The 57671-nt window shown below is 58.7% G+C and carries 48 protein-coding genes and 2 tRNA genes (2 of these 50 cut by a window edge); 38 read left to right on the top strand and 12 right to left on the bottom strand.

Annotated elements, in window-relative coordinates:
• Positions 1 to 1335 carry the 5' portion of a DNA repair protein RecN gene (gene recN, locus ALO80_RS25315; protein WP_055010961.1) on the bottom strand. The gene continues 339 nt to the left of window position 1, outside the view, so 1335 of the gene's 1674 nt are visible here — the first part of the coding sequence; its start codon is at positions 1333 to 1335; the stop codon falls past the left edge of the window.
• 270 nt (positions 1336 to 1605) lie between these two features.
• On the opposite strand from recN, the gene grpE reads away from it, so the two are divergent.
• The 7 genes from grpE to greA all read left to right on the top strand — a co-directional run bounded on the left by grpE (position 1606) and on the right by greA (position 11676).
• On the top strand, positions 1606 to 2169 hold the full coding sequence (gene grpE, locus ALO80_RS25310) for a nucleotide exchange factor GrpE (RefSeq protein WP_054987348.1): 564 nt from the start codon (positions 1606 to 1608) through the stop codon (positions 2167 to 2169).
• 111 nt (positions 2170 to 2280) lie between these two features.
• Entirely contained in the window at positions 2281 to 4197 is a 1917-nt protein-coding gene (gene dnaK, locus ALO80_RS25305) for a molecular chaperone DnaK (protein ID WP_055010960.1), read from the top strand.
• Between the two features lie 326 nt (positions 4198 to 4523).
• Positions 4524 to 5666: a molecular chaperone DnaJ gene (dnaJ, locus tag ALO80_RS25300; protein WP_055006614.1), complete on the top strand. Its 1143-nt coding sequence runs from the start codon at positions 4524 to 4526 to the stop codon at positions 5664 to 5666.
• Positions 5667 to 5688: 22 nt separating this feature from the next.
• Positions 5689 to 6492 (top strand): 4-hydroxy-tetrahydrodipicolinate reductase, encoded by an 804-nt coding sequence (gene dapB / locus ALO80_RS25295; RefSeq protein WP_054987351.1) that lies wholly within the window; start codon positions 5689 to 5691, stop codon positions 6490 to 6492.
• A 216-nt stretch (positions 6493 to 6708) separates the two neighbouring features.
• Positions 6709 to 7845, top strand: a complete 1137-nt coding sequence (gene carA / locus ALO80_RS25290; protein ID WP_003418841.1) for a glutamine-hydrolyzing carbamoyl-phosphate synthase small subunit — start codon at positions 6709 to 6711, stop codon at positions 7843 to 7845.
• Between the two features lie 136 nt (positions 7846 to 7981).
• A complete protein-coding gene (gene carB / locus ALO80_RS25285; protein ID WP_055010959.1) occupies positions 7982 to 11203 on the top strand; it encodes a carbamoyl-phosphate synthase large subunit in 3222 nt (1073 codons plus the stop codon).
• Complete coding sequence (gene greA / locus ALO80_RS25280; protein ID WP_055010958.1) at positions 11200 to 11676, top strand: transcription elongation factor GreA; 477 nt, start codon at positions 11200 to 11202, stop codon at positions 11674 to 11676. The genes carB and greA overlap by 4 nt, the downstream gene beginning before the upstream one ends.
• Positions 11677 to 11756: 80 nt before the next feature.
• On the opposite strand, the gene ALO80_RS25275 is transcribed toward greA, so the two are convergent.
• Complete coding sequence (locus tag ALO80_RS25275; RefSeq protein WP_003340569.1) at positions 11757 to 12068, bottom strand: YhbY family RNA-binding protein; 312 nt, start codon at positions 12066 to 12068, stop codon at positions 11757 to 11759.
• A gap of 103 nt (positions 12069 to 12171) precedes the next feature.
• Here ALO80_RS25275 and rlmE point away from each other — a divergent pair, with 103 nt between their 5' ends.
• The 16 genes from rlmE to ALO80_RS25195 all read left to right on the top strand — a co-directional run bounded on the left by rlmE (position 12172) and on the right by ALO80_RS25195 (position 28184).
• Positions 12172 to 12822: a 23S rRNA (uridine(2552)-2'-O)-methyltransferase RlmE gene (rlmE, locus tag ALO80_RS25270; protein WP_004666214.1), complete on the top strand. Its 651-nt coding sequence runs from the start codon at positions 12172 to 12174 to the stop codon at positions 12820 to 12822.
• A gap of 193 nt (positions 12823 to 13015) precedes the next feature.
• Complete coding sequence (ftsH, locus tag ALO80_RS25265) at positions 13016 to 14920, top strand: ATP-dependent zinc metalloprotease FtsH (RefSeq protein WP_055010957.1); 1905 nt, start codon at positions 13016 to 13018, stop codon at positions 14918 to 14920.
• 8 nt (positions 14921 to 14928) lie between these two features.
• A complete protein-coding gene (folP, locus tag ALO80_RS25260) occupies positions 14929 to 15780 on the top strand; it encodes a dihydropteroate synthase (protein WP_055010956.1) in 852 nt (283 codons plus the stop codon).
• A 16-nt stretch (positions 15781 to 15796) separates the two neighbouring features.
• A complete protein-coding gene (gene glmM, locus ALO80_RS25255; RefSeq protein ID WP_055010955.1) occupies positions 15797 to 17140 on the top strand; it encodes a phosphoglucosamine mutase in 1344 nt (447 codons plus the stop codon).
• 66 nt (positions 17141 to 17206) lie between these two features.
• On the top strand, positions 17207 to 17962 hold the full coding sequence (gene tpiA / locus ALO80_RS25250; protein ID WP_055010954.1) for a triose-phosphate isomerase: 756 nt from the start codon (positions 17207 to 17209) through the stop codon (positions 17960 to 17962).
• A 4-nt stretch (positions 17963 to 17966) separates the two neighbouring features.
• Positions 17967 to 18347: a preprotein translocase subunit SecG gene (gene secG, locus ALO80_RS25245; RefSeq protein ID WP_055010953.1), complete on the top strand. Its 381-nt coding sequence runs from the start codon at positions 17967 to 17969 to the stop codon at positions 18345 to 18347.
• A 44-nt stretch (positions 18348 to 18391) separates the two neighbouring features.
• Positions 18392 to 18477 (top strand) — tRNA-Leu (locus ALO80_RS25240).
• A gap of 95 nt (positions 18478 to 18572) precedes the next feature.
• Positions 18573 to 18649, top strand: a tRNA-Met gene (locus ALO80_RS25235).
• 130 nt (positions 18650 to 18779) lie between these two features.
• On the top strand, positions 18780 to 19238 hold the full coding sequence (gene rimP, locus ALO80_RS25230) for a ribosome maturation factor RimP (RefSeq protein WP_055010967.1): 459 nt from the start codon (positions 18780 to 18782) through the stop codon (positions 19236 to 19238).
• A 59-nt stretch (positions 19239 to 19297) separates the two neighbouring features.
• Positions 19298 to 20779 carry a transcription termination factor NusA gene (gene nusA, locus ALO80_RS25225; RefSeq protein ID WP_054987357.1) on the top strand — a complete coding sequence of 494 codons (1482 nt, stop codon included), beginning with the start codon at positions 19298 to 19300 and terminating at the stop codon, positions 20777 to 20779.
• Between the two features lie 27 nt (positions 20780 to 20806).
• Positions 20807 to 23335: a translation initiation factor IF-2 gene (gene infB / locus ALO80_RS25220; RefSeq protein ID WP_055010952.1), complete on the top strand. Its 2529-nt coding sequence runs from the start codon at positions 20807 to 20809 to the stop codon at positions 23333 to 23335.
• A 159-nt stretch (positions 23336 to 23494) separates the two neighbouring features.
• Complete coding sequence (gene rbfA / locus ALO80_RS25215) at positions 23495 to 23911, top strand: 30S ribosome-binding factor RbfA (protein ID WP_054987359.1); 417 nt, start codon at positions 23495 to 23497, stop codon at positions 23909 to 23911.
• Between the two features lie 3 nt (positions 23912 to 23914).
• Entirely contained in the window at positions 23915 to 24832 is a 918-nt protein-coding gene (gene truB, locus ALO80_RS25210; protein ID WP_004656648.1) for a tRNA pseudouridine(55) synthase TruB, read from the top strand.
• Positions 24833 to 24991: 159 nt separating this feature from the next.
• Positions 24992 to 25261, top strand: coding sequence for a 30S ribosomal protein S15 (rpsO, locus tag ALO80_RS25205; protein WP_055010951.1), 270 nt, complete (start codon positions 24992 to 24994; stop codon positions 25259 to 25261).
• Between the two features lie 175 nt (positions 25262 to 25436).
• Positions 25437 to 27542, top strand: coding sequence for a polyribonucleotide nucleotidyltransferase (gene pnp / locus ALO80_RS25200; RefSeq protein ID WP_055006285.1), 2106 nt, complete (start codon positions 25437 to 25439; stop codon positions 27540 to 27542).
• Positions 27543 to 27830: 288 nt separating this feature from the next.
• Positions 27831 to 28184 (top strand): BON domain-containing protein, encoded by a 354-nt coding sequence (locus ALO80_RS25195; RefSeq protein WP_002555119.1) that lies wholly within the window; start codon positions 27831 to 27833, stop codon positions 28182 to 28184.
• A gap of 140 nt (positions 28185 to 28324) precedes the next feature.
• Here the strand turns inward: ALO80_RS25195 and ALO80_RS25190 are convergent, their stop codons facing one another.
• The 3 genes from ALO80_RS25190 to ALO80_RS25180 all read right to left on the bottom strand — a co-directional run bounded on the left by ALO80_RS25190 (position 28325) and on the right by ALO80_RS25180 (position 32759).
• Positions 28325 to 28663, bottom strand: a complete 339-nt coding sequence (locus ALO80_RS25190) for a DUF2845 domain-containing protein (protein ID WP_055010950.1) — start codon at positions 28661 to 28663, stop codon at positions 28325 to 28327.
• A complete protein-coding gene (locus ALO80_RS25185; protein ID WP_055010949.1) occupies positions 28660 to 31632 on the bottom strand; it encodes a DUF748 domain-containing protein in 2973 nt (990 codons plus the stop codon). The genes ALO80_RS25190 and ALO80_RS25185 overlap by 4 nt, the downstream gene beginning before the upstream one ends.
• Positions 31633 to 31742: 110 nt before the next feature.
• Entirely contained in the window at positions 31743 to 32759 is a 1017-nt protein-coding gene (locus ALO80_RS25180) for a class I SAM-dependent rRNA methyltransferase (protein ID WP_055010948.1), read from the bottom strand.
• A gap of 156 nt (positions 32760 to 32915) precedes the next feature.
• On the opposite strand from ALO80_RS25180, the gene ALO80_RS25175 reads away from it, so the two are divergent.
• Together ALO80_RS25175 and ALO80_RS25170 are read left to right on the top strand one after the other, a co-directional pair.
• A complete protein-coding gene (locus ALO80_RS25175) occupies positions 32916 to 34490 on the top strand; it encodes an alkaline phosphatase D family protein (RefSeq protein ID WP_055010947.1) in 1575 nt (524 codons plus the stop codon).
• Between the two features lie 105 nt (positions 34491 to 34595).
• Positions 34596 to 35537, top strand: coding sequence for an AEC family transporter (locus tag ALO80_RS25170; RefSeq protein WP_055010946.1), 942 nt, complete (start codon positions 34596 to 34598; stop codon positions 35535 to 35537).
• On the opposite strand, the gene ALO80_RS25165 is transcribed toward ALO80_RS25170, so the two are convergent.
• From ALO80_RS25165 to gatC, 6 genes are all read right to left on the bottom strand, one after another.
• Positions 35534 to 35917, bottom strand: a complete 384-nt coding sequence (locus ALO80_RS25165) for a carboxymuconolactone decarboxylase family protein (protein ID WP_054987366.1) — start codon at positions 35915 to 35917, stop codon at positions 35534 to 35536. The genes ALO80_RS25170 and ALO80_RS25165 overlap by 4 nt on opposite strands.
• A 32-nt stretch (positions 35918 to 35949) precedes the next feature.
• Positions 35950 to 36981 (bottom strand): calcium/sodium antiporter, encoded by a 1032-nt coding sequence (locus tag ALO80_RS25160; RefSeq protein ID WP_055010945.1) that lies wholly within the window; start codon positions 36979 to 36981, stop codon positions 35950 to 35952.
• Between the two features lie 76 nt (positions 36982 to 37057).
• Positions 37058 to 37426 carry a septal ring lytic transglycosylase RlpA family protein gene (locus ALO80_RS25155; RefSeq protein ID WP_054987368.1) on the bottom strand — a complete coding sequence of 123 codons (369 nt, stop codon included), beginning with the start codon at positions 37424 to 37426 and terminating at the stop codon, positions 37058 to 37060.
• A 174-nt stretch (positions 37427 to 37600) separates the two neighbouring features.
• Positions 37601 to 39046, bottom strand: coding sequence for an Asp-tRNA(Asn)/Glu-tRNA(Gln) amidotransferase subunit GatB (gene gatB, locus ALO80_RS25150; protein ID WP_055010944.1), 1446 nt, complete (start codon positions 39044 to 39046; stop codon positions 37601 to 37603).
• Positions 39047 to 39056: 10 nt separating this feature from the next.
• Positions 39057 to 40508: an Asp-tRNA(Asn)/Glu-tRNA(Gln) amidotransferase subunit GatA gene (gene gatA, locus ALO80_RS25145; RefSeq protein WP_055010943.1), complete on the bottom strand. Its 1452-nt coding sequence runs from the start codon at positions 40506 to 40508 to the stop codon at positions 39057 to 39059.
• A gap of 14 nt (positions 40509 to 40522) precedes the next feature.
• Positions 40523 to 40810, bottom strand: coding sequence for an Asp-tRNA(Asn)/Glu-tRNA(Gln) amidotransferase subunit GatC (gatC, locus tag ALO80_RS25140; protein WP_002555109.1), 288 nt, complete (start codon positions 40808 to 40810; stop codon positions 40523 to 40525).
• Positions 40811 to 41015: 205 nt separating this feature from the next.
• On the opposite strand from gatC, the gene mreB reads away from it, so the two are divergent.
• The 8 genes from mreB (at position 41016) to tldD (ending at position 52283) form a co-directional block, all read left to right on the top strand.
• The gene (mreB, locus tag ALO80_RS25135; protein ID WP_002555108.1) at positions 41016 to 42053 is read left to right on the top strand and encodes a rod shape-determining protein MreB; all 1038 of its coding nucleotides are present in this window, start codon (positions 41016 to 41018) and stop codon (positions 42051 to 42053) included.
• 183 nt (positions 42054 to 42236) lie between these two features.
• Positions 42237 to 43352, top strand: coding sequence for a rod shape-determining protein MreC (gene mreC / locus ALO80_RS25130; RefSeq protein WP_083493405.1), 1116 nt, complete (start codon positions 42237 to 42239; stop codon positions 43350 to 43352).
• A complete protein-coding gene (gene mreD, locus ALO80_RS25125) occupies positions 43345 to 43836 on the top strand; it encodes a rod shape-determining protein MreD (RefSeq protein WP_003364106.1) in 492 nt (163 codons plus the stop codon). Before mreC ends, mreD begins: the two co-directional genes overlap by 8 nt.
• Positions 43837 to 43893: 57 nt before the next feature.
• Positions 43894 to 44496 carry a Maf family protein gene (locus tag ALO80_RS25120; protein ID WP_055010941.1) on the top strand — a complete coding sequence of 201 codons (603 nt, stop codon included), beginning with the start codon at positions 43894 to 43896 and terminating at the stop codon, positions 44494 to 44496.
• Positions 44493 to 45950, top strand: coding sequence for a ribonuclease G (gene rng / locus ALO80_RS25115; RefSeq protein WP_054987373.1), 1458 nt, complete (start codon positions 44493 to 44495; stop codon positions 45948 to 45950). The genes ALO80_RS25120 and rng overlap by 4 nt, the downstream gene beginning before the upstream one ends.
• A 181-nt stretch (positions 45951 to 46131) precedes the next feature.
• Positions 46132 to 49947, top strand: coding sequence for a YhdP family protein (locus tag ALO80_RS25110; RefSeq protein WP_055010940.1), 3816 nt, complete (start codon positions 46132 to 46134; stop codon positions 49945 to 49947).
• Positions 49948 to 49995: 48 nt separating this feature from the next.
• Positions 49996 to 50841 carry a carbon-nitrogen hydrolase family protein gene (locus ALO80_RS25105; protein ID WP_055010939.1) on the top strand — a complete coding sequence of 282 codons (846 nt, stop codon included), beginning with the start codon at positions 49996 to 49998 and terminating at the stop codon, positions 50839 to 50841.
• A gap of 2 nt (positions 50842 to 50843) precedes the next feature.
• The gene (gene tldD, locus ALO80_RS25100; protein ID WP_055010938.1) at positions 50844 to 52283 is read left to right on the top strand and encodes a metalloprotease TldD; all 1440 of its coding nucleotides are present in this window, start codon (positions 50844 to 50846) and stop codon (positions 52281 to 52283) included.
• A 48-nt stretch (positions 52284 to 52331) separates the two neighbouring features.
• Here tldD and yjgA read toward each other — a convergent pair whose 3' ends face one another.
• The gene (yjgA, locus tag ALO80_RS25095) at positions 52332 to 52853 is read right to left on the bottom strand and encodes a ribosome biogenesis factor YjgA (RefSeq protein WP_055010937.1); all 522 of its coding nucleotides are present in this window, start codon (positions 52851 to 52853) and stop codon (positions 52332 to 52334) included.
• A gap of 107 nt (positions 52854 to 52960) precedes the next feature.
• Here yjgA and pmbA point away from each other — a divergent pair, with 107 nt between their 5' ends.
• From pmbA to ALO80_RS25070, 5 genes are all read left to right on the top strand, one after another.
• Positions 52961 to 54307, top strand: a complete 1347-nt coding sequence (pmbA, locus tag ALO80_RS25090) for a metalloprotease PmbA (protein WP_055010966.1) — start codon at positions 52961 to 52963, stop codon at positions 54305 to 54307.
• A gap of 632 nt (positions 54308 to 54939) precedes the next feature.
• On the top strand, positions 54940 to 55335 hold the full coding sequence (locus ALO80_RS25085) for a hypothetical protein (RefSeq protein WP_055010936.1): 396 nt from the start codon (positions 54940 to 54942) through the stop codon (positions 55333 to 55335).
• Positions 55328 to 56704 carry a class II fumarate hydratase gene (locus ALO80_RS25080; protein WP_055010935.1) on the top strand — a complete coding sequence of 459 codons (1377 nt, stop codon included), beginning with the start codon at positions 55328 to 55330 and terminating at the stop codon, positions 56702 to 56704. Before ALO80_RS25085 ends, ALO80_RS25080 begins: the two co-directional genes overlap by 8 nt.
• Positions 56705 to 56737: 33 nt before the next feature.
• The gene (locus tag ALO80_RS25075) at positions 56738 to 57199 is read left to right on the top strand and encodes a tetratricopeptide repeat protein (RefSeq protein ID WP_055006897.1); all 462 of its coding nucleotides are present in this window, start codon (positions 56738 to 56740) and stop codon (positions 57197 to 57199) included.
• Position 57200: 1 nt separating this feature from the next.
• On the top strand, positions 57201 to 57671 hold the 5' portion of the coding sequence (locus ALO80_RS25070; protein WP_055010934.1) for a superoxide dismutase. Its footprint extends 141 nt past the window's final position; only the first 471 of its 612 coding nucleotides appear in the window; it begins with the start codon at positions 57201 to 57203; its stop codon lies off the right edge, out of view.

Genomic DNA, 57671 nt, shown 5'->3' with positions numbered 1-57671 from the left:
CTGAATCGCAAGGCTGATACGCGACAGTTCGCCACCCGACGCGACTTTCGCCAGCGCCTTGAGGGGTTGGCCGGGGTTGGCACTGACCAGTAGCTCTACCTGCTCCAGGCCATGAGGTGATGGTTCTGCACTGGCGTTGGCTTTGAGGTCGATCTGGAAGCGACCGCCGGGCATGCCCAGTCGATGGATTTCCTGCTCTACAGCGCTGGCCAGTGTCGTTGCCGAATTGCGGCGCAGGTCGCTCAGCTCACGGGCCTTGTCCTGATAATGCCGGGCAAATGCCTGAACTTCGTGTTGCAGGCGCTCGATGGATTCGTCGTTGGCATTCAGGGTTTCTATTTCATCCAGCAGCTTTTGTTGCAGCGTCGCCACTTCGCCTGGCTGGATGCGGTGCTTGCGCGCCAGCGTGTAGATGGCATCAAGGCGCTCTTCGAGTTGTTGCAGCCTGGCCGGGTCGGCATCGAAGTGATCCAGAAAGCGGTTCAGCTCGCCTACGGCTTCTTCTACCTGGATTTGTGCGCTGGACAGCAAGCCGGTGGCCTCGCTCAGGGCGGATGGCGAGTGGTCTACGCTGCCGAGCCGATGCAGGCTGGCGGTCAGGGCATTGAGCACATTGCCGGAATCGCTTTCACTGCACTGCTCGACCACCTGTCGGCAAATGCTCAGGAGGCTTTCGGCGTTGGTCAGGTCCTTGTGTTCCTGTTCCAGCTGTTCAAGCTCGTTTTCGCCCAGGCTGAGGCTTTCAAGCTCTTCGAGCTGATAGCTCAACAGCTGATGACGTGCGCGCTGCTCGTCCCCTGAGTTGGAAAGGCGCTCAAGCTCCTGACGCGTTTGCCGCCAGCGCTGCGCGGCGAGGTGTACCTGTCGGGCCAGATCGGTCGCACCTGCGTATTCGTCCAGCAGGCGCCGGTGAGTATCGGTCTTGAGCAGCGACTGATGCTCATGCTGGCTGTGGATATCGATGAGCAGTTCGCCCAGCGCTTTCAGGTCACCCTGAGGGCAGGGCGAGCCATTGATATAAGAGCGGGAACGACCTTCGGCAGTAATCACCCGGCGCAGGATGCAGGGACCGTCGTTGTCCAGATCGCGCTCTTTCAGCCAGGTCTGAGCCTCGGGAATGTCGCACAGGTCGAAGGTGGCCAGGATGTCGGCCTTGTCGGCACCCGGCCTGACCACGCCGCTGTCGGCACGGTCGCCCAGCGTGAGGCCCAGGGCGTCGAGCATGATCGACTTGCCGGCACCGGTTTCGCCAGTGATGACGCTCATGCCTCGATCCAGTTCAAGGTCAAGGTGTTCGACAATGGCGTAGTTGTGTACGGAAAGGTGCACCAGCATTGAGCGGCTCCCGGGCTGTTTGTCTGGTTATTTATACAGTGTTTTATTTGTCTCTGACAATGCCCTCGCTTAGCTCGATTTGATCGGTTTGCAGTAGTTTTTAGTCGCTCTTGTGTCAGGTCGCAATTTTTCGCTGCCCTGGAATCCGGATTATTTGTCAGGGAATGCGTATCTCGATCGCATGAAACCCTTGAAGCCGGAAATTCCGATCCCATATAGGTGGGCAGAAGCGCGAATCGGGATCGCGGACGTTTTTAGAGGAGAACATGTATGGCTGACGAACAGAATCTGGATGCGCAGGCTCAGGATCAGGCTGCCGAGGCGGGCGTGGGTGAAGATCTGACAACCCGCGTGCAGGTGCTCGAAGAGCAACTGGCTGCTGCGCAGGACCAATCCCTTCGCGTGGCTGCGGATCTGCAGAATGTCCGCCGCCGTGCCGAACAGGATGTTGAAAAAGCGCACAAGTTTGCGCTGGAAAAATTTGCCGGTGATCTGTTGCCGATCATCGACAGCCTGGAGCGAGGCCTTGATCTGTCCAGTCCGGACGATGAAAGCATTCGCCCCATGCGTGAAGGCATCGAGCTGACCTTGAAGATGTTCCAGGACACCCTCAAGCGTTATCAGCTGGAAGCCATCGATCCGCATGGCCAGCCGTTCAGTGCCGATCAGCACCAGGCGATGGCCATGCAGGAAAGTACCGACGTCGAGCCCAATACAGTGCTCAAGGTATTCCAGAAGGGTTATCAGCTTAATGGTCGTCTGCTGCGTCCGGCCATGGTCGTGGTCAGCAAGGCACCATCGCCTGCAACGCCGTCAATCAACGAGCAGGCTTGAAATCAGCTGTAAGGCCCCCATTTAAAGGTCAAGCGTTTAAGAGCTACCGCACGGTGTAAGCGCACCGGCGGCAACCACATCCAAGTTTTGCAAGTTTCGGGAGAGTCAAAGATGGGCAGAATTATCGGTATCGACCTGGGGACTACCAACTCCTGCGTCTCCATTCTGGAAAACGGTAACGTCAAGGTTATCGAGAACGCAGAAGGTACTCGTACCACACCTTCGATCATTGCTTATGCCAACGATGGCGAGATTCTGGTGGGTCAGTCCGCCAAGCGTCAGGCCGTTACCAACCCGCACAACACGCTGTATGCGGTGAAGCGTCTGATCGGTCGCAAGTTTGAAGAAGATGTCGTTCAGAAAGACATCCAGATGGTCCCTTACAAGATCGTCAAGGCTGACAACGGTGACGCCTGGGTTGAAGTGAATGGCCAGAAAATGGCGCCTCCTCAGATTTCCGCCGAAATCCTGAAGAAAATGAAAAAGACCGCCGAAGACTATCTCGGTGAAGCGGTTACCGAAGCGGTCATCACCGTTCCGGCCTACTTCAACGATAGTCAGCGTCAGGCAACCAAGGACGCTGGCCGTATCGCCGGTCTGGACGTCAAGCGCATCATCAACGAGCCTACCGCGGCCGCTCTGGCTTACGGTATGGACAAGGCCAAGGGCGACCACACCGTCATCGTTTATGACCTGGGTGGCGGTACTTTCGACGTGTCGGTCATCGAGATTGCCGAAGTCGATGGTGAGCACCAGTTCGAAGTGTTGGCCACCAACGGCGACACCTTCCTGGGTGGTGAAGACTTTGATATTCGTCTGATCGACTACTTCGTCGACGAATTCAAGAAAGAAAGCGGCATGAACCTCAAGGGCGATCCGTTGGCGATGCAGCGTCTGAAAGAAGCTGCTGAAAAAGCCAAGATCGAGTTGTCTTCCAGCACTCAGACCGAAGTCAACCTGCCGTACATCACTGCAGATGCAACCGGTCCAAAGCATCTGGTCGTGAAAATTTCGCGCTCCAAGCTGGAATCGCTGGTTGAAGACCTGGTTCAGCGCACCATCGCCCCGTGCGAAATGGCGCTTAAAGATGCTGGTATCGACAGAAGTAAGATCAACGACGTGATTCTGGTCGGTGGCCAGACGCGTATGCCGCTGGTTCAGAAGCTGGTTACCGAGTTCTTCGGTAAAGAAGCGCGTAAAGACGTCAACCCCGACGAAGCCGTTGCCATGGGTGCTGCCATCCAGGGCGCCGTGTTGGCTGGTGATGTCAAAGACGTTCTGCTGCTCGACGTCAGCCCGCTGACTCTGGGTATCGAAACCATGGGCGGCGTGATGACTGCGCTGATCGAGAAGAACACCACGATTCCTACCAAGAAATCCCAGGTGTTCTCGACGGCCGATGACAACCAGAACGCGGTAACCATTCACGTACTGCAGGGTGAGCGTAAGCAAGCCGGTCAGAACAAGTCTCTGGGCAAGTTCGACCTGGCCGAGATTCCACCTGCTCCACGTGGTGTGCCACAGATCGAAGTGACCTTCGACATCGACGCAAACGGCATTCTGCACGTTGGCGCGAAAGACAAGGCTACCGGCAAGCAGCAGTCCATCGTGATCAAGGCCAACTCCGGCCTGTCCGAGGACGAGATTCAGCAGATGGTTCGCGATGCTGAAGTCAACTCCGAAGAAGATCGCAAGTTCGAAGAGCTGGCCTCTGCCCGTAACCAGGGTGATGCGCTGGTCCACTCGACTCGCAAGATGATCGCTGATGCGGGCGACAAGGTCACCGCTGAAGAGAAAACCGCAGTAGAGGCCGCACTGGTTGCGCTGGAAGCCGCTATCAAGGGCGACGATAAGGCTGCCATTGAGGCCAAGGTCGAAGAACTGTCGAAGGTTTCCGCGCCAATTGCTCAGAAGATGTACGCCGAGCAGGCTGAAAACCCTGAAGCAGCGGCCAAGCCGGCTGAAGAAAATGCCAAGGCTGACGACGTTGTCGATGCCGAGTTCGAAGAAGTGAAAGACCACAAGTAAGCGCAGGCTCACTTGAACGCCGGTTGACCTCTTTCGAGCGTTGACTGGTAGGATGTCGCCGCGCGGGAGCTTGCTCCCGCGTTGGCGTGTCTGGAACAGGCAAAAATTTCGGCGTGTGGAGTCGCTCCGCATGCCTCGTGGCAAGATCGCGACGCTCCTGCGTGGCGAATCATTCTGCCGCTTTCTCGGCCGATTCATCTGGCCGTTGAACGAAGACCAGGATCGTTGAATCGACGTGAGTTGGGTCCGGGCCTGTATGGGGCTCAACGAGTTTGGCGGGGCTCAGGAGAGCTTTCGCCAAACGTCCTCAAAAGTGCGGAAGAACTATGGCAAAGCGTGATTATTACGAAGTGTTGGGAGTGGAGCGAGGCTCCAGCGAGGCGGACCTGAAGAAGGCTTATCGTCGTCTGGCGATGAAGCATCACCCTGACCGCAACCCTGATGACAAAGCATCGGAAGAGCTGTTCAAAGAGGCCAATGAGGCCTACGAAGTGCTGTCCGACGCCAGCAAGCGCGCTGCCTACGATCAGTATGGTCATGCCGGTGTCGACCCGAGCATGGGTGGCGGCGGTGGTTTTGGTGGTGGTGCCGGTGGTGCCAACTTCTCCGATATCTTCGGCGATGTGTTCAGTGACTTCTTTGGCGGCGGCCGTGCTGGTGGCGGCGGCGGTCGTGGCGGTGCCCAGCGTGGCAGCGATTTGCGTTATACGCTGGAGCTGAATCTGGAAGAGGCGGTTCGCGGTACTAACGTGAATATCCGCGTTCCGACGCTGGTCAACTGCAAGCCATGCGATGGCAGCGGTGCCAAGAAGGGCTCATCGCCTGTTACCTGCCCTACGTGTGGTGGTATTGGTCAGGTCCGCATGCAGCAGGGTTTCTTCTCTGTGCAGCAAACCTGCCCGCGTTGCCACGGTCACGGCAAGATCATTTCCGACCCGTGCGATTCGTGCCACGGCGAAGGTCGTGTCGAAGAGTCCAAGACGCTGTCCGTCAAAGTGCCGCCAGGTGTCGATACCGGTGACCGCATTCGCCTGTCCGGCGAAGGCGAGGCGGGTGCTCAGGGTGGACCGACCGGCGACCTGTATGTTGTGATCAATGTGCGCGAACACGCGATCTTCCAGCGTGACGGCAAGCACCTGTTCTGCGAAGTGCCAATCAGCTTTACCGATGCGGCATTGGGTGGCGAGCTTGAAGTGCCAACGCTCGACGGCCGCGTCAAACTGAAAATCCCCGAAGGTACTCAGACCGGCAAGCAGTTCCGCCTGCGTGGCAAGGGTGTTGCTCCGGTGCGTGGCGGTGGTGCTGGTGACTTGATGTGCCGCGTTGCAGTCGAGACCCCGGTCAACCTGAGCAAGCGTCAGCGTGAATTGCTCGAAGAGTTCCGTACATCGCTTGAAAGCGACGAATCCCACTCTCCCAAGGCCAGTGGCTGGTTCGAGGGTGTGAAGCGTTTCTTCGGCGATCTGTAAGGTTTATCAACGGGAGCAGGGCATGCGACGTATTGCTGTAGTGGGCGCCGCCGGGCGCATGGGCAAGACCTTGATCGAAGCGGTTCAGCAGGCACCTGGTGCCGGCTTGACCGCCGCTGTCGATCGTCCTGACAGCACGCTGGTGGGTGCTGATGCGGGCGAGCTGGCTGCGTTGGGTCGTATCGGTGTGCCATTGTCGGGTGACCTGGCAAAAGTGGCGGACGAGTTCGACGTGTTGATCGATTTCACTCACCCCTCGGTGACACTGAAAAATCTGGCGTTCTGCCGCAAAGCCGGCAAGGCCATGATTATCGGAACGACGGGTTTCAGTGCTGAAGAGAAACAGCGTCTGGTCGAGGCGGGTAAAGACATCCCGATCGTGTTTGCTGCCAATTTCAGCGTCGGTGTAAACCTTTGCCTGAAGTTACTGGACACCGCTGCCCGCGTTCTGGGTGACGAGGTCGATATCGAAATCACCGAGGCGCACCACAGGCACAAGGTCGATGCGCCTTCCGGTACCGCCTTGCGCATGGGTGAAGTGGTTGCCAGTGCGCTGGGGCGCGACCTGGAAAAGGTTGCTGTTTACGGGCGTGAAGGCCAGACCGGCGCGCGTGATCGTCAGACCATCGGTTTCGCGACCATTCGTGCCGGTGATGTGGTCGGTGACCATACCGTGCTGTTTGCAGCGGACGGAGAACGGGTCGAAATCACCCACAAGGCGTCCAGTCGCATGACTTTTGCCAAGGGGGCCGTACGGGCTGCAATGTGGCTCGACGGCAAGGCTCCCGGGCTTTACGACATGCAGGATGTGTTGGGTCTGCATTGATTTCATACAGGGCCATTCGTGGTCCTGTCGCATTTCCCCGCATTTCAGGCTCATTGGTGGTAGACCAAAAAGGGCCTTTTCTGTAAGCTACAGCTTTAGTGTGTCCACTAAAAGCGCGCAGATGATTCCATAAGAAAGCGGGGTGACGTAACTACGTCATTCCGCTTTTTTGCAGCCTGCGATCGCCCTTTCAGGTTTTATTTACGGGAGGTCTTCTTGACTAAGCCAGCCATACTCGCCCTTGCTGATGGCAGCATTTTTCGCGGCGAAGCCATTGGAGCCGACGGTCAGACCGTTGGTGAGGTGGTGTTCAACACCGCAATGACAGGCTATCAGGAAATTCTTACCGATCCTTCCTACGCCCAGCAGATCGTTACCCTGACTTACCCGCATATCGGCAACACCGGCACCACCCCTGAAGACGCAGAGTCTGATCGTGTCTGGTCCGCCGGCCTGGTCATTCGCGACCTGCCTCTGGTAGCCAGCAACTGGCGTAACAAGCTGTCCCTCGGTGATTACCTGAAAGCCAATAACGTTGTTGCCATCGCCGGCATCGACACGCGTCGCCTGACCCGCATTCTGCGTGAGAAAGGCGCCCAGAACGGCTGCATCCTGGCCGGCGATAACATCACCGAAGAGGCAGCCATCGCCGCTGCTCGCAGCTTCCCGGGCCTCAAGGGCATGGACCTGGCCAAGGAAGTCTGCACCAAGGACACCTACGAGTGGCGTTCCAGCGTCTGGGATCTGAAAACCGACAGCCACCCTGAAATCGCCGCGTCCGAGTTGCCTTATCACGTGGTCGCCTACGATTACGGCGTCAAGGTCAATATCCTGCGCATGCTGGTCGAGCGCGGCTGCCGCGTGACCGTGGTGCCTGCACAAATGCCTGCCAGTGAAGTGCTCGCCTACAAGCCGGACGGCGTTTTCCTGTCCAACGGCCCAGGCGATCCGGAGCCGTGCGACTACGCCATCAAGGCGATCAGGGAGGTGCTGGAAACCGACATTCCGGTGTTCGGCATCTGCCTCGGCCACCAGTTGCTGGCGCTGGCCGCGGGTGCCAAGACCGTGAAGATGGGCCACGGCCACCACGGTGCGAACCACCCGGTCCAGGATCTGGACACCGGTGTGGTCATGATCACCAGCCAGAACCACGGTTTTGCGGTGGATGAAGCGACCCTGCCGAGCAACGTTCGCGCCATCCACAAGTCGCTGTTCGACGGCACCCTGCAGGGTATCGAACTGACCGACAAGAGCGCATTCAGCTTCCAGGGTCACCCTGAAGCGAGTCCGGGCCCGAACGACGTCGCGCCTTTGTTCGATCGCTTTATCGAAGCCATGGCCAAGCGCCGCTGACCGGTTGCCTTGAGACTGTAATACGCAGGTGCCCAGGGCGGCCCCGGACTCGGTGTCCGGTCGCTGCCGCCCAGGCCACCTCAGACAAATGTTCAAGACGGCTTGCCGACTGACCTGCGGATTTGAGTGACAACCCATGCCAAAACGTACAGATATTAAAAGCATCCTGATTCTCGGCGCCGGCCCCATCGTGATCGGCCAGGCCTGTGAATTCGACTACTCCGGCGCCCAGGCCTGCAAGGCTCTGCGTGAGGAGGGTTACCGCGTCATCCTGGTGAACTCCAACCCGGCCACCATCATGACCGACCCGGCCATGGCCGACGCCACCTACATCGAGCCTATCAAATGGCAGACCGTTGCCAAGATCATCGAAAAAGAGCGTCCGGACGCACTGCTGCCGACCATGGGCGGCCAGACGGCGCTGAACTGCGCACTGGATCTGGAGCGTGAAGGCGTTCTGGAGAAGTTCGGCGTCGAGATGATCGGTGCCAATGCCGACACCATCGACAAGGCTGAAGACCGTTCGCGTTTCGACAAGGCCATGAAGTCCATCGGCCTGGCCTGCCCGCGCTCCGGCATCGCGCACAGCATGGAAGAGGCCAACGCGGTTCTTGAGAAACTTGGTTTCCCTTGCATCATTCGTCCGTCGTTCACCATGGGTGGTACGGGCGGCGGTATCGCGTACAACCGTGAAGAGTTCGAAGAAATCTGCGCCCGTGGTCTGGACCTGTCGCCGACCAAGGAACTGCTGATCGACGAATCGCTGATCGGCTGGAAAGAGTACGAAATGGAAGTTGTCCGTGACAAAAAGGACAACTGCATCATCGTCTGCTCGATCGAAAACTTCGACCCGATGGGCGTGCACACCGGTGACTCCATCACGGTTGCTCCGGCACAGACCCTGACCGACAAGGAATACCAGATCCTGCGTAATGCCTCGCTGGCAGTGCTGCGCGAGATCGGTGTCGAAACCGGCGGCTCCAACGTTCAGTTCGGCATCTGCCCGGACACCGGCCGCATGGTCGTGATCGAGATGAACCCGCGCGTATCGCGCTCCTCGGCACTGGCTTCCAAGGCGACCGGTTTCCCGATCGCCCGCGTTGCTGCCAAACTGGCAGTGGGTTACACCCTCGACGAGCTGTCGAACGAAATCACTGGCGGCAAGACCCCCGCTTCTTTCGAGCCGTCAATCGACTATGTCGTCACCAAGCTGCCGCGCTTCGCATTCGAGAAGTTCGCCAAGGCCGATGCCCGCCTGACCACGCAGATGAAGTCGGTCGGTGAAGTCATGGCCATCGGCCGTACTTTCCAGGAATCCCTGCAGAAAGCGCTGCGCGGTCTGGAAGTCGGCGTTTGCGGTCTCGATCCGAAGCTGGACCTGAGCCACCCGGAAAGCATGAGTACGCTCAAGCGTGAGCTGACCGTGCCAGGCGCCGAGCGTATCTGGTACGTCGCCGACGCGTTCCGCGCAGGCATGTCGGTTGAAGACATCTTCGCCATGAACATGATCGACCCCTGGTTCCTGGTGCAGATCGAAGATCTCATCAAGGACGAGGAAAAGGTCAAGACACTGAGTCTGTCGGCAATCGATCGCGACCTGATGTTCCGCCTCAAGCGCAAAGGGTTCTCTGACGCGCGCCTGGCCAAGCTGGTCGGCGTTACCGAGAAAAACCTGCGCACTCATCGTCACAAGCTGGATGTCTTCCCGGTCTACAAGCGCGTCGATACCTGCGCCGCCGAGTTTGCAACCGACACCGCGTACCTGTACTCGACGTACGAAGAAGAGTGCGAAGCCAATCCTTCGACGCGCGACAAGATCATGATCCTCGGCGGTGGTCCTAACCGCATCGGTCAGGGTATCGAGTTCGATTACTGCTGTGTACATGCTGCTCTGGCGCTGCGTGAGGACGGGTACGAGGCCATCATGGTCAACTGCAACCCGGAAACCGTCTCTACCGATTACGACACCTCCGATCGCCTGTACTTCGAGCCTGTCACTCTGGAAGACGTGCTGGAAATCGTGCGTGTCGAGAAGCCGAAAGGCGTGATCGTTCAATACGGTGGCCAGACGCCGCTGAAGCTGGCGCGCGCACTGGAAGCCGCCGGTGTGCCGATCATCGGCACCAGCCCTGACGCCATCGACCGTGCCGAAGACCGCGAGCGCTTCCAGCAGATGGTCGAGCGCCTTAATCTGCGTCAGCCGCCAAACGCCACCGTGCGCAGCGAAGACGAAGCCATTCGTGCTGCAGCGAAGATCGGTTATCCGCTGGTGGTGCGTCCGTCCTATGTACTGGGCGGTCGTGCGATGGAAATCGTTTACCAGGAAGACGAACTCAAGCGTTACCTGCGCGAAGCGGTTCAGGTGTCCAACGACAGCCCCGTGCTGCTGGATCACTTCCTGAACTGCGCCATCGAAATGGACGTCGATGCCGTCTGTGACGGTACTGATGTGGTGATCGGCGCGATCATGCAGCACATCGAACAGGCCGGGGTTCACTCTGGTGACTCCGCATGCTCGCTGCCGCCGTACTCGCTGCCTGCCCACATCCAGGACGAGATGCGCGAGCAGGTCAAGAAGATGGCTCTGGAGCTGGGCGTTGTCGGCCTGATGAACGTACAGCTGGCACTTCAGGGCGAAGACATCTATGTCATCGAAGTCAACCCGCGTGCATCGCGCACCGTGCCATTCGTTTCCAAGTGCATCGGCGTTTCCCTGGCGATGGTCGCTGCCCGCGTAATGGCCGGCAAAACCTTGAAAGAGCTGAACTTCACCAAGGAAATCATCCCGAATTTCTACAGCGTGAAAGAGGCGGTGTTCCCGTTCGCCAAATTCCCTGGCGTTGACCCGATCCTTGGCCCGGAAATGAAGTCGACCGGCGAAGTGATGGGCGTGGGCGATACCTTCGGTGAAGCGTTCGCCAAGGCCCAGATGGGTGCCAGCGAAGTGCTGCCAACCGGCGGCACTGCGTTCATCAGCGTGCGTGACGATGACAAGCCACTGGTTGAAGCGGTCGCTCGCGACCTCATCAATCTGGGTTTCGAAATCGTTGCCACCGCAGGCACTGCCAAACTGATAGAAGCGGCAGGTCTGAAAGTACGTCGCGTCAACAAAGTGACCGAAGGCCGTCCGCATGTGGTCGATATGATCAAGAATGACGAAGTCACCCTGATCATCAACACCACCGAAGGTCGCCAGTCGATCGCTGATTCCTACTCCATCCGTCGCAATGCCTTGCAGCACAAGATTTATTGCACCACTACCATTGCAGCAGGCGAAGCGATCTGTGAGGCGCTCAAGTTCGGTCCAGAGAAGACCGTACGTCGCTTGCAGGATCTCCATGCAGGATTGAAGGCATGATCAAATACCCAATGACCGTTCAGGGCGCTCGCGCCCTGGAAGAAGAGCTGACTCACCTGGCGAAGGTGATTCGTCCCAAGTTGAGCCAGGACATCGGTACTGCGCGCGAACTCGGCGACCTGAAGGAAAACGCCGAATACCATGCTGCCCGCGAGCAGCAGGGTATGGTCGAGGCGCGTATTCGTGATATCGAAGGTCGCATGCAGAATGCTGTGGTGATCGACGTCACGACTATTCCGCACACCGGCAAGGTGATTTTTGGCACGACAGTCGAAATTGCCAATGTCGAAACCGACGAAAGCGTTGTCTACCAGATCGTTGGTGAGGACGAAGCGGATATCAAGAAGGGCAAGATTTCAGTGGGCTCGCCCATCGCCCGTGCCCTGATTGCCAAGGAAGAGGGTGATGTCGTTGTCGTGAAAACGCCTAGCGGCATTATCGAGTACGAAATCATCGAAGTGCGTCATATCTGAAACCTGTCGCCCGCTCTGGCGGGCGCAGTCAGTGACAAAAAAGAGTCAGGGCACGCTTTTCGCTGCCCTGACTTCTGTTTTTATCCGTGCGCGCGGTGGACGTTGGACAGTTGCTTGTTTACCTTTGGGTTCTTGCGATAGATCAGCGCCATTTTGCCGATGACCTGTACCAGATCCGCTGAACCGGCCTTGCACAGTTCTGCAATGGCACCCAGGCGGCTTTCGCGGTCGAGGATGTTGAGCTTGATCTTGATCAGCTCATGATCGCTCAGTGCGCGTTCAAGCTCTGCAAGTACACCTTCAGTCAAACCATTGTCAGCCACGATCAATACCGGTTTCAGATGGTGGCCAATGGATTTGTATTGTTTCTTCTGCTCTGGAGTGAGCGGCATAATCTGACCTCTGCGTCTGATCTTTTAAAAGCGGCGGCCAGTTTACCCGAGCGAGTCCGGGACCGCCCAGTTAATCACGACTCGTTTATTTTTGAGGTGCCCCGTGGCCCGTTCCAAGACAAGCCATAACTGGCTCAAAGAACACTTCGACGACAAGTACGTCAAAATGGCGCAGAAGGACGGCTACCGTTCGCGCGCCAGCTACAAGCTGCTCGAGATCCAGGAAAAGGACAAGCTCATCCGTCCGGGCATGACCGTAATCGACCTGGGTGCTGCGCCGGGAGGCTGGTCGCAGGTGACCAGTCGTCTGATCGGAGGTCAAGGTCGACTGATCGCTTCCGACATCCTGGAAATGGACAGCATCCCGGACGTGACCTTCATTCAGGGCGATTTCACCGAGGACAAGATTCTCGAGCAGATCCTGGAAGCGGTCGGTAATACGCAAGTAGACCTTGTGATTTCCGATATGGCCCCCAATATGAGTGGATTGAGCGCTGTAGATATGCCGCGTGCGATGTTTCTCTGCGAATTGGCGCTCGATCTTGCTGGTCGGGTACTGCGTCCCGGTGGCGATTTTCTGATCAAGGTCTTCCAGGGTGAAGGCTTCGATGTCTACCACAAGGATATTCGCAAGCTGTTCGACAAGGTGCAGATGCGCAAGCCTTCGTCGTCCCGCGACAGATCGCGCGAGCAATACCTGCTGGCTCGTGGCTTCCGCGGCATCGACGGTGCAGCCAGCATCGAGCGTTTTTGATGCGGCGCGATAGCTTTTTTCAAATGGCTTTGCTGATGCAGCATGACTGAACATTGCGTTGTCAAAGTTTCACAAAGGGTTACAGACGGTGTCTGCCGTATCTGTAGGTTCTGTAGTAAGTTAGGCCGGTGAATATCATGCGAGGCACGCTTGCTGCGTGGAGCTTGCTTCAGAGGGTAGCTAATTGAACGATATGGCAAAGAATTTGATCCTGTGGTTGATCATCGCGGCTGTCCTCGTGACGGTGATGAACAACTTCTCCAGCCCTAACGAGCCGCAGAACCTCAACTATTCCGAGTTCATCCAGCAGGTCAAGGATGGCAAGGTCGAGAAGGTTTCTGTAGACGGCTACGTCATCACGGGCAAGCGCAGCGATGGCGATACCTTCAAGACCATCCGCCCGAACATCCCGGACAATGGCCTGATCGGCGATCTAGTCAGCAACAACGTCGTGATCGAAGGCAAGCAGCCCGAGCAGCAGAGCATCTGGACCCAATTGCTGGTTGCCAGCTTCCCGATACTGGTGATCATCGCGGTGTTCATGTTCTTCATGCGCCAGATGCAGGGCGGGGCGGGCGGCAAGGGCGGCCCGATGAGCTTCGGCAAGAGCAAGGCGCGTCTGTTATCCGAAGATCAGGTCAAGACGACCCTGGCTGACGTTGCCGGTTGCGACGAAGCGAAGGAAGAAGTTGGCGAGCTGGTCGAGTTCCTTCGCGATCCGGGCAAGTTCCAGCGCCTGGGCGGCAGAATTCCACGCGGTGTGCTGATGGTCGGGCCTCCTGGTACCGGTAAGACGCTGATCGCCAAGGCCATCGCAGGCGAGGCCAAGGTCCCGTTCTTCACCATTTCCGGCTCTGACTTTGTCGAGATGTTCGTAGGTGTCGGCGCAAGCCGCGTCCGCGACATGTTCGAGCAAGCCAAGAAGCACGCTCCCTGCATCATCTTCATCGACGAAATCGATGCGGTCGGTCGTCATCGTGGCGCAGGCATGGGCGGTGGTCACGACGAGCGCGAGCAGACTCTCAACCAGTTGCTGGTCGAGATGGACGGTTTTGAAATGAATGACGGCATTATCGTCATTGCTGCAACCAACCGCCCTGACGTACTTGACCCTGCGCTGCTGCGTCCTGGCCGTTTCGACCGTCAGGTGGTTGTAGGTCTGCCTGACATTCGTGGTCGTGAGCAGATCCTCAAGGTTCACATGCGCAAGGTTCCGATGGGTGAAGACGTGAACGCAGGCGTTATTGCTCGCGGTACTCCGGGCTTCTCCGGTGCGGATCTGGCCAACCTGGTCAACGAAGCGTCCCTTTTCGCTGCGCGCTCCGGCAAGCGCGTTGTAGAAATGAAGGAATTCGAACTGGCCAAGGACAAGATCATGATGGGCGCCGAGCGCAAATCGATGGTCATGTCCGAAAAGGAAAAACGCAACACGGCTTACCACGAAGCGGGTCACGCTATCGTCGGGCGTCTCGTGCCAGAGCATGATCCGGTCTACAAGGTCTCGATCATCCCTCGTGGTCGCGCTTTGGGCGTTACCATGTTCCTGCCTGAAGAAGACCGTTACAGCCTGTCCAAGCGTGCATTGATCAGCCAGATCTGCTCGCTTTACGGTGGCCGTATAGCAGAAGAGATGACTCTGGGCTTCGATGGCGTCACCACCGGTGCCTCCAATGACATCATGCGTGCCAGCCAGATTGCCCGGAACATGGTGACCAAATGGGGACTGTCTGAAAAGCTCGGCCCATTGATGTACTCCGAGGACGAAGATGCGGGTTACCTGGGGCGTGGCAGCAGCCAGAACTCCAGCGTTTCCGGCGACACCGCCAAGTTGATCGACTCGGAAGTGCGCAGCATCATCGATCACTGCTACGGCACCGCCAAGCAGTTGCTGACGGATAATCGCGACAAGCTTGAAGCGATGGCCGATGCGTTGATGAAGTACGAAACCATCGATGCCGACCAGATCGACGACATCATGACAGGTCGTCCTCCGCGTGAGCCGCGTGACTGGGGTGGTGGTTCGGGTACTAACGGTACTCCGATCACGCCCGACCCTCGTCCGGAAACTCCGATTGGCGGCCCTGCTGCCGAGCATTAAGGTCTGACATGACATCTGCGCTGTACCCAACCCGGTTGCCTTGCGGCAACCGGGTTCTTGATTTGGCCCATACGCATGTGATGGGTATCCTCAATGCAACTCCAGACTCCTTTTCGGATGGTGGCCGCTATAGCCAGCTTGATGCAGCATTGCGTCATGCCGAGGCGATGGTACTGGCGGGTGCCACGCTGATTGACGTTGGCGGCGAGTCGACTCGCCCGGGCGCACGTCCGGTTTCCGCTTCGGAAGAAGTCGAGCGTGTCGCTCCGGTGGTCGAGATCATCGCGCGTGAACTGGATGTGATTATCTCTGTGGATACGTCCACCCCTGAGGTCATGCTGGCGACGGCTGGTCTGGGGGCGGGGCTCATCAACGACGTTCGCTCGCTGCAGCGCCCAGGCGCTCTTGAGGCGGCTGCAAGCACCGGTTTGCCTGTCTGTCTCATGCATATGCAGGGTGAGCCGGGAACCATGCAGGATGACCCCCACTACGAAGACCTGGTGGGGGAGGTTGGCGCTTTCCTGCTTGAACGCATGAGTTGCTGCGCTGCTGCGGGGATCGCTCAGCGACAGGTCATTTTTGATCCGGGCTTTGGTTTTGCCAAGACTCTGGAGCACAATCTGAGTTTGTTCAAACACATGGAGGCGCTGCATGCGCTCGGCAGGCCGCTGCTGGTGGGTGTTTCGCGCAAGAGCATGATCGGCGCTGTGCTGGGCCGTCCGGTAGACCAGCGTTTGTCCGGTGGTCTGGCTCTGGCTGCTCTGGCAATAAACAAAGGTGCAAGAATTCTACGTGTGCACGATGTCGCCGAAACGGCTGATGTGGTGCGCATGATCGCAGCTGTCGAAGCAGCTGAATAACAACAGTGGGGCATCCATGACTACCAGAAAATATTTTGGCACCGACGGCATTCGTGGTCGCGTAGGGCAATTTCCGATCACGCCCGAGTTCATGCTTAAACTGGGTTGGTCGGCAGGCATGGCCTTCCGCAAGATGGGCGCCTGCCGGATTCTCGTCGGCAAGGACACGCGTATCTCCGGTTACATGTTCGAATCCGCTCTCGAGGCGGGGCTGTCTGCGGCCGGCGCTGATGTACTCCTGCTGGGGCCGATGCCGACGCCTGCCATCGCCTATCTGACGCGTACCTTCCACGCGGAAGCAGGTATCGTCATCAGTGCCTCGCATAATCCGCACTATGACAACGGCATCAAGTTCTTCTCCGGACAGGGCACCAAGCTGCCTGACGAGATCGAAATGATGATCGAAGAGTTGCTCGATGCGCCCATGACCGTGGCTGAATCGGAAAACCTTGGCAAGGTTTCGCGTATCAACGATGCCGCCGGGCGTTACATCGAGTTCTGCAAAAGCAGTGTGCCGACCAGTACCGATTTTGCCGGCCTCAAGGTCGTGATCGACTGCGCGCACGGTGCGACCTACAAGGTTGCGCCTAACGTTTTTCGCGAGCTTGGCGCGCAGGTTGTGGTGCTGTCTGCACAGCCTGACGGGCTCAATATCAACAAGAACTGCGGTTCCACGCACATGGAAGCCTTGCAGGCGGCAGTGCTCGCAGAGCATGCCGACATGGGCATCGGCTTCGACGGAGACGGTGACCGTGTACTGATGGTCGATCACACCGGGACCATCGTCGATGGCGACGAGCTGCTTTACATCATCGCCCGTGACCTGCACGAGCGTGGTCGCCTGCAGGGCGGCGTTGTCGGCACGCTGATGAGCAATCTGGGACTTGAGCTCGCTCTGGCCGAGCAGAATATCCCGTTCGTTCGCGCCAACGTCGGTGACCGTTATGTGATCGCCGAGCTGCTTGAGCGTAACTGGCAGATCGGTGGAGAGAACTCCGGGCATATCGTATGTTTCCAGCACGCCACTACGGGAGATGCCATCATCGCCTCGTTGCAGGTGATACTGGCCTTGCGTCGCAGTAATGTCAGTCTGGCCGAGGCCCGTCTGAAACTGCGCAAATGCCCGCAAATCCTGATCAATGTGCGCTTCGCAGGGGCGGGTGTCGACCCGGTTTCGCATCCTTCGGTCCAGGAGGCTTGCGCACGTGTTACCGAGCAGATGGCCGGCCGCGGCAGGGTGCTGCTGCGTAAATCGGGCACCGAGCCGCTGGTGCGCGTAATGGTCGAGGGTGAGGATGAAACGCAGGTCAGGGCGTACGCCGAAGAACTCGCAAAACTGGTTGCTGAAGTTTGCGCCTGATTTCGGCTTGCCAGTGTCGGAAGTGTTGGGTAACATCTGCGCCCACTTTGACCCACGAGGTGTAGCATGCGTCGCCCAATGGTAGCTGGTAACTGGAAAATGCACGGTACCCGCGCCAGCGTCGCTGAGCTGATCGAGGGTTTGGGCAGGCAGGTACTGCCAGGCACCGTCGATATAGCCGTCATGCCTTCGAGCCTGTTTGTCAATCAGGTGATCGAGGGGCTTGAGGCAACGTCGATCATCGTCGGCGCACAGGATGCAGCCATTCAGGCTGAGCAGGGTGCGCTGACCGGTGAGGTAGCATCGACTCAACTGGCCGATGCAGGTTGCAGGCTGGTGCTTGTCGGACACTCCGAGCGTCGTCAGTTGATTGGCGAGCAGGACGATGTTCTCAACAAGAAGTTTGCAGCAATCCAGGCGAGCGGCCTGACGCCTGTGCTTTGCGTAGGCGAAACGCTGGAAGAGCGCAAGGCAGGGCAGACGCTTGAAGTTGTAGGGCGTCAGTTGGACAGTGTCATCGCCGAGTTTGGCGTCAGCGCGCTGATCAATGCCGTTATTGCCTACGAGCCGGTCTGGGCCATTGGCACCGGATTGACGGCTTCGCCTCAAGAGGCGCAGGAAGTGCACGCAGCAATTCGTGCGCAGCTTGCAAAAGAGAATGCCGAAGTCGCACAAGGCGTGCGACTTCTCTATGGCGGCAGCGTGAAGGCGGCCAATGCGGTCGAGCTCTTCAGCATGCCGGATATCGATGGGGGGCTCATTGGTGGAGCTTCCCTGAATGCAGATGAGTTCGGTGCGATCTGTCGCGCCGCGGGAAACTGAAAAAATGCTGGAAACAGTCGTAATCGTTTTTCACCTGTTGGGCGCTCTGGGCGTTGTTGCTCTGGTATTGCTGCAGCAGGGTAAAGGTGCGGACGCTGGTGCGTCGTTCGGAGCAGGTGCATCAAATACTGTCTTCGGAGGTCAAGGAACCTCTACCTTTCTCAGTAAGTTTACTGCTATACTCGCCGCATGTTTTTTCATAACCAGCTTGGGGTTAGGTTACTTTGCTAAAGAGAAAGCTCAACAGCTGACTCAGGTAGGTTTGCCAGACCCGGCAATACTGGAAGTGAAGCAAAAGCCGGCAGCAGATGATGTACCGGTTCTCGAAGGGCAAAAGCCAGCAGTTGTTCCTGCTGACGTACCTCAAGCCCCAGAGAAGAAGTAAAAGAATTCGGCGATGTTCGTGAGGTCGCCAAAAAGAGTTGTAATGCCGAGGTGGTGGAATTGGTAGACACGCAACCTTGAGGTGGTTGTGCCCATAGGGTGTAGGGGTTCGAGTCCCCTTCTCGGTACCAATTAACAGGAGAGCCCGCGTTAGCGGGCTTTCTTGTAGGTGGATGTTGGATTGACCCAGCAATGGATCGGTCGTATACTTCCGCCCCAGCTTTGTCGCGGGGTGGAGCAGTTTGGTAGCTCGTCGGGCTCATAACCCGAAGGTCGTTGGTTCAAATCCAGCCCCCGCAACCAGTTTTAGCGGAGCCCCTTTTAAGGGGCTTTTTGTTAGCTGGACAGTACATGACGTCGATGTTCAGCGGCGTTTTCAGGGATGGGCTTTTGCCCATTTTTTTATTTCTAAAGCATGCACGAGGGGGTTCAGGTGTCGAGCAAGCTAGAACAGTTGCAGGACTTGTTGGCCCCGGTGGTCGTGGCCCTTGGCTATCAATGCTGGGGGATCGATTTCAGTTCCCAGGGCAAGCATTCGGTGCTGCGCATTTATATTGACAAGGAAGGTGGTGTTCTGGTCGACGACTGCGCAATCGTCAGTCGTCAGGTCAGCGGTGTACTGGACGTAGAAGATCCAATCAGCACCGAATACACCCTTGAAGTATCTTCTCCTGGCATGGAGCGCCCACTGTTCACTATTGAGCAGTTTGCTTCGTACGCCGGGGAACAAGTGAAAATAAAGCTGCGCTCGCCCTTCGAAGGCCGGCGCAACTTTCAAGGCCTTCTCCGCGGGGTGGAGGAGCAGGATGTCGTGGTGCAGGTTGAAGACCATGAGTTCCTGTTGCCGATCGACATGATCGACAAGGCCAACATTATTCCCACGTTTGACTGAGACGTGCCGGTTACTGCGGATCCCGCGGATCCAATGGCTTGCGAAAGGCGAGGCGTACGATGAGCAAAGAAGTACTGCTGGTTGTTGAGTCGGTGTCCAATGAAAAGGGCGTTCCGGCAAGTGTAATTTTTGAAGCGCTGGAGCTGGCTCTTGCCACCGCTACCAAGAAACGTTTTGAAGATGAAGTAGAACTGCGTGTAGAGATCAATCGCCAGACAGGCAACTACGAGACTTTCCGTCGCTGGACAGTTGTCGAAGATGAAGATCTGGATGATCCTGCATACGAATTGGCGGTGGACCAGGCTCAGGTCAAGAAGCCGGGTGCCGTTGCAGGCGACCTGATCGAAGAGAAAATCGAATCCATCGAATTCGGTCGTATCGCTGCGCAGACCGCCAAGCAAGTCATTGTGCAGAAAGTTCGCGAAGCCGAGCGCGCTCAGGTGGTAGATGCCTACCGCGAGCGTCTGGGTGAAATCATTTCTGGTACTGTTAAAAAGGTTACACGTGACAATGTCATCGTTGACCTGGGTAACAATGCCGAGGCCTTGCTGGCTCGTGAAGACATCATTTCCCGGGAAACCTTCCGGGTTGGTGTCCGCGTCCGTGCTCTGCTGAAGGAAATTCGCACCGAAAACCGTGGCCCTCAGCTGATTCTGTCGCGTACTGCGCCAGAGATGCTGATCGAGCTTTTCCGCATTGAAGTGCCGGAAATTGCCGAAGGTCTGATCGAGGTGATGGCTGCCTCCCGTGACCCGGGTTCTCGTGCGAAAATCGCTGTTCGCTCCAAGGATAAACGAATCGATCCGCAAGGTGCCTGTATCGGCATGCGCGGTTCGCGCGTTCAGGCTGTTTCCGGCGAGCTGGGTGGCGAGCGTGTGGATATCGTTCTTTGGGACGATAATCCGGCGCAGTTCGTGATCAATGCAATGTCTCCTGCAGAAGTAGCGGCAATCATCGTAGATGAAGATGCGCATGCAATGGATATCGCAGTGGGCGCGGACAACCTGGCCCAGGCTATTGGTCGTGGCGGTCAGAACGTGCGTCTGGCCAGTCAGTTGACCGGCTGGACCCTGAACGTAATGACCGAATCGGACATCCAGGCCAAGCAGCAAGCTGAAACCGGTGACATCCTGCGCAATTTCATCGAAGAACTCGAAGTCGATGAAGAGTTGGCACAGGTGCTGGTTGATGAAGGCTTCACCAGCCTGGAAGAGATTGCCTACGTACCGTTGGAAGAAATGCTCAACATCGACGGCTTTGACGAAGACATCGTCAACGAGCTTCGCGCTCGTGCCAAGGATCGTTTGTTGACTAAAGCCATCGCTACAGAGGAAAAGCTGGCAGACGCCCATCCGGCCGAAGACCTGCTCTCACTTGAGGGTATGGACAAGGATTTGGCGATGGAACTGGCGGTGCGCGGCGTAATTACCCGCGAAGACCTGGCCGAGCAGTCTATAGATGACCTGCTCGACATCGACGGCATTGACGATGATCGTGCCGGCAAGTTGATCATGGCCGCCCGAGCCCACTGGTTCGAGTAATTGGGCGCGGCCTGAGGAGAGAAGTGCATGACGCAAGTCACGGTGAAAGAACTGGCCAAAGTGGTCGACACACCGGTAGAGCGCCTGTTACAGCAGATGCGTGAGGCAGGTCTGCCGCACACCGCCGCCGAGCAAGTTGTGACCGATAACGAAAAACAAGCCTTGTTGACGCACCTGAAAAGCGGTCACAAGGCCAAGGTGGAAGAGCCTCGCAAGATTACCTTGCAGCGCAAGACCACCAGCACCCTGCGCGTTGCTGGCAGCAAAAGCATCAGCGTTGAAGTGCGCAAGAAGAAAGTCTTTGTGCAGCGTAGCCCGGAAGAGATCGAAGCCGAGCGCAAGCGCGAGATGGACGAACGCCGTGCGGTAGAAAATGCCGCTCGTCAAAAGGCTGAAGAAGAAGCCAAGCGTCGCGCCGAAGAAGATGCGCGCAACCAGCCTGCTGTCGGCGAGCCAGCTTCTGCACCTGCGCAACCTGTTGCAGCCGCCGAGCCAGTGCGTGAAGCGCCGGCAGCAGCTGCTGCTCCGGCACCTGCCAGCGCTGCGCCGTCTGCAGACGCTCGCAAGCGTGATGAACAGCGTCGTCCAGACAAACCTCGTGCTGACGACCGCAATGCCCGCGGCGGCGACGGAGAGCGTAAAAATGCTCCGCATCGTGCTTCGGTCAAAGAGAAGGCTCCGGCCCCTCGCGTTGCGCCTCGTACTACCGACGAAGAAAGCGACAGCTTCCGTCGCGGTGGCCGCGGCAAGTCCAAGCTGAAGAAGCGCAATGCGCATGGTTTCCAGAGCCCTACCGGTCCTGTGATCCGTGACGTCGCAATCGGCGAGACCATCACTGTCGGCGAGTTGTCGGCACAGATGTCGGTCAAGGCTGCTGAAGTCATCAAGTTCATGTTCAAGATGGGCACTCCGGTGACCATCAACCAGGTACTGGATCAGGAAACTGCCCAGTTGATCGCCGAAGAGCTGGGCCACAAGGTCACGCTGGTCAGCGACAACGCCCTGGAAGATTCCCTGGCTGAATCGCTGAAGTTCGAAGGTGAGTCGTTCTCCCGTGCACCGGTTGTGACCGTAATGGGCCACGTCGACCACGGTAAGACCTCGCTGCTCGACTATATCCGCCGTGCGAAGGTAGCCGCCGGTGAAGCGGGTGGTATCACCCAGCACATCGGTGCCTACCACGTTGAAACCGAACGCGGCATGGTGACGTTCCTCGACACCCCTGGTCACGCTGCGTTTACCGCAATGCGTGCCCGCGGTGCCAAGGCGACCGATATCGTGATTCTGGTTGTCGCTGCCGACGATGGCGTGATGCCGCAAACCATCGAAGCTGTTCAGCATGCTGTGGCTGCTGGCGTTCCGCTGGTTGTTGCGGTGAACAAGATCGACAAGCCTGGTGCCGACCTCGATCGTATTCGCAGCGAACTGTCCGTCCACGGTGTGACGTCCGAAGAGTGGGGCGGTGATACGCCTTTCGTTTCGGTCTCCGCGAAGATGGGTACCGGCGTCGACGAGCTGCTGGAGGCTGTTTTGTTGCAAGCCGAAGTCCTGGAACTCAAGGCAACGCCATCGGCCCCTGGTCGTGGTGTCGTCGTCGAGTCCCGTCTGGACAAGGGCCGTGGTCCGGTAGCTACTGTTCTGGTTCAGGACGGTACATTGCGTCAGGGCGACATGGTTCTGGTCGGTTCGAACTTCGGTCGCATTCGCGCCATGCTCGACGAGAACGGCAAGCCAGTCAAAGAAGCAGGTCCTTCGATCCCGGTCGAAATCCTGGGTCTTGACGGTACTCCGGATGCTGGCGACGAGATGTCGGTACTGGCTGACGAGAAGAAAGCCCGTGAAGTCGCCCTGTTTCGCCAAGGCAAGTTCCGCGAGGTCAAACTGGCTCGCGCTCATGCCGGCAAGCTGGAAAACATCTTCGAGAACATGGGTCAGGAAGAGAAGAAGACGCTCAACATCGTCCTCAAATCCGACGTCCGCGGTTCTCTGGAAGCATTGCAGGGCGCCCTCGGCGGCCTGGGTAACGACGAAGTGCAAGTGCGCGTAGTCGGTGGCGGTGTCGGTGGTATCACCGAGAGCGACGCCAACCTGGCACTGGCCTCCAACGCTGTACTGTTTGGCTTCAACGTGCGTGCCGATGCTGGCGCGCGCAAGATTGTCGAGCAGGAAGGTCTGGACATGCGTTACTACAACGTGATCTACGACATCATCGAAGACGTCAAGAAAGCCCTTACCGGTATGCTTGGCAGCGACGTCCGGGAGAACATCCTGGGTATTGCCGAAGTCCGCGATGTGTTCCGTTCGCCGAAGTTTGGCGCGATCGCAGGGTGTATGGTTCTGGAAGGCACGGTTTACCGTAACCGTCCAATTCGTGTTCTGCGCGAAGACATCGTTATCTTTGAAGGCGAGCTGGAATCCCTGCGCCGCTTCAAGGACGACGCTGCCGAAGTTCGTGCAGGCATGGAATGCGGTATCGGCGTCAAGAGCTACAACGACGTCAAGGTCGGTGACAAGATCGAAGTCTTCGAGAAGGTCCAAGTGGCTCGCAGCCTCTAAATCGCGAGCCTCAGGAGCCATGGTGGGAGCCTTGCATGCAAATGCCCTGCTTCCCCCGAGGCCTCTAAACGCAACGCCCGGTCTGGCAATTGTCAGGCCGGGCGTTTGCCGCTTTCAGACTGTCAGGGTTTGCTCCCGGATCAGTAACAGGTAACAAGCATGGCAAAAGAATACAGCCGTACCCAACGTATCGGCGATCAGATGCAGCGTGAGCTGGCGCAACTGATCCGTCGCGAAATCAAGGACCCACGTGTGGGTCTGGTCACTATCACCGCCGTAGACGTCAGCCGTGACGTGGGTCATGCGAAGATTTTCATGACCGTCATGGGGCAGGACAGCGCGGAAGAGATCGCACAGACCATCAAGGTGCTCAACTCTGCCGCAGGCTTCCTGCGCATGCAGCTGGCACGCGAAATGAAGCTGCGCAGTGTGCCTCAACTGCATTTCCACTACGACGAAAGCGTCGTGCGTGGTGCACATCTCTCGGCACTGATCGAGCGTGCCGTGGCGCAGGACGGCCAGCATCAGGAAGGCTCGGCATCGTCAGATGCAAAGCCTGAAAGCAACGAGGAATAAAGGGTGGCTCAGGTCAAGCGTATACGCCGCAATGTCAGCGGGATCATCCTGCTCGACAAGCCACTGGGCTTCACTTCCAACGCCGCTCTGCAAAAGGTTCGCTGGCTGCTCAACGCCGAGAAGGCCGGGCATACCGGCAGCCTCGATCCCCTGGCAACGGGTGTTTTGCCATTGTGCTTTGGTGAAGCGACCAAGTTCTCTCAATACTTGCTCGATTCGGACAAGTCCTACGAGACTTTGGCACAACTGGGTAAAACCACTACCACCGCCGATTCTGAAGGCGAGGTTTTGCTCACGCGTCCGGTGACCGTTGGTCGCGACGATATCGAAGCGGTTCTGCCGCATTTTCGCGGGCAAATCAGCCAGATACCTCCCATGTACTCAGCCCTCAAGCGTGACGGCCAGCCACTTTACAAGCTGGCACGTGCAGGGGAAGTAGTGGAGCGCGAGCCCCGTTCTGTTACTATTGCGCGCCTGGAATTACTTGCTTGCGAAGGCGACACGGCACGTCTGTCCGTCGATTGCAGCAAAGGCACCTATATCCGTACGCTGGTCGAGGATATTGGTGAAAAGCTCGGTTGTGGTGCTTACGTCGCAGAGCTGCGCCGTACCCAGGCGGGGCCTTTCACGCTGGCTCAGACGGTTACGCTGGAGGAGCTGGAGCAAGTGCACGCCGACGGCGGCAATGAAGCGGTTGACCGCTTCCTGATGCCATCGGACAGCGGTCTGCTGGACTGGCCGCTGCTGAAGTTTTCGGAGCACAGTTCGTTTTACTGGTTGCACGGGCAGCCAGTACGCGCGCCGGACGCACCGAAATTCGGTATGGTTCGCGTGCAGGATCACGAAGGCCGCTTCATCGGTATCGGTGAAGTTGGCGAAGACGGGCGTATTGCGCCGCGTCGATTGATTCGGTCAGAGTGACCGGAACCAGTCCGTCCGCAGGCTAGCCTGCGAGCGGGGTGGAACGAGGATGGCTGTCAACAGGCACGGTCATACCTCCTTTTTTAATACGGGGATCTGTCCTCGGCCTGTTGGAAACGTTTCTCCGGAAGCGCTTCCTTGAACAAAAGGATTGCCCACATGGCACTCAGCGGTGAAGAAAAAGCTCAGATCGTAACCGACTACCAGCAAGCTGTTGGTGATACTGGTTCGCCAGAAGTGCAAGTTGCACTGCTGACCGCCAACATCAACAAACTGCAAGGCCACTTCAAGGCCAACGGTAAGGACCACCACTCGCGTCGTGGTCTGATCCGTATGGTAAACCAGCGCCGCAAGCTGCTGGATTACCTGAAAGGTAAGGACGTTAGCCGTTACAGCGCCCTGATCGGTCGTCTGGGTCTGCGTCGCTAATAACGACGTTGCTAGAGGTTGGTTGTCTGTCACGATCCGTCGGGTTTGCCCGGTGGTTCTGGCAGGCTCCCAGCCTCAAGTTTTATCTGGGCTGTGGAAGGGGCCGATTCCCCACGCTGCCCAAGAATTCGCAAGAAACCAGTTCCCCAAGAGCCACAAAGAAAGGTAGGAAACCGTGAACCCGGTAATCAAAAAGTTTCAGTTCGGTCAATCGACCGTAACCCTCGAGACAGGCCGTATCGCCCGTCAAGCCTCTGGCGCAGTATTGGTCACCGTTGACGACGACGTCAGCGTACTCGTGACTGTGGTCGGCGCCAAACAGGCTGACGCTGGCAAAGGCTTCTTCCCTCTGTCCGTGCACTATCAGGAAAAAACCTACGCTGCCGGCAAGATTCCTGGTGGTTTCTTCAAGCGTGAAGGCCGTCCTTCCGAGAAAGAAACCCTGACCTCGCGCCTGATCGACCGTCCGATCCGCCCGTTGTTTCCAGAAGGCTTCATGAACGAAGTGCAGGTCGTCTGCACCGTCGTCTCCACCAGCAAGAAAATCGATCCGGACATCGCTGCGATGATCGGTACTTCGGCTGCTCTGGCTATCTCCGGTATTCCGTTTGACGGTCCGGTCGGTGCTGCCCGTGTCGCTTTCCACGAAAGCACCGGCTACCTGCTGAACCCGACTTACGAGCAACTGCAGGCGTCGAGCCTGGACATGGTCGTAGCCGGTACTTCCGAAGCTGTTCTGATGGTTGAATCGGAAGCCAAAGAGCTGACCGAAGACCAGATGCTGGGCGCTGTGCTGTTCGCCCATGACGAATTCCAGGTGGTGATCAACGCCATCAAGGAACTCGCCGCCGAGGCTGCCAAGCCTACCTGGGCATGGCAGCCCAAGCCGGAAGCGACCGCGTTGCTGGGCGCTATCCGTGCCGAGTTTGGCGACGCGATCTCCCAGGCTTACACCATCACTGTCAAAGCCGACCGCTACGCGCGTCTGGGCGAACTGAAAGATCAGGTCGTTGCCAAGCTCGCTGTCGAAGAAGGCAGCCCGTCCGCCAGCGAAGTCAAGGCTGCGTTCGGCGAAATCGAATACCGCACCGTTCGCGAAAACATTGTAAACGGCAAGCCGCGTATCGATGGCCGTGACACGCGCACCGTTCGCCCTCTGAACATCGAAGTCGGCGTTCTGCCAAAGACTCACGGTTCGGCACTGTTCACCCGTGGCGAAACTCAGGCGCTGGTTGTTGCCACGCTGGGTACTGCACGTGACGCACAGCTGCTCGACACCCTTGAAGGCGAGAAAAAAGACCCCTTCATGCTGCACTACAACTTCCCTCCGTTCTCGGTGGGCGAGTGTGGTCGCATGGGCGGCGCAGGTCGTCGTGAAATCGGTCACGGTCGTCTGGCCCGTCGCAGTGTCCAGGCCATGCTGCCAGGCGCTGACGTGTTCCCGTACACCATCCGTGTTGTATCGGAAATCACCGAGTCCAACGGCTCCAGCTCCATGGCCTCGGTCTGCGGTGCTTCCCTGGCTCTGATGGACGCCGGTGTGCCGATGAAGGCACCGGTTGCCGGTATCGCCATGGGTCTGGTCAAGGAAGGTGAGAAGTTCGCCATTCTGACCGACATCCTGGGTGACGAAGACCACCTGGGCGACATGGACTTCAAGGTAGCCGGTACCTCCAAAGGTGTTACCGCGCTGCAGATGGACATCAAGATCAAAGGCATCACCGAAGAAATCATGGAGATCGCTCTGGGCCAAGCCCTGGAAGCTCGCCTGAACATCCTCGGTCAGATGAACCAGATCATCGGTCAGTCGCGTAACGAACTGTCGGCCAACGCTCCGACCATGATCGCGATGAAAATCGACACCGACAAGATCCGTGACGTGATCGGCAAGGGTGGCGCGACCATCCGTGCTATCTGCGAAGAGACCAAGGCTTCGATCGACATCGAAGACGACGGCTCGATCAAGATATTCGGCGAATCCAAGGAAGCGGCTGAGGCAGCACGTCAGCGCGTTCTGGGCATTACCGCAGAAGCCGAGATCGGCAAGATCTACGTCGGCAAGGTTGAGCGCATCGTCGATTTCGGCGCATTCGTCAACATCCTGCCGGGCAAGGACGGCCTGGTTCACATCTCGATGCTGAGCGATGCTCGTGTAGAGAAAGTGACCGATATCCTCAAGGAAGGTCAAGAAGTCGAAGTGCTGGTACTGGACGTGGACAACCGCGGCCGTATCAAGCTGTCGATCAAAGACGTAGCGGCAGCGAAAGCGTCGGGTGTCTGATTGACTTGAGCAACACATGAAAAAGGACTCTTCGGAGTCCTTTTTTTATGAGCGCAATTAGAGGGTTACAAATGGGGCATGCAAACTGTTCGGTATAAACATGCATCTTGCAAGCCGTCGTGACGACGAACGGGCAATCTGCACGATTCCGTGCAAATCAATAAAATATAACTAACTGATTTTAAAGGATTTTTATGGATTATCATATTTGGCACACTGCTTGCGATATACCTGTTAACCCTGCCACCACACGCTGGTGCAGATTTTGAGAAAAACAGGAGTTATCGTATGAAGAAGTTCGCTATTGCCGCTGCTACCGCTACTGCCCTGACTCTGACCATGGCCAATGCTGCTTTCGCACAGACCTCGGCCCAGGCGCCAATGGTTCTGGCAGCTAACACCACTACTCAAGAAGTCAAAGAAGATACCTCTGACACCTGGATCACTACCAAAGTCAAAGCTGACCTGCTGACTGAAAAAGGTATTCCTGGTTCGGACATCAAGGTTGAGACCAACAAAGGCGTGGTTTCCCTGTCCTCCATGGTAAAAGTGACTGAAGCTCAGAAAAACACTGCCGTCGCTATCACCAAGAAAATTAAAGGTGTTAAAGACGTATCGGCTGCCGGCCTGAAAGCCGAGTAATCGGATACTGCTCATGAACAGCCGCAGTCATTGATTGATGGAAGGTTCATGCGAGGCTACAAGGATGTAGCCATTAAAGGCCCCGGCTGAAGAGTCGGGGCCTTTTCTATGGCGGGGAATAACAGGTTGGGGCGGAAAGGTCAGTTGCGGCGCTTGCTTTCAATCCTGACCAGACGACCGCCTTCGAAGCGCAAGTACTGATACATGCCGTTATCCGGACCGTATATCCACTCCTCGATCCTGACGGCTTCGGACCTCCGATAATTACTATTGAAGGTTTCCTGAGTGCCGAGCACTTCCTGACTCACCGGCTCTCCGCACTTCTGCTGGACTTCGAACGCGCGGTCGCCGGTGCTTATCAGCTGGTTGCCGCAACGCAGTGTTGATGTGGCATATGCCGAGGCAGCCACTGACCCGGCCACAGCGGCAAGGGTCAGGTTGATCAGCAGTTTGATTCGGTTACGTGCCAAAGGCTTCATTCACTGTCGAGGTGGAGGGGGCTGATGACTTTACCATCCGGTTGTGCCTGACCCAGCCGGGCATCGACGAAGTACACGCGGGCATCTTCGAGCTTGCCCTTGTCTACCAGGTAATCCTTGATGCTGCTCGCTCTGCTCTGGCCGAGCTCACGCAGCAATACTTCATTGCTGCTCCAGAACTTGAGCACGGCGGCACGCATCTGGTTTGCACGTTGTTCCTTGCCCAGGTTTGCCCATTCGGCAGGCGGCTGCTGTTTAAGGCGTGTCCGATAAATACCTTCAAGCATGGGCGCTTTTTCGTCTTCCGGGACCTGGATCATGCCCGCCCTGGCGGGAACCTTGTCACCGCGTCTCTGAAGAATCTTGTAATACGTGTACTGGTATTCCCGCTCCAGCCTCTGCTGTGCGATCAACGGACCATCACTGCTGGCAGCGCTGGTGCCTTCGATCTCAAGCTTCAGGTCCGGGCGCTCCTTGAGTGCGACCGAAAGCTTGTCCAGGGCACTTTGCGCCTCTGCCGACAAATCACTGGAGCCCGGCGCGAAACTCACGCTGCCGAGGTCCTCGGAGCTTCCACCGGCGACCAGCCCGCCGAGCATCTTGAACGGAGCCTGCGCAGCACGCAGCACAAGATTGCGCAGGGTCTGCCAGACAATCGGCATCACGCTGAACTGCGGGTTGTTCAGGTCGCCCTCGATGGGCAGTTCCAGAGAAATTCGTCCCTGCGTATCCTTGAGCAGCGCGACAGCCAGACGAATAGGCAAGTCCAGAGCATCCGGGCTATCGACCCGTTCACCCAGTTGCAGTTGCTCTACCAGCACCTTGTTCTGAGCCTTGAGCTGACCTTTGGTGATCAGGTAGTGCAAATCGAGGTTGAGCCTGCCCTTGCGGATCCTGAAACCGGCGAACTTGCCGGAGTAGGGCGTTAGATTGGTCAGCTCGACGCGTTTGAAGCTGGTGGTGATATCGAGGCTGGCCATCGGGTCGAACGGATTGAGACTGCCTTTGATCGTCACGGGCGCATAGCGATCCACTTTGCCCTCGATGTCCACGGGGGCCGGTGTAGGCTTGCGGTTATCGATAGTGCCGATGCGGCCGTTGAGCTGTTGCACGGCGGTGGCAAAGTTGGGGGTCAGGGTCATGTCGGCAAAGTTTGCCGAACCATCCTTGATATTTACTTCGCCGACGTGGATCGCCAGAGGGTTCTCTGCCTTGGGCTTGGGTTGTGTTCTGGCTGGTTTTGGCTGCGAGGCAGTCTTGTCATCGGCCTGAGGAATCAGCAGGTCATCGACGTTGGTCGTGCGGTCTTCGTTGATCATGAAGCGCGCATAGGGCTGATCCATGTCGACCTTGGCAATCGAAAGACCGGTGCCGTGCTGGTAGTCCAGCCCTTCGAGTTGCAGTTGCTGCCACTTCAGGAAGTCGCGCTGTTTGAGCGTGTCGAGCGTGTGAAGCTGATTGACCTGAGCTTTGCCGGTAACGCTGAACGCCAGTGGTTCAGTGCTTTTCAGGTTGACCGCCAGATCGCTACCGAGCATGCCGCTGCGCAGCTCCAGACGAATGAACGGGCTTATATAAGCCTGGGCGATGCGCAGGTCGATATCGCGCGAGGTTACGTTGAGTTGTGCGCTGACCGGGTTGAGGTTCACATTGCCTGCCGCGGTCAGGTTGCCCTGCTTGCCCAGTCCCGTATCGAGCTTGAGCGTAAAGGGTGCCTTGTTCAGGCTGTCGAAATTCTGGATGTCCAGATTCAACGGGCCAACATCCAGTGCAACGGGCTCTTGAGGTACGCGATCTGCCAGATGGACCATGTAATTGCGCAGTTGCACATCGCGCAGCAACACCTGCCAAGGCTTGTTCTGAGCAACAGGTTGCGCGTTGGCTTTGGCAGCGTTCTCGGTAGCGGCGGGTGCTTCGGCAGCCTTTTCATCCACGGCCGGTGTTTGCGGTGCTGCTGGCCTGGCTGGCTGGCCGGCGAACAGTTTCTGCCAATCCAGTTGCCCGTCGGCTTCGCGCGCTGCCCAGGTTTCCAGCTTCTGGCTGCGGACCTTGCCTACGTTGACCAACTGCTTTGCCAGATCGACTGATGTTTCGCTCACGTCCAGGCGTTGCAGGCGTACCAAAGGCCGACCGTCTGGTGTGTTCAGTGCGAAGGGCGCGACGCTGGCCGAAACGTTGGTCAGCTTGAGCTCGGTTTCCTTGGCCAGATTCAGGGTGTAGGCCGTGCTGAAATTCAGTACGCCGTCTTCAAGTGCCAGCGGCAAGGCATCACGCACGTAAGGCCACCACAGCTTCATCTTGCTGTCGGTAACTTTCAGCGTTCCCTCGGAGGTGATGGGTATCAGACTGATACGGCCGACCCAGTCGATCTGCCCGCCATCCGGACCTGCCGCAACCAGCGTCATGTCGGCATTGTCTTCGGGAAGAGTGCTGAGGTTCTTGAGTTCGAAATTGAGGGTGTCGTAGAGAAACTCGATGGGCTGGCTGGGGCGCAGGTCCTGGAAGTGAACGTAGCCATCTGCCAGTTTGATTTCGTCGATACGCAGTGGGAACGGCTTGCCGGGCGGTTCGTCCTTTGCCGGTTCGCTGGCTGGCAGCTTGAACAGCTGTGCCAGATTGAGTTTGCCCTGTTTGTCGAACAGCAGCTCGGTGCGCGGTTTGATCAGCTCGATGCGTTGCAGATGCAGGGCCCGCGTCCACAGACTGTTGATTTGCAGATTGGCGTAGAGCTTTTCAAACGCGACCTGTTCCTTGCCCGGCGTACCGATGTTCAGGCCCCAGAGGGTCAGTTCCAGCGTGTAGGGGTTGAATTCCAGACGTTCGAGCTTCGCCGGCACCGTGGCGTAGTTGGCCAGTTGCTGATTCGCGATACGCAGAGCGACGCCGGGAAGAATGAAGAACCCCAGCAAGCTGTAGAGCACGATCACAGTCAGCAGGGAGCCAAGTGTGCGTTTCAATCCTCTGGACATGGGCAGCGGCGTCTCTCTCTTTTGGAAGCCCTTGGAGTATGGCATGCCTGTTCGGTTCCCAAGGCACTGCCGTCGCGGCTTGTAGGAACTTTCTGGTATTACGCTCCGCGTCAGAGTTGCAGGATCAACGTTTTCAGGGGCGGCTGATTATCCAGAGAAGGGAAGTCTTCGGCGGGACGCATCTCCTGGCAGTCGCGCACCGGACGTCCTGCCTTGGTGGCGCAGCGCAGTACCTGTTCACGCCAGTCCTGCATACTGACTTTTGCCAGATTGTTGCAGCAGATCAGTACACCGCCTTCTGCCGTAGTCAACAGGGCGGGCTTGAGCAGGCTTTGATAATCGCGCAGCAGGTCAACGGTGCCGAACGCGCTTTTGGCCCAGGCCGGCGGATCGAGCAGGACCAGATCATATTGACGCTGTTGCAGCTTCACGTAACTGGGTAATTGCTGACTGCGTCGCGCCGCAACAGGCAGCCCGGCCAGTTGGCGTATCGCCGGAAAATAATCCGACTGGATGAATTGCATAGGCGGCAGTTGCGGGTTGAGCGCGCCATTTTCCCGACCCACGGCCAGATTGCCCTCGGCGAAATCCAGATTGCACACTTCGCTCGCGCCACCGGCCGCAGCGCTGAGACCGACGCCGCAGGTGTACGCGAACAGGTTCAATACGCTTTTGCCGGCGCTGTGCTGCTTGACCCAGCCACGCGTGTTGCGCAGATCCAGAAACAACAGCGGGTCCTGGCCTGCATGTCGGCCACGGACCCGGTAGTTGAGCCCCCATTCATGCCCGACATGGTCGGCCAGCGCCGCGTCCTCCGCCTTGTAAACGGTGTCCTGGCGGTCCACGCGCGAGTTGCCTTGCGAGCGATCGTTATAGACCAGCAACATGTCCAGGCCCAGTCGCGTTTCGATCTGCTTGTGCAACGCCAGCAATGCGTCGCGATCCAGTCGGGTGTGAAAGCTTTGCACCAGCAATTGCGGGCCGTAGCGGTCGATGGTCAGCCCGCTGGCACCTTCCTGGCTGCCGTGAAACAGTCGATAGCAGTCTGTGCCCTGCCGATGCAGTTCGCCAAGCAGCGATTGGCGGTTATCGAGGGCGACGCTGAGCGCCTGATTCAAGGAAGACATGCTGAGCGCCTCGGGCTGGAATAAGGCGCGGGAGTTTAACAGCTAGCGGGCGCTGAAGGTTTTTAGTGTCAGGCGCGCCATTCTGGCTCGTGTTGTCATACAGCGCCAATAATCCCCTGCTAGGGTGCCTTTTTGCCTGTCAGCGAGGGGATAACCGTGAGCCAGTTCGATCTCAAGCGTCGCCGTGTCATCCAGGCCGTGGGGGCCGGTTTGCTGTTGCCGGGGCTTGCCCCCGCGGTAATTGCTTCGGTGCAGGATCGCCCGAAAATGGTCGATGGTGTGCAGTCCGGGGATCTGCTCGGTGACAAGGCGATGGTCTGGAGTCGCAGCGACCGGCCTTCACGCATGGTGGTCGAATGGGACACACGCAGCATGTTTACCCAGCCGCGGCGCGTGGTGTCGGCGCTTGCCGATCAGCGCACTGACTTCACCGCGCGGGTGGAGTTGAGCGGACTGCCGGTCGATCAGGCGATTTTCTACCGCGTCTCATTCGAGGATGCCCAGACCGGTGTCGCCAGTGAGCCGTGGTTCGGCCATCTGCGCAGCTCACCGCAGCAGCGTCGTGACATCCGCTTCGTCTGGAGCGGCGACACGGTGGGGCAAGGCTTCGGCATCAACCCCGATATCGGTGGCATGCGTATCTATGAGGCGATGCGCTTGCGTTTGCCTGACTTTTTTATCCACAGCGGTGACACCATTTACGCTGACGGTCCGGTGCCTGAGCAGATCACCACGGAAGGTGGGCGGATCTGGCGCAACCTGACGACTGAAGCGAAAAGCAAGGTCGCGGAGACTCTCGACGAGTACCGTGGCAACTACCGCTATAACCTGATGGACGAAAATCTGCGCCGTTTCAATGCCGAGGTGCCGCAGATCTGGCAATGGGATGACCACGAGGTCACCAACAACTGGTCACCCAGCAAGCAGCTTGACGAGCGATACAAGGTCAAGGACATCCAGTTGCTGTCCTCGCGTGCCCGTCAGGCTTATCTGGAATACGCGCCGCTGCGCTTGCAGGAGGCGGACAATGGCGGACGTATTTATCGCAAGGTGCCGTACGGTCCGATGCTCGACGTGTTTGTCCTCGATATGCGCAGTTACCGCGACGGGAATGATGCCAACCTCGCTGACAAGCCCGGCCCGACCACGGCATTTCTGGGCCGCGAGCAACTTGACTGGCTCAAGCGCGAACTCGATGCGTCCCGCGCACAATGGAAAGTCATTGCCGCTGACATGCCCATCGGCCTTGGTGTGCCGGATGGAGAGATAAGCCCCGGTGTGGCGCGCTGGGAAGCCATCGCCAATGGCAGTGACGGCCCGGCGCTCGGGCGGGAGCTGGAGATTGCCGAATTGCTGGCGTACCTGCACGCGCAGAAGATTCGCGACTGCGTCTGGCTGACTGCCGATGTGCACTACTGCGCTGCGCATCATTACCAGCCGGATCGAGCCGTGTTTCAGGACTTCGACCCATTCTGGGAGTTCGTGGCCGGACCCTTGAATGCGGGCAGCTTCGGGCCCAATGTGCTGGACAAGACGTTCGGCCCTGAGCTGGTTTTCCAGAAGGCGCCTCCTGCGCAGAACACGTCGCCTTTTGCGGGTTATCAGTTCTTTGGCGAAGTGAACATTGACGGTCAGACCGGCGAGATGTCCGTCGCCCTGCGCGATCTCGATGGTGTTTCAGTGTTCGAGCGCAAATTGCAGCCGACAGAGGAGGTCAGCCGAATCGTCTGACGGACGATGGGGGCGGGGCAAGTAAGGTTTTCGGAAATTCCTTGCAACATGCTTGTCATGTGTGGCCTATCATGGGCTACCTAACGACGGGACCGGATGCGTGGCATGCTGGCTATCTTTCTCGAAACCCTGAACATCACCGCCCCGGTGTTTGCCATGCTGTTTCTGGGCGTATTGCTCAAGCGGATCGGTGCAATCAACGACGGGTTCATCGTTGCGGCCTCCGGTCTCGTGTTCAACGTCACCATGCCTGCGCTGCTGTTTCTGGGCATCATTCACGCCGATTTGCATGCGGCCCTGCAACCCCGGCTGCTGATCTTCTTCAGTGCCGCGACGCTGCTGAGTTTCGCATTCGCCTGGGGCTGGGCGATCTGGCGTTGCCCGCAGGAAGAGCGCGGCGTCTACGTTCAGGGCGCGTTCCGTGGCAACAACGGGGTAATCGGACTGGCGCTGGCGGCCAGCATGTACGGCCCTTACGGCATTTCGCTGGGTGCGATTCTCGCCGCTCTGGTCATCGTCTTCTACAACACGTTGTCCACGATTGTGCTGGCGGTTTACAGCCCGGTGATCAAGTCCGATCCCTGGAGCGTATTCAAAAGTGTGCTGGCCAACCCGCTGATCATCAGCGTGATCATCGCCTCGCCTTTCGCTTACTTCAGCATAGGCCTGCCCAGGTGGCTGGAGACGTCCGGCAGCTATCTGGCACAAATGACCCTGCCGCTGGCACTGATCTGCATTGGCGGCACGCTGTCGCTGGCTTCGCTGCGCAAAAGCGGCAATCTGGCGATCAGTGCCAGTGCCATGAAGATGATCACACTGCCGTTGCTTTGCACGCTGGCAGCCTGGCTGGTGGGTTTTCGCGGCGCGGAACTGGGGATTCTGTTTCTGTACTTCGCCAGCCCGACGGCCGCTGCCAGCTACATCATGGCGCGTACCGCCAACGGCAACTACGAACTGGCCGCCGCGATCATCGTCATCACCACGCTGGCCGCAGCCGTCACCACCAACGTGGGGATTTTCATTCTGCAATGGGGCGGCTGGATCTAGTCCGCTTTTACGTAGCTGTCGATGACTTCCTGGGCCGCACGAAATGCGTCGATGGCTGCTGGTACACCGGCATAAACCGCGCAATGCAGCAGCGCCTCACGGATTTCTTCAACCGTGCAGCCATTGTTCAGCGCACCACGAACGTGGCCCTTGAGTTCTTGCGGGCATTTGAGTGCGGTGAGCGTGGCCAGGGTGATCAGGCTGCGCGTTTTCAATGGCAGGCCGTCGCGACTCCAGACGCTGCCCCAGGCGTGCTCGTTGACGAAGTCCTGCAGCGGCTGGCTGAACTCGGTGGCGTTACCCAGTGCACGGTCAACGTAGACATCGCCCATCACCTGACGACGGATCTGTTCGCCGTCGCTGATCGTCTTGTCTGTCATGGCATTTCCCCTTGTATCGATGAGGGTTGAGGTCAGTGCTGGCGTCGCCATGCGCGGATCGTGCCCCAGGCCACGACAACGCCCAGCACAGGCAGAACCAGGGTAAGCATTTTTGTTTCAAGCCTCTCGGCCAGTGCCATGCCGGTGCTGATCGACAGAATATGCAACCCGTAAGTCAGGTACAACGACAGCAGAAACAGGCCTTCCATGCGGTCTATCCGGTAACCCGAATAGAACAGCGGCACGCAAAGCAGCGATACACCGAGCATGATCGGCAGATCGAACACCATCGCGTTCGGTGAGATCGTCAGCGGCACCGGAGCGACCAGTGCGGTCACTCCCAATACGCCCAGCAGATTGAAAAGATTGCTGCCGATCACGTTACCCACGGCAATATCGCGTTCACCGCGAAACGCTGCGATCAATGAGGTCATCAGTGCGGGCAGCGAAGTGCCGATGGCGATTATCGTGAGTCCGACGATGCGCTCGGACAGTCCCAGGTGGATGGCAATCACCACCGAGGCATCGACCAGCAAGTGCCCGCCGGCAGTCAACAGCAGCAAGCCTGCGGCCAGCATCAGGACGCGTGTGAACGTACGTGGTTTCTCGGTGGTTTCGGCATAACCATGACGCGGCGTGTGGCCGCCCTGACGGATGATGAAAAACAGGCAGGCCAGCAGTCCTGCGAGCAGCAGTACGCCGTCAAATTTGCTGAATTCTCCATTCCACGACAGGCCGATGGCCAGTAGACAGGCACCGATCATCAGCGGGATATCGACGTGCAACACCTGACGGGCAACGCGCAGCGGAATGATCAGCGCGCACAGACCGAGGATCACCAGCACATTGAAGATATTGCCGCCGATGACACTGCCTACGGCGATGTCGGTGTTATCGGCAAAGGCTGCTTGCAGACTGACCGCCATCTGTGGCGCGCTGGTGCCCATTGCCACGACGGTAAGCCCTATGATCAGTGGCCTGACCTTGAAAATCGCGGCCAGGTGCACAGCTGCGCGAACCGACAGCTCTGCCCCGATCAGCAGCAGTAACAAGCCACTGAGCATTTGAATGAGCGCGGGGGCGGGCAGGGCCGATAGCTGGAGAATATGAGTGTCCTTGGTGGGGTAATCGGGGTTGAGGTCAGTCGAGTGCCTGAACGCGTACTGGCGCGGTGCCGCTGCGTAGCATACCCAGTTGTTCGGCTGCTTCGCGAGAGACGTCGATCAATCGACCGCGCGTGTGTGGGCCGCGATCATTGATGCGTACGACCACTGACCTGTCGTTGTCCAGATTCGTGACTTTGACGCGCGTGCCGAATGGCAACTGCCGATGCGCGGCAGTCAGGGCATTCTGATTGAAAGCTTCGCCGCTGGCAGTGCGGTTGCCGTGATGTTGGGCTCCGTAATAAGCGGCCGTGCCGGTCTCGTCATAACCGTGAGGGTCGATGATGTGATTGGCGCAGCCAGCCAGTAACGTCAGCAGGCTGCAGGCAAAAATAAGGCGGCGCATGGGGGCTGGTTCCTGAATGCCGGGGGAGTGGTAGTCGACTTTTGTGCCAATGCTCACGTTGGCATGCATTTCGTGACGTAACAACCCGGTGTCGCACAGCGTACTCGACACCGGATGCAGAGCGTGCGGAAAGGCATCCCCACGCAGAGCGCGGGGACACAGGCATTTGAGCGATCAGCCCTCCAGCCTGGCCTTCAGCAGTTCGTTGACCTGCTGCGGGTTGGCTTTGCCTTTGGAAGCTTTCATCGCCTGGCCGACGAAGAAGCCGAACATCTTGCCGCGTTTGGCCTCGTCGGCTGCGCGATACTGTTCGACCTGTTCCGCGTTGGCAGCCAGCATCTCGTCGAGCATCGACTCGATGGCACCACTGTCGGTCACCTGCTTCAAGCCGCGCTTTTCGATGACTTCATCGGCACTGCCTTCGCCGTTGGCCATCGCCTCGAAAACCATTTTCGCGATCTTGCCGGAAATGGTGTTGTCGGTGATGCGCTTGAGCATGCCACCCAGCTGCTCGGCACTGACCGGCGACTGTTCGATTTCCAGACCCTGCTTGTTCAGCAGGCTGCCCAGCTCGACCATGACCCAGTTGGCTGCCAGCTTGGCGTCACCACTGATGCTGACCACTTGCTCGAAGTAGTCCGCCTGCTCGCGGCTGGAGGCTAGTACGCTGGCGTCGTAGGTCGACAGGCCGAACTGGCTCTGGAAGCGCTCGCGTTTCTGCGGCGGCAGCTCCGGCAACGTGGCGCGGGTTTCTTCGAGAAACGAATCCTCGATGATGACCGGCAACAGGTCCGGGTCGGGGAAGTAACGGTAGTCGTTGGCTTCCTCCTTGCTGCGCATGGCGCGGGTTTCGTTGGTGTTCGGGTCATACAGACGGGTTTGCTGGATGACTTTGCCGCCGTCTTCGATCAGGTCGATCTGACGCTGGATCTCGCTGTTGATTGCCTTCTCGATGAAGCGGAACGAGTTGACGTTCTTGATCTCGCAACGGGTGCCGAACTCGACCTGACCTTTCGGACGAATCGAGACGTTGCAGTCGCAGCGCAGCGAGCCTTCGGCCATGTTGCCGTCACAGATGCCCAGATAGCGGACGATTGCGTGGATGGCCTTGACGTAGGCCACGGCCTCCTTGGCACTGCGCATGTCCGGTTCGGAAACGATCTCCAGCAGCGGTGTGCCGGCCCGGTTCAGGTCAATGCCGGTCATGCCCTGAAAATCTTCGTGCAGGCTTTTGCCCGCGTCTTCTTCAAGGTGCGCACGTGTGATGCCGATGCGCTTGACCGTGCCGTCGTCCAGCGTGATGTCCAGGTGGCCCTTGCCGACAATCGGCAGCTCCATCTGACTGATCTGATACCCCTTGGGCAAATCAGGGTAGAAGTAATTCTTGCGGGCAAACACGTTGTGCTGGCCGATTTCGGCATCCACTGCCAGGCCGAACTTCACGGCCATGCGTACGGCTTCCTTGTTCAGCACCGGCAATACGCCCGGCATGCCCAGATCGACGAGGCTGGCCTGAGTGTTGGGCTCGGAGCCGAACGTTGTGGCGCTACCGGAAAAAATCTTTGATTGGGTCGAAAGCTGGGTATGAATCTCCAGCCCGATGACGACTTCCCATTGCATGTGTTTCTCCTCAGAAGCCTTCAGGTGCGCGAGTGTGCCAGTCGGTGACTTGCTGATACTGATGCGCCACATTCAAGAGACGGCCTTCCTGGAAATACGGGGCCAGCAACTGCACGCCGACCGGCAGGCCGTCGACAAAGCCCGCAGGCATGGAGAGCCCAGGCAGGCCCGCGAGGTTGGCGGTGATGGTGTAGAAGTCTTCCAGGTATTCGGCAATCGGATCGTTGGTCTTGGCGCCGATTTTCCAGGCCGGGTTAGGCGTGGTCGGGCCGAGAATCACGTCGACATCGGCGAACGCGTTCATGAAGTCGTTCTTGATCAGGCGACGAATTTTCTGTGCCTGCAGGTAATAGGCGTCGTAGTAGCCTGCCGACAGCGCGTAGGCACCTACCATGATGCGTCGCTGGACTTCCGGACCAAAGCCTTCGGCGCGTGAGCGCTTGTACAGATCGGTCAGGTCCTTCGGGTCTTCGCAGCGGTAGCCGAAACGCACGCCGTCGAAGCGCGACAGGTTGGACGAGGCCTCGGCCGGAGCGATGACGTAGTAAGCCGGAATGGCGTGTTGCAGGTTCGGCAAACTGATTTCCTTGACGACTGCGCCGAGCTTTTCCAGCTCCTTGACGCTTTCGTGTACCAGCTGTGCGATACGCGGGTCGAGACCTGCGCTGAAGTATTCTTTCGGCACACCGATACGCAGGCCCTTGAGCGAGGTACTAAGACCAGCGGAGTAGTCTGGAACCGGCTCGTCGATGCTGGTGGAATCCTGCGGGTCGAAACCGGCCATGCCTTGCAGCAGCAGTGCGCAGTCTTCGGCGGTGCGTGCCATCGGCCCCGCCTGATCGAGGCTGGACGCGTAGGCGATCATGCCCCAGCGCGAGACGCGTCCGTAGGTAGGCTTGAGGCCGGTGAGGTTGGTCAGGGCTGCGGGCTGACGAATCGAGCCACCGGTATCGGTACCGGTTGCGGCAGGCAGCAGGCGGGCAGCAACTGCGGCTGCCGAACCACCGGAGGAGCCGCCAGGAACGCATTCCAGGTTCCACGGATTTTTTACCGCACCATAATGGCTGGACTCGTTGGCCGAACCCATGGCGAATTCGTCCATGTTGGTCTTGCCCAGCGTCACAGTGCCTGCGCGGGCCAGACGGGAAACCACAGTGGCGTCGTAGGGAGCCTTGAAATTGTCGAGCATCAGCGAGCCGCAACTGGTGCGGATACCCTGGGTGCAGAACAGGTCTTTATGCGCCAGCGGCGCGCCGAGCAGCGGGCCGTTTTCACCAGCAGCACGGCGAGCATCTGCCGCCTGGGCCTGGGTGATGGCCAGGTCTTCGGTGAGGCTGATGAAGCTGTTGAGCTGTGGGTCGAGCGTCGCGATGCGCGACAGCAGAACGCGGGTCAGCTCTTCAGAAGAAAACTTTTTTTCGGCGAGTCCGCGAGCGATCTCGGCCAGAGTCATTTGATGCATGCAGGCGCTTTCCCTTACTCGATGACTTTCGGAACCAGATAGAGGCCGTCTTGGACCGCTGGTGCGATGGCTTGGTAAGTGTCACGACGATTTCGCTCGGTGACGGCGTCTTCGCGCAGGCGCTGGGTGGCTTCCAGCGGGTGAGCCAGAGGCTCGATGCCAGTGGTGTCGACCGCTTGCATCTGGTCGACCAGTCCGAGAATGCTGTTAAGTGCTTCGGTGGTACGCGGGATATCGGCGTCATTGAGACCCAGTCGGGCCAGATGAGCGATCTTTTCCACGTCGGAGCGTTCAAGCGCCATGGGGTATCTCCAGTGGAATGCTTATGGATTTGCTTTGTGGCCAATTGCGGAACACTATCGCGTTATCACTGTCTCAAGCCGCTAACGTCGAGGGTGGTGTTCGGAAAACCGCCAATTTAGCATATTGGCTCCTTGCCCAAAATCCCTGTCGTTGTTAGAGTTTGCCGCACTTTTTTTACCACGCGTTCCCTAGGGTCCCTTTCCCATGTTCAAGAAACTGCGTGGCATGTTTTCCAGTGATCTATCCATCGACCTGGGCACTGCCAACACCCTTATCTACGTGCGTGAGCGCGGTATCGTTCTGAATGAACCCTCTGTCGTTGCCATTCGTACTCACGGCAACCAGAAGAGTGTCGTGGCCGTCGGTACCGAAGCCAAGCGCATGCTGGGCCGTACTCCAGGCAACATCGCAGCCATTCGTCCAATGAAAGACGGCGTTATCGCCGACTTCAGCGTCTGCGAAAAAATGTTGCAATACTTCATCAACAAGGTCCACGAAAACAGCTTTCTGCAGCCCAGCCCCCGTGTGCTGATCTGCGTTCCGTGCAAATCCACCCAGGTTGAGCGTCGCGCCATTCGCGAATCGGCCCTGGGTGCAGGCGCACGCGAAGTATTCCTGATCGAAGAACCAATGGCCGCTGCAATTGGTGCCGGTCTGCCGGTGGAAGAAGCTCGCGGTTCGATGGTTGTCGACATCGGCGGCGGTACCACCGAAATCGCGCTGATCTCCCTGAACGGTGTGGTGTATGCCGAATCCGTGCGTGTGGGCGGCGACCGTTTCGACGAAGCGATCATCACTTATGTGCGTCGTAATTACGGCAGCCTGATCGGCGAATCCACTGCCGAGCGCATCAAGCAGGAAATCGGTACTGCCTATCCGGGCGGTGAAGTGCGCGAAGTCGACGTCCGTGGCCGTAACCTGGCCGAAGGCGTTCCGCGCGCATTCACCCTGAACTCCAATGAGGTGCTCGAAGCACTTCAGGAGTCGCTGGCAACCATCGTTCAGGCAGTCAAGAGCGCGCTCGAGCAGTCGCCTCCGGAGCTGGCCTCGGATATCGCCGAGCGTGGTCTGGTGCTGACCGGTGGCGGTGCATTGCTGCGCGATCTGGACAAATTGCTGGCTCAGGAAACAGGTCTGCCGGTCATCGTCGCCGAAGACCCGCTGACCTGTGTAGCGCGTGGCGGTGGCCGGGCGCTGGAAATGATGGATAAGCACACCATGGATCTGCTCTCCAGCGAGTAATTCGCCGGGGTGCCTTTCACGGAGCCTTTTGTATGCAGGTGGCGTATGTGCTACCTGTATGCATCAGGCTGACGCCGAAACAGGGTGCCTATCTCTTTCATTTGTCCAGGCCGGTTACATACCGCATGAATAATTGCCAATCGAAGTTCGATCCAACGATCGCATGCCCCGGAGGAGCGGCCTATTAAACCGCTTTTCGCAAAAGGCCCTTCGCTGGGCGTACGTCTGCTGGTGCTGGCCGTGCTGTCGGTTGCGTTGATGGTTGTCGACGCCCGCTTTACGATCCTCAAGCCCGTGCGCAGCCAGATGTCGATGGTGCTCATGCAGTCCTACTGGATCGTTGATCTGCCGCAACGTTTGTATCAAGGCGTTGCCAGTCAGTTCGGCAGCCGTACGGAACTGATCGCCGAAAACGAAAAACTCAAGACCGAAGCGCTGCTCCTGCAGGGCCGCCTGCAAAAGCTGGCGGCACTGACCGAGCAGAATGTTCGTCTGCGTGAGTTGCTCAACTCTTCGGCGCTGGTCAATGAAAAGGTCGAGGTCGCCGAGCTGATCGGCATGGACCCTAACCCCTTCACCCATCGGATCATCATCAACAAGGGCGAGCGCGACGGCGTTGTGCTCGGCCAGCCCGTGCTCGATGCGCGCGGCCTGATGGGCCAGGTTGTCGAGCTGATGCCCTACACCTCGCGGGTGCTGCTGCTGACCGACACGACCCACAGCATTCCGGTTCAGGTGAACCGCAACGGTCTGCGTGCCATCGCCAGCGGCACCGGTAATCCGGAGCGTCTGGAACTGAGGCATGTAGCGGATACCGCCGACATCAAGGAAGGCGATCTGCTGGTCAGTTCCGGCTTGGGTCAGCGCTTTCCCGCCGGTTATCCAGTGGCCACGGTCAAGGAAGTGATTCACGACTCCGGCCAGCCGTTCGCGATCGTTCGTGCCGTACCAACTGCTGCCTTGAATCGCAGTCGCTATCTGTTGCTGGTGTTCTCCGACGGCCGCTCGCCGGAAGAGCGTGCTGCCGACGCGGCGCAAGCGCAGGAATCCATCGACAAGGGCATCGAGCCCTCGGTGATGGCGACTTTGCCGCCGCCCACACCGGCCTTCCCGATGTGGCCGCAAGTGGCTGTTCCGGTATTCCCGGGCAGCACGGCAACGCACAAACCTGCTGCGCAACCGACAACGCCAGCGCCCGCTGCAACGCCTGCGACTCCGGCACGGCCTGCCACCCGGCCTGCTGCGTCGCAGCCGCCTGCTTCAAGACCCTCCACCGCTCGGGAGCCTATCGATGGTTAGTCATGTTTCCGGGCGCAATGGCTGGGTGGTCTGGCTGACGTTTGCGATCGGTCTGTTGCTGAGCGTTTCGCCGCTGCCGCAATTCATGGAGATCTTCCGGCCTCTGTGGCTGGCCCTGCTGCTGACCTTCTGGGTTCTGGCGCTGCCGCACAAGTACGGCATGACCACAGCGTGGATACTGGGGCTGATGGAGGATGTGCTGTATGGCACCTTGCTTGGCCAGAATGCGCTGATCCTCAGTCTGATCACATTTCTGGTGATGTCCCTGCAGCAGCGTCTGCGCATGTTCCCCATGTGGCAACAGTGCCTGGTGCTGCTGGTCGTATTTGGTCTTGCGCAGCTCGCACAGCTCTGGCTGAGTGCATTGACCGGCAACCGTCAGCCCACGCTGGCGCTGGTTCTACCCGCACTGGTCAGTGCCCTGTTGTGGCCCTGGATCAGTTATGGCCTGCGTGGATTGCGCAAACGTTTGAAAATCAATTAAGCGCAAGGTGAGCGCGACGCCCGCCGCGCTCATCCGCACAGACACGGAGATGTCCTTATGCCCTTGCTTTATCTGGCTTCTGGCTCGCCGCGCCGCCGCGAACTTCTGATTCAGATCGGTGTGCCCTTTACCGTACTGAGCGCTCAGATCGACGAAACTCCCTTCGACCATGAAACCCCGACTGCCTATGTCGAGCGTCTTGCGCTGGGCAAGGCTCAGGCCGGGTTGTCTGTGCTGCCCGCTGAACAACAGGCCTGCGTAATGGGAGCTGACACTGCCGTGGTCCTTGACGGGCGCATTCTTGGCAAGCCGGCAGATGAAGCGGACGCCCTGGCCATGCTGACGGCCCTGTCGGGTCGCGAGCATGAGGTGATAACGGCCGTTGCGCTGAGTGATCGGCAACGCAGCGAAATCCGTACTGTGACCAGTCGCGTGCGATTTCGCCCGATTCAGGACCATGAGGCTCAGACCTATTGGGCCAGTGGCGAGCCTGTCGACAAGGCCGGGGGCTATGCCATTCAGGGGCTGGCGGCGATTTTCGTCGAAGGCCTGCAAGGCAGCTATTCTGGGGTGGTTGGTCTGCCTCTGTGTGAAACCGCAGAACTGCTTGGCCATTTCGGCATACCCTGCTGGCAATGCCTGGAAGGTGACAAGTCATGAGTGAAGAGATACTGATCAACATTACCCCGATGGAATCGCGGGTGGCGGTGGTAGAAAACGGTGTTCTGCAAGAGGTGCATGTCGAGCGTACCCAGCGTCGCGGGATCGTTGGCAATATCTACAAAGGCAAGGTAGTGCGGGTGCTGCCCGGCATGCAGGCGGCGTTCATCGACATCGGTCTGGATCGTGCGGCATTTATTCATGCATCGGAAATTTCCATGCGTGAAGGGCCAGCGGTCGAGAGCATTGCGTCGTTGGTGCATGACGGCCAGAGCCTGGTGGTGCAAGTCACCAAAGACCCGATCGGCAGCAAAGGCGCGCGGCTGACTACCCAGCTCTCCATTCCGTCACGGTATCTGGTGTACATGCCGCGCACTGCGCATGTGGGCATTTCCCTGAAAATCGAGGACGAGGCCGAGCGTGAACGACTGAAAAAAGTGGTCAGCGATTGTGTCGCCCTGGAGGGTATCAAAGAGGCCGGAGGCTTCATTCTGCGCACCGCAGCCGAAGGTGCCGGTGCCGATGAAATCCTCATGGACATCCGCTATCTGCGCAGGCTCTGGGATCAGATCGGCGAGCAGATCAAGACCGTCAGCCCGCCCACCGTGATTTACGAAGACCTGGGGCTGGCCCTGCGTACCCTGCGCGATCTGGTCAGCCCGCGCATCGAAAAAATCCGCATCGACTCGCGGGAAACGTTCCAGAAGACCACCCAGTTTGTGGCTGAACTGATGCCTGAAATAGCGGACAGGCTCGAGCATTATCCAGGCGAGCGGCCTATTTTCGACCTCTACGGGGTCGAGGATGAAATCCAGAAGGCCCTCGAGCGCAAGGTGCCGCTCAAGTCCGGTGGTTATCTGGTGGTCGATCCGGCCGAGGCGATGAGCACCATCGACGTCAATACCGGCGCGTTTGTCGGGCATCGCAACCTTGAAGAAACCATCTTCAAGACCAACCTGGAAGCGGCGACAGCCATTGCCCGGCAACTGCGTCTGCGCAATCTGGGTGGCATCATCATCATCGATTTCATCGATATGGAAGACGGTGAACACCAGCGTCAGGTGCTGCGCACGCTGGAGAAACAGCTTGAGCGCGATCACGCCAAGACCAACATCATCGGCATCACCGAGCTGGGTCTGGTGCAGATGACCCGCAAGCGTACCCGCGAAAGCCTCGAACAGGTGCTGTGCGAGCCTTGTCACTGCTGCGCAGGGCGGGGCAAGCTGAAGACCCCCGAGACCATCTGCTACGAAATCTTCCGGGAAATTTTGCGTGAGGCCAGGGCCTATCAGGCGGTGGGCTATCGTGTTCTGGCCAATCAGCGCGTGGTGGATCGTCTGCTCGACGAGGAGTCGGGCAATGTGGCCGAGCTGGAGGCCTTCATTGGCCGGACCATCCGTTTTCAGGTAGAAACCATGTACTCGCAGGAACAATACGACGTGGTGCTGCTCTGAGGGTGCTGATTGTTTGAAATATGATGACAAGTGCCCTTCGGGTTTCTGGCAGGTATGCCGTTTTATCGAGAATGATGCGTGGGAAACGAGCAAAACCTGGACCTGAACGCACCTGCACACCTGAACCGGAACCGCTTTGTCGACTCCGGTCCTTGCATCCCGCAGTGGAGGGCATCCTGAGATGGGACGCTTTCCTCGCTTCGTCGCAACCCTCACTCGCTGGGGCCTGAGCCTTTGCGCACTGATTCTGGTGCTGGCGGCACTGTACGTCAGCCTCGGGCGTCAGCTCGCGCCCTTGGTTGCAGAATACCGTGTCGACGTGGAAAGCCGGGCCAGCAGCGCGTTGGGCCTGCCGTTGAGCATTGGCAGCCTGGAAGGTAGCTGGAGCCGGTTTGCCCCGGTTTTGCTGGCCCACGACGTCATGGTCGGGGAGGGTGCCGCTGCCTTGCGCCTGGATCGCGTGAGGGTCGTTCCCGACCTCTGGGAAAGTCTTCTGGCGCGTGAAGTGCGTATCGCCCATCTTGAAGTGGACGGTCTGCAGTTCATTCTCAAGCAGGACAAGGAAGGCAGTTGGTCCGTCGAGGGCTTGCCGATGCGCAACGACAGCCCGTTCGACCCCGAGCAAGTGCTCAACCAGATGCAAATGGTCTCGCATTTGTCGCTGCTCGACAGCCAGGTCACTGTGCAGCCGTTTGACGCCTCGCCACTGACCCTGACCTATGTAAACCTCAGCCTGACCACTGGCAGTTACCATCAGCGCCTCGATGCACGCCTGACGTTGCCGGATGGCCAGCCATTTGCGCTGAATGTGCGCTCGCGCATTCAGGCCAGTGAGTGGAAAAACGCCGAGGCAGATGTCTACGCCAGTCTGCCGCAAAGCGACTGGGCGAAGTGGCTGCCGAAAAGCCTCACGCGGGAATGGACACTGTCAACGCTGCAGGCCGGTGGCGAGCTGTGGATGAACTGGGGCAAGGGCACCGTGCAACGCGCGACTGCACGGCTTAATGCGCCGCATATCAAAGGCGTTTATGCCGGTCGCAAGCCTTCAGCTGTCGACAACCTCGCGCTCAACGCCTGGTTTGCTCGCACCGACACAGGTTTTGACCTGAACCTCGATTCGCTGGCGATGAGCCTGGGCGACAAGCGCTGGGAAAGCCGCCTGCAACTCACGCAAACCGCCGCGACGCCTGACAGCGAAGAACTCTGGCATGTGCAGGCCGATCGCCTGGACCTTACACCTCTCACGCCGCTGATCGACTCCTTCGCGCCCCTGCCGGAGAAAGCCATGGCAGTGGTCGACGGCCTCAAGGTGACGGGCGGGCTGCGTAACGTCCTGCTGGATTACCGGCCACAGGCCACCGGCGACAAGCGCCTGAGCTTTGCCGCCAATCTCGACAAGGTGGGTTTCAATGCGTATCGCGGGGCGCCGGCGGCCGGAAACGTATCGGGTGCCATCAGCGGCGATCTGGGGCAAGGCGAGCTGCGACTCGACACCGACGACTTCATGCTGCATCTGGACCCTATCTTTGCCAAACCCTGGCACTACCGGAAGGCCAATGCCCGCCTGACCTGGAAACTCGATGATCAGGCGTTCACCCTCATCGCGCCGTATATCAAGGTGCTCGGCGACGAAGGCAAGATCGCGGCGGACTTTCTGATCAGGATTCACCTCGGTCACGACCAGGAAGACTACATGGACTTGCGCGTCGGCATGGTCGACGGCGATGGCCGTTACACCAGCAAGTACCTGCCTGCAGCCCTCAGTCCTGAGCTTGATCGCTGGTTGCGAACGGCCGTGGTGAGTGGGGCGGTGAAGCAGGGTTTCTTCCAGTATCAAGGCTCGCTGAACAAGAGTTCGCCCGACACCGCGCATGTCCTCAGCCTGTTTTTCGATGTCAGCAACGCAACCCTGGCATTCCAGCCGGGCTGGCCTTCGCTGACCGGCGTCGACGGCAAGGTGTACGTCGAAAACAGCGGCGTGCGAGTCAAGGCAAGTAAAGGGCAGCTGCTTGATACCAAAATCAGCAACGTACTGGTCAACATTCCCCACGTCCCGGCAGGTCAGGACAGCCACCTGCTGGTGGATGGCAGCTTCTCCGGCAATCTGGTCGATGGCCTGAAGATCCTCCAGCAGGCACCCATTGGCACGGCCAGCACCTTTGCCGGCTGGCAGGGCGAAGGTCCGCTGGACGGCAAGCTGAAGCTGGATATCCCGCTGGCCAAGGGCGTCGAGCCAAAGGTCGTGGTGGACTTCAGCACTGAAAATGCGCGTCTGAAACTGGTCGATCCGGTGCTGGAGTTGACTCGTCTCAAAGGTGATTTCCGTTTTGACAGCTCCAGTGGACTGAGCGGCAAGGGCATCAAGGCACAGGCATTCGATCGTCCTGTGACCGCGGAAATCGCCGCCGAGGGCAGGCCGGGCGATAACGTGACGCGCATTGTGGCAAACGGGCAGATAACCGTGAAAAGACTGACTGACTGGCTGAGTGTCACCCAGCCCCTGCCGGTCTCGGGTGACTTGCCGTATCAGCTGCAATTGACTCTGGATAGCAAAGACAGCCCGTTGGTGATCAATTCCACGCTCAAGGGCGTGGCGATCGACCTGCCCGCACCGTTCGGCAAGACCGCCGAGCAGGAGCGTCCCAGCGAATTTCGCATGACCCTGCAAGGTTCAGAGCGCAGGCTCGGCGCGGCCTATAACGATCAGGCCAACTTTGCTTTTGCTGCACCGAATGGCAAGTTTGCCGAGGGTCGCGGCGAGCTTTATCTGGGGCGCGGCGGAGCGATAGTGCCCGATGCCAAGGGGCTGCGGATTCGCGGCGAGTTGTCCGAACTGGACGTGGCACCCTGGCAGGAGCTGGCTGGGCGATATGCCGGCAATGATCCGGGCGGCAATGCAAAACAACTGCTTAACAGTGTTGATCTGCAGATCGGCAAGCTGACGGCGATGGGCACCACGCTGGACAACGTGCGTGTTCAATTGCAACGCAATGCTGCAGCCTGGGCGTTGTCACTGGACAGTGCGCTGGCCAAGGGGACTGCCGTGTTGCCCGACGCGAAGTCTGCGCCAATCGGCATCGACATGCTGTACGTGCGGCTGCCTGCCTCTGATCCGAATGCGGCAGTGGTCGAAAACGCGCCTGATCCTCTGGCCGATATCGACCCGCGTAATATCCCCGCACTGGATGTGAAGATCGCTCAGCTGTTTCAGGGCGACCAGTTGCTGGGCGCCTGGGCGCTGAAAACCCGACCTACGGCTACCGGTATGCGAATGTCTGACCTGAGCCTGGGGCTCAAAGGCATTCTGCTTGAGGGCAACGGTACCTGGGAGGGTACGCCCGGCGCCAGTAACAGTTCGTTCAAAGGCCGTCTGGCGGGCAAGAACCTTGCGGATGTGCTCAAAGCCTGGAGTTTCGCGCCGACGGTCACCAGTGAAAGTTTCGAAATGAATGTCGATGGACGCTGGCCAGGGTCGCCTGCCTGGGTCGGCCTCAAGCGCTACTCCGGCAGCCTGGATGCGACGTTGAACAGAGGCCAGTTTGTCGAGGTGGAAGGCGGTGCCCAGGCGCTGCGCGTGTTCGGACTGCTGAATTTCAACTCCATCGGTCGTCGTCTGCGCCTGGACTTTTCCGACCTGCTGGGCAAAGGGCTCAGCTACGACCGGGTCAAGGGGCTGCTGGTGGCCAGTAGCGGGGTTTATGTGACCCGCAACCCGATCACGCTGACCGGGCCGTCCAGCAACCTTGAGCTTAACGGCACGCTGGATATGGTTCGTGATCGTGTCGATGCGAAGCTGCTGGTGACCCTGCCGGTGACCAATAACCTGCCGATCGCTGCGCTGATTGTCGGCGCGCCGGCCATCGGCGGCGCGCTGTTCCTGGTCGACAAGCTGCTGGGCGACCGTGTCGCCCGCTTCGCCAGCGTGCAATACAAGGTCGAAGGCCCCTGGAAAGAGCCGAAGATCACGTTCGACAAGCCATTTGAAAAACCCCAGTAGCGCCTCATGGAGTACAGTGGTGGCCAGGTCATTGAGGAGCGGGTTGCCATGTCCTTTGCTGTGATTCAGATGGTCAGCCAGAGCGATGTCCAGGTCAATCTGGCCAGCGCTCGCCGGCTGCTCGAGCAGGCAGCCGACAGTGGTGCGCGGCTGGCGGTGTTGCCTGAAAACTTTGTCGCGATGGGGCGGCGTGACGTTGCCGATATCGGCCGTGCCGAAGCTTATGGGCAAGGACCTATCCTGCCGTGGTTGAAACTGGCGGCTCGCGACCTCAAGTTATGGATTGTCGCCGGAACTTTGCCGCTGCCGCCAGACGAGCGACCCGATGGCAAGGTGACGGCGTGTTCGCTGCTGATCGATGAGCACGGCGAGCAGGTGGCCCGGTATGACAAACTGCACCTGTTTGATGTCGATGTTGCTGACAATCGAGGCCGCTACCGCGAATCGGATGACTATGCTCGTGGAAGCAGGGTGGTGGTAGCCGACACCCCCGTCGGTCGTTTGGGGCTGACCGTCTGTTATGACCTGCGCTTCCCTGAGCTGTACACCGCGCTGCGTGAAGCGGGGGCTGAATTGATCACTGCGCCGTCAGCGTTCACGGCGGTAACGGGTGCGGCGCATTGGGACATCCTGATCCGGGCGCGCGCCATCGAAACCCAGTGTTACGTGCTGGCGGCAGCGCAGGGCGGGGTCCATCCGGGGCCTCGCGAGACTTACGGGCACGCGGCCATCGTTGATCCATGGGGCCGCGTACTGGCCGAGCAGGCACAGGGTGAAGCCGTGCTGCTGGCTACACGCGACAGTGAAGAACAGGCGTCCATACGGGCGCGGATGCCGGTGTCCAGTCACCGGCGCTTTTTTTCGCAGGACGCCATGCGGCCTGCTTCGGAGTGAATATGAGTGATCTGTCCTCAGTCAGCGAACACCTTCTGGCACCCGGCGGCCTGAACCTCGACAGCCTGCAATCGGTGCTGGGCGAACTCGCCGGGCCTGGGATCGACGCGGCTGATCTGTATTTTCAGGGCATGATCTCCGAGTCCTGGTCGCTCGAAGACGGCATCGTCAAGGAAGGCAGTTTCAATCTCGATCAAGGTGTCGGCGTGCGTGCCCAGTCGGGCGAGAAAACCGGTTTTGCCTACAGCAACGCGATCACCGCTGATGCATTGCGCACCGCCGCACGCGCTGCACGCTCTATTTCCCGCGCTGGCCAGAATGGCCGCGTGCAGGCATTCACGTCGCAGGACGTGGCCCAGCTGTATGCCCCGGATAATCCGCTGGAAGTGCTGAGCCGGGCTGAGAAAGTCGCGTTGCTCAAACGCATCGACGTTGCAACGCGGGCGCTGGACTCGCGTATCCAGCAGGTGTCGGTAAGCATGGCCGGTGTCTGGGAGCGCATTCTGGTGGCTGCTGCCGATGGCAGCCTGGCCGCCGATGTGCGCCCGCTGGTGCGCTTCAACGTGAGCGTTATCGTCGAGCAGAACGGCCGCCGCGAGCGCGGCGGGCATGGCGGTGGCGGGCGTACCGATTACCGTTATTTCCTGACCGACGATCGCGCCATGGGCTACGCCCGTGAGGCGCTGCGTCAGGCGCTGGTCAACCTGGAAGCGATTCCCGCACCGGCAGGCACCTTGCCGGTGGTGCTCGGTTCGGGCTGGTCCGGCGTGCTGTTGCACGAAGCGGTCGGTCACGGCCTTGAGGGTGACTTCAATCGCAAGGGCAGCTCGGCCTATAGCGGACGCATGGGCGAAATGGTTGCGTCGAAACTCTGCACCATCGTCGATGACGGCACCCTGGCGGGGCGTCGTGGCTCGCTGAGCGTCGATGACGAAGGCACACCTACCGAATGCACTACGCTGATCGAGAATGGCGTGCTCAAGGGCTACATGCAGGACAAGCTCAATGCCCGGTTGATGGGTGTCGCCCCGACCGGCAACGGCCGTCGAGAGTCCTACGCCCACCTGCCGATGCCACGCATGACCAACACCTACATGCTGGGCGGCCAGAGCGATCCACAGGAAATCATCGCCTCAGTGAAGCGCGGCATCTACTGCGCCAACCTGGGTGGCGGTCAGGTGGATATCACCAGCGGCAAGTTCGTGTTTTCGACCAGTGAGGCCTATTTGATCGAAGACGGCAAGATTACTGCGCCGGTCAAAGGGGCGACCTTGATCGGTAACGGGCCGGAAGCCATGAGCAGGGTGTCGATGGTGGGTAACGATCTGTCGCTGGACAGTGGCGTCGGCACATGCGGGAAAGATGGCCAGTCGCTGCCGGTCGGTGTGGGTCAGCCTACGCTGAAAATCGACGCGATTACCGTGGGTGGCACCGGTAGCTGAACGTGAGTCGGGGCCGGTTGCTTGCTGCTGCCGGCCCCGAGGGCGAAATCAACGCAGGCCGCGTTGAAGTTCGTCCAGCTCACGGATGTATTTGAAGATTTTGCGGCTGGTGGCCGGCGGTTTGTTGCGTGCAACTTCGTGCTGCGCCTGACGGATCAGCGAACGCAGCTGCTGACGGTCGGCATTGGGGTATTCGACAACGAATTTCTCGAGGTCGGCGTCATCGCCCGCAATCAGGCGATCGCGCCAGCGCTCCAGATTGTGGAAACGTTCATTGTATTGGCGAGTGGAGGCATCGAGTTGGTCCAGCAACACCAGAATGGCTTCCTGGTCCTGATCGCGCATCAGCTTGCCGATGAACAGAATATGCCGCTTTCGCGCGATGTTCGCCGTGTGCTTGGGCGCTTCGGCCAGCGCCTTGCGCAAAGCGTCGGTCAGCGGCAGCTTGGCCAGCACATCGGCTTTGAGTGTTGTCAGTCGCTCGCCGAGGTCGACCAGAGCATGCAGCTCTCGTTTGACCTGGGTTTTGCTTTTCTCCCCGTCGAGGGAGTCGTCGTAAGAATCAACCATGGGGGCAGTCCGCAAAGAAACGCCGCCATGATAACCAGTCGTGGGCCGCTTGTCCGGCCCGGTCGGTATTCGGCCTGTGCTGAAAGAAGAATTTGATGGAGAAAGTCATGAGTGCAACCCAAAGCGTCGGCCCACAAGCCTTGCCCGAGCTGCAGGAACAGGTCGAGCAGATCATCGCCGAAGCCCGGCGTCAGGGCGCCAGCGCCTGCGAAGTCGCAGTCTCGGTGGATCAGGGGCTGTCGACATCGGTCCGTCAGCGTGAAGTCGAAACCGTCGAGTTCAACCGCGATCAGGGCTTTGGTATCACCCTGTATGTCGGACAGCGCAAGGGCTCGGCCAGCACCTCGGCGACCGGTGCCGATGCCATTCGTGAAACCGTCGCCGCCGCACTGGCGATTGCCGAACACACCTCCGAAGATGAAAGCTCCGGGTTGGCCGATGCTGCGTTGATGGCCAAAGAGGTCATGGATTTCGACCTGTATCACACCTGGGACATAACCCCTGAACAAGCCATCGAGAAAGCGCTGATTTGCGAAGCGGCGGCCTTCGATGCCGACAGCCGCATCAAGAACGCCGACGGCACCACGCTCAACACCCATCAGGGCTGCCGCGTGTATGGCAACAGCAATGGCTTCATCGGTGGTTATGCGTCAACGCGGCACAGCCTGAGTTGCGTGATGATCGCCGAAGGCGAAGGCCAGATGCAGCGCGATTACTGGTACGACGTCAATCGCCTGGGCGAGTTGCTGGCTGACGCACAGAGTATTGGTCGCAAGGCTGCTTTACGTGCGGCGAGCCGCCTCGGTGCGCGCCCTGTGCCAACCTGTGAGGTGCCGGTGCTGTTTGCCGCAGAGCTGGCGGGTGGTTTGTTCGGCAGTTTTCTCGGTGCTATTTCCGGGGGCAACCTGTATCGCAAGTCATCGTTTCTTGAGGGGGCGCTTGGTCAGCAACTGTTCCCTGAGTGGATGACCATCGATGAGCGTCCGCACTTGAAGCATGCGATGGGCAGTTCTGCGTTCGACAGCGACGGTCTGGCAACATTTGCCAAGCCGTTCGTGGAAGGCGGTGATCTGGTTTCCTACGTATTGAGCACTTATTCCGGTCGCAAGCTGGGTATGCCGAGCACTGCCAACTCAGGTGGGGTCCACAATCTTTTCGTCACCCATGGCTCGGAAGATCAGGCCGCGCTGATTCGGCGCATGGGCCGTGGCCTGCTGGTGACCGAGCTGATGGGTAGCGGCCTGAACATGGTCACCGGTGACTATTCGCGGGGCGCAGCAGGTTTCTGGGTCGAAAACGGCGAAATTCAATTTCCGGTTCAGGAAGTGACCATTGCCGGCAACATGCGTGACATGTTCAAGCAGATCGTCGCCGTTGGCAGCGATCTTGAACTGCGCAGTAACATCCGTACTGGCTCGGTGCTGATCGAGCGTATGACCGTCGCGGGCAGCTGAGCCTGACGACGCTTCGCTTGTCCGCGATATGCAGGTTTTGTAGGAGCGGACTCGTCCGCGAACTGCCGGGAACCGGCAGCCAAACCAGACGCCTCGGTGCACCAGATACAATCAGGGTGGCCTGTTTTGGGGCCGAAGCAGCCCTTCGCTTGTCCGCGATATCCAGGTTTTGTAGGAGCGGACTCGTCCGCGAACTGCCGCGAACCGGCAGCAAAACCAGGCGCCTTGGTGCACCAGATACAACCAAGGTGGCCTGTTTTGGGGCCGAAGCAGCCCTTCGCTTGTCCGCGATATCCAGGGTTTGCAGGAGCGGACTCGTCCGCGAACTGCCGGGAACCGGCAGCAAAACCAGACGCCTCGGTGCACAAGATACAACCAAGGTGGCCTGTTTTGGGGCCGCTTTGCAGCCCTTCGCGGACAAGTCCGCTCCCACGCCCTCCGGGCCGAAGCAGCCCTTCGCTTGTCCGCGATATCCAGGTTTTGTAGGAGCGGACTCGTCCGCGAACTGCCGCGAACCGGCAGCAAAGCCGGCATCTCAGCACCTGTGTATGACGCACTCGCTTAAGATCACACTTGTAATGATTATTTATATCATTTAATAATGAATATCATTTATAAAATGAGCTGCGGTCATGGCGTCTGTTCTGCACGAGCTGCCTTATCTGGAAAACTGGCGTGGATTGAGTCTGCGGATTCGTTGTGCTCTTGAGCCAGACGAGCCCCGGCTGATCGAGCATTACCTGGCCGAAGGACGTTATCTGGCGCTTTTTACCGCCACGCCTCAGCTCATGGTTGCCGAAACCACTTTCCGCCTGTTGATGGACACTGCGCGCGACACGGCATTGCCGTGGCACTGGCGTTGCCTGTGCCTGGACCAGGCCTGGCGGCCGCTGCGTGATCTACAGGCAATTGCCTCCACGCCCGCCCGACGTCAACGCTGGCAAGCCTGTGTCCATCAACTGGCAAGTTGTGTGCTGCAGCCCTCTATTCCCCTTTCTGAACTGGTGCAAGGACATTGCGATGAGTAATACCCGTATAGAACGCGACAGCATGGGCCAGCTACAGGTCCCGGCCGAGGCCCTTTACGGCGCGCAGACTCAGCGTGCGGTGGAAAACTTTCCGATCAGCCATCAACGCATGCCCCGGCAGTTCATCCGCGCACTGTTGCTGGCCAAGTCGGCTGCGGCGCAGGCCAATCTGGAGCTGGAACAGATCAGCGAAGGGCAGAGCAGGGCGATTGTCAGTGCCGTGAAGGACCTGCTGGCCAGTGATTACATGGCTCATTTTCCGGTTGATATTTTCCAGACCGGCTCAGGCACCAGTACCAACATGAACGCCAATGAGGTAATCGCAACGCTGGCCACGCGTGTGCTGGGCGAGCATGTCAATCCCAATGACCACGTCAACTGCGGGCAGAGCAGCAACGACATCATCCCGACCACGATTCATGTGAGTGCTGCGCTGGCGCTTCACGAACAACTACTGCCCGCACTCGCCCATCTGACGCACGTAACCGAACACAAGGCCGAGCAGGTCCATGCCTTCGTCAAGACCGGTCGTACGCATCTGATGGACGCCATGCCGGTCCGAATGAGTCAGGTGCTCAACGGTTGGTCGCAGCAGATTCGCGCCAACATCGAGCATCTGCAAGCTCTCCAGCCGAGCCTGCAGTCGCTGGCTCAGGGCGGCACTGCAGTCGGTACCGGAATCAACGCGCATCCCGAATTTGCGGCGCGTTTCAGTCATCAGTTGAGCGCCTTGACCGGTGTGCAGTTCGCACCTGGCAAGAACCTGTTCGCGTTGATCGGTTCGCAGGACACGGCGGTCGCGGTATCCGGCCAGCTCAAGGCCACGGCAGTATCACTGATGAAAATTGCCAACGACCTGCGCTGGATGAATTCGGGGCCGCTGGCAGGGTTGGGCGAGATTGAGCTTGAGGCGTTGCAGCCGGGTTCGTCGATCATGCCGGGCAAGGTCAACCCGGTCATTCCGGAAGCCACTGCCATGGTCGCCGCGCAAGTGATCGGCAACGACGCCACGATCACTGTGGCAGGGCAGTCCGGCAACTTCGAGCTTAACGTGATGCTGCCAATCATTGCCCAGAACCTGCTCAGCAGCATCGAGCTACTGGCCAACTCCAGTCGTCTGCTGGCTGACAAGGCGATTGCGAGCTTCAAAGTCAATGAATCCAAGCTCAAGGAGGCGCTGTCGCGCAATCCGATTCTGGTGACTGCCCTGAACCCGATCATCGGTTATCAGAAAGCCGCCGAAATTGCCAAAACCGCTTACAAGCAGGGCCGCCCGGTCATTGACGTGGCCCTCGAGCACACCGATCTGCAACGCAGTGAGCTGGAAGTGTTGCTCAACCCCGAAAAACTTACCGCTGGCGGTATTTGATTCCAGTCAGCCAACGTCCCCTGGAGGTATGTCATGCAGCATTGGAAACGCACCATCGAGCAGGCCAATCGCTGTTTTAATCTCGGCGAGTGGGTCGAAGCCCGCGAACTGTATCTCCAGGCGCTGGCGTTGGCGCAAGTACTGTTCGAGCGTTGGGCGGATGTGGATGAAGCCGTCGCAGCCTGTGTGATTTCTCACCACAACCTGGCGGACCTGCACCTGAGTCTGGGCCAGCCGGAGGAAAGTGCCGAGTACCTGTGTGCCATCCATCAGCATCTGTTGCAGACCATGCAGAACCAGCGTCTTCCCCCTGCCCTGCGTGAGGCAGCCTTGCGTCACAGCAGCAAAACCTACGCCGAGCTGTTGAGCTTTATCAGCGAGCACGGCGAATACCCGCGCACTCATCGGTTGCTCAACAGCAGCAGCGAGCACACGCGCTCATCGCTGCAGCGCCGTTCGGCAACCACTTCCGGACTCTTCTACGGAGCACATTGAAATGCCCTATACCTTGCCTGCACTGCCTTATGCATACGATGCCCTTGAGCCGCACATCGATGCGCAGACCATGGAAATCCATTACACCAAGCATCACCAGACTTACATCAACAATCTCAATGCGGCGGTCGAAGGTACCGAGTTTGCTGACTGGTCCGTCGAGAAACTGGTCGCCAGCATCAAACAGTTGCCTGAAAACCTGCGTCCTGCGGTGATCAACCAAGGTGGCGGTCATGCCAATCATTCGTTGTTCTGGGAGGTGATGGTGCCAGGCGGCGGTGGGTTGCCCAAAGGCCCTGTCGCGTTGGCCATCGACGAGCAGTTGGGCGGTTACGACAGCTTCAAGGAAGCGTTTACCAAAGCCGCCTTGACTCGTTTCGGCAGCGGCTGGGCATGGCTGAGCGTCACCCCTGAGAAAAGACTTGTGGTTGAAAGCAGCGGGAATCAGGACAGCCCGTTAATGAATGGCAAT

The organism is Pseudomonas caricapapayae (assembly GCF_001400735.1).
GTDB classification, from domain to species: Bacteria; Pseudomonadota; Gammaproteobacteria; order Pseudomonadales; family Pseudomonadaceae; genus Aquipseudomonas; species Aquipseudomonas caricapapayae.
Note: the sequence above shows the minus strand (reverse complement) of the source record. Positions and strands in the feature narration are given on the sequence as shown.

What these genes read in the sequence shown, in the direction of transcription:
- gatB (WP_055010944.1), bottom strand. Translation starts at nt 39,046, where the DNA reads ATGCAATGGGAAGTCGTCATCGGGCTGGAGATTCATACCCAGCTTTCG.
- ALO80_RS25170 (WP_055010946.1), top strand. Translation starts at nt 34,596, where the DNA reads ATGCTGGCTATCTTTCTCGAAACCCTGAACATCACCGCCCCGGTGTTT.
- dnaK (WP_055010960.1), top strand. Translation starts at nt 2,281, where the DNA reads ATGGGCAGAATTATCGGTATCGACCTGGGGACTACCAACTCCTGCGTC.
- ALO80_RS25120 (WP_055010941.1), top strand. Translation starts at nt 43,894, where the DNA reads ATGCCCTTGCTTTATCTGGCTTCTGGCTCGCCGCGCCGCCGCGAACTT.
- ALO80_RS25155 (WP_054987368.1), bottom strand. Translation starts at nt 37,426, where the DNA reads ATGCGCCGCCTTATTTTTGCCTGCAGCCTGCTGACGTTACTGGCTGGC.
- rng (WP_054987373.1), top strand. Translation starts at nt 44,493, where the DNA reads ATGAGTGAAGAGATACTGATCAACATTACCCCGATGGAATCGCGGGTG.
- greA (WP_055010958.1), top strand. Translation starts at nt 11,200, where the DNA reads ATGATCAAATACCCAATGACCGTTCAGGGCGCTCGCGCCCTGGAAGAA.
- ALO80_RS25180 (WP_055010948.1), bottom strand. Translation starts at nt 32,759, where the DNA reads ATGTCTTCCTTGAATCAGGCGCTCAGCGTCGCCCTCGATAACCGCCAA.
- dnaJ (WP_055006614.1), top strand. Translation starts at nt 4,524, where the DNA reads ATGGCAAAGCGTGATTATTACGAAGTGTTGGGAGTGGAGCGAGGCTCC.
- ALO80_RS25275 (WP_003340569.1), bottom strand. Translation starts at nt 12,068, where the DNA reads ATGCCGCTCACTCCAGAGCAGAAGAAACAATACAAATCCATTGGCCAC.
- ALO80_RS25160 (WP_055010945.1), bottom strand. Translation starts at nt 36,981, where the DNA reads ATGCTCAGTGGCTTGTTACTGCTGCTGATCGGGGCAGAGCTGTCGGTT.
- ALO80_RS25190 (WP_055010950.1), bottom strand. Translation starts at nt 28,663, where the DNA reads ATGAAGCCTTTGGCACGTAACCGAATCAAACTGCTGATCAACCTGACC.
- ALO80_RS25105 (WP_055010939.1), top strand. Translation starts at nt 49,996, where the DNA reads ATGTCCTTTGCTGTGATTCAGATGGTCAGCCAGAGCGATGTCCAGGTC.
- dapB (WP_054987351.1), top strand. Translation starts at nt 5,689, where the DNA reads ATGCGACGTATTGCTGTAGTGGGCGCCGCCGGGCGCATGGGCAAGACC.
- ALO80_RS25185 (WP_055010949.1), bottom strand. Translation starts at nt 31,632, where the DNA reads ATGTCCAGAGGATTGAAACGCACACTTGGCTCCCTGCTGACTGTGATC.
- carB (WP_055010959.1), top strand. Translation starts at nt 7,982, where the DNA reads ATGCCAAAACGTACAGATATTAAAAGCATCCTGATTCTCGGCGCCGGC.
- ALO80_RS25075 (WP_055006897.1), top strand. Translation starts at nt 56,738, where the DNA reads ATGCAGCATTGGAAACGCACCATCGAGCAGGCCAATCGCTGTTTTAAT.
- rbfA (WP_054987359.1), top strand. Translation starts at nt 23,495, where the DNA reads ATGGCAAAAGAATACAGCCGTACCCAACGTATCGGCGATCAGATGCAG.
- ALO80_RS25085 (WP_055010936.1), top strand. Translation starts at nt 54,940, where the DNA reads ATGGCGTCTGTTCTGCACGAGCTGCCTTATCTGGAAAACTGGCGTGGA.
- pmbA (WP_055010966.1), top strand. Translation starts at nt 52,961, where the DNA reads ATGAGTGCAACCCAAAGCGTCGGCCCACAAGCCTTGCCCGAGCTGCAG.
- tpiA (WP_055010954.1), top strand. Translation starts at nt 17,207, where the DNA reads ATGCGTCGCCCAATGGTAGCTGGTAACTGGAAAATGCACGGTACCCGC.
- folP (WP_055010956.1), top strand. Translation starts at nt 14,929, where the DNA reads ATGACATCTGCGCTGTACCCAACCCGGTTGCCTTGCGGCAACCGGGTT.
- ALO80_RS25165 (WP_054987366.1), bottom strand. Translation starts at nt 35,917, where the DNA reads ATGACAGACAAGACGATCAGCGACGGCGAACAGATCCGTCGTCAGGTG.
- yjgA (WP_055010937.1), bottom strand. Translation starts at nt 52,853, where the DNA reads ATGGTTGATTCTTACGACGACTCCCTCGACGGGGAGAAAAGCAAAACC.
- rpsO (WP_055010951.1), top strand. Translation starts at nt 24,992, where the DNA reads ATGGCACTCAGCGGTGAAGAAAAAGCTCAGATCGTAACCGACTACCAG.
- tldD (WP_055010938.1), top strand. Translation starts at nt 50,844, where the DNA reads ATGAGTGATCTGTCCTCAGTCAGCGAACACCTTCTGGCACCCGGCGGC.
- secG (WP_055010953.1), top strand. Translation starts at nt 17,967, where the DNA reads ATGCTGGAAACAGTCGTAATCGTTTTTCACCTGTTGGGCGCTCTGGGC.
- gatA (WP_055010943.1), bottom strand. Translation starts at nt 40,508, where the DNA reads ATGCATCAAATGACTCTGGCCGAGATCGCTCGCGGACTCGCCGAAAAA.
- nusA (WP_054987357.1), top strand. Translation starts at nt 19,298, where the DNA reads ATGAGCAAAGAAGTACTGCTGGTTGTTGAGTCGGTGTCCAATGAAAAG.
- ALO80_RS25110 (WP_055010940.1), top strand. Translation starts at nt 46,132, where the DNA reads ATGGGACGCTTTCCTCGCTTCGTCGCAACCCTCACTCGCTGGGGCCTG.
- ftsH (WP_055010957.1), top strand. Translation starts at nt 13,016, where the DNA reads ATGGCAAAGAATTTGATCCTGTGGTTGATCATCGCGGCTGTCCTCGTG.
- mreB (WP_002555108.1), top strand. Translation starts at nt 41,016, where the DNA reads ATGTTCAAGAAACTGCGTGGCATGTTTTCCAGTGATCTATCCATCGAC.
- ALO80_RS25195 (WP_002555119.1), top strand. Translation starts at nt 27,831, where the DNA reads ATGAAGAAGTTCGCTATTGCCGCTGCTACCGCTACTGCCCTGACTCTG.
- grpE (WP_054987348.1), top strand. Translation starts at nt 1,606, where the DNA reads ATGGCTGACGAACAGAATCTGGATGCGCAGGCTCAGGATCAGGCTGCC.
- glmM (WP_055010955.1), top strand. Translation starts at nt 15,797, where the DNA reads ATGACTACCAGAAAATATTTTGGCACCGACGGCATTCGTGGTCGCGTA.
- ALO80_RS25080 (WP_055010935.1), top strand. Translation starts at nt 55,328, where the DNA reads ATGAGTAATACCCGTATAGAACGCGACAGCATGGGCCAGCTACAGGTC.
- infB (WP_055010952.1), top strand. Translation starts at nt 20,807, where the DNA reads ATGACGCAAGTCACGGTGAAAGAACTGGCCAAAGTGGTCGACACACCG.
- gatC (WP_002555109.1), bottom strand. Translation starts at nt 40,810, where the DNA reads ATGGCGCTTGAACGCTCCGACGTGGAAAAGATCGCTCATCTGGCCCGA.
- mreD (WP_003364106.1), top strand. Translation starts at nt 43,345, where the DNA reads ATGGTTAGTCATGTTTCCGGGCGCAATGGCTGGGTGGTCTGGCTGACG.